We start from the raw sequence: 57,671 nt of genomic DNA on the forward strand, positions 1-57,671 counted from the left end.
ATGACATCCGTCTCAATCCAGGAAACTCCAACGTCTAACAACTGTTTTTCTGTGTCGTAAAATGTAGCTTTAGGAAGGTGATTCCTAACAAATTGTTTCCCAAAGGGTTGCTAATCTGTACCAAGTTTCCAAACAATGGCCCCAGCCGTAGCCGAAGAATAACTTGCATACAGTCGTTTCTCAACAGCTTGGGCAGTACGGCATACCTTTTGCCTCTTTCCACGCTATCCCTCAACAACTTGAAAACCTCCTTTTCATAAATATTGGACAGGTAATCCTGTGTAATTTCAGAGACTAAAGGCAGTTCGCCCAAATTCATTCCGCAATTTCAACGATTTAATTTCCACCTCTACCCTCAAAATTTGAATTAGCAAAATTCTGCAACTCGTTGAGCTTGTCCAATCCCAAATAGCGGTACAATCGCTTACGGTCATGTTTAGCAAACTCTACGCCTTTATGATAGGCTTTAACTGTCGTAGTTCTCCCGGATGCATACAGGCCGGACATAGCATATTTATTGACGGTCCGGCGGGGAAAGTTCGCGAAGTTTACCCCGCGAAACCACTCTTCCACGGCTTCAAAACTCCCGAGATTAAAAACCTCAGCTACATCTACCCTAAACACTCTCCATTCATCCCAGGGAGGCAGAACAGGAGACCACACAGCATAGTTCTTAAAAGATTCATTCAAAAAATTTATAAGCCATTTCACCGATGTTGAAAAATCCAAGGGACCGCCAAAAACATTATGACCAAGCATCGCCCTTATGTACAGAACACTCAACCCTTATGTATGGTTCACACTTAACTTTCTTAGGGGTTTTAATTCCCTTTTCCACAAAGAGATTATGGTCAATCGTCCAGCGTTCTCTTTTAACCTGGATACTGATTCGAGAATCAAAAGAACCATCCAAAGAACCGTTCGTAAAGGAATAAACTAATTCGCCCGTTTTAAGCTGTATGGCCTGGGATTTTATGCAAAAATTCTCAATGAATCCTTCCATAGCGTAGCCAATTGGAGGTGACTCAATTACAACTGTATCTATCAAAAATTGACCTCCCCTCTTCTGAGGTAGTCTCACGTATGAGACTCTCGGACGGTGTTACTATACACCGTCCTTAAAAATCGTTATTTTCTAAATCGGGATTTCCATAGTCACAATAAGAATAAGGCTCATCTGTTTCTTCATCCCAAAGTATATATCTGTAATTAATTTTGCTGGATAATTGCCACGATAACCAACATTCTTTGTCATCCCTAAATTCCATGAAACATCTCTGCTCAGCACAATCCATGGTGACCTCCAAAATTATTTATTTACACAATGTAAAGAAAATCTTATACCTCCTCCCTCTTAAAAAAATCAGGCAGCAACATTAATTTTGACACTGTGTAAAATTATTAATATTTTTTTAGTGGTTAAGCACCACTAAAAAAACAAGTCCCATATTCTAACATAAGTCAGACCCTAAACATGGTTTTTTTACACAGTGTCTAGGAATAGATATTATGTAAAGTAAAATAATATATAAATACATAACCGGCCAGAGATCTCTAGCCGGTTATGTATTTATAGTTACAAAGCTTTAACCTTGCTGTCGATAGCCCGAAGTTCATCGCTATGTCTGATAACTTCCTTATCCAGATCCTTTACAGCTTCCCAGGTAAGTTTCTGCATCTGAGCAACATGATCTACCTTATCATTTAAGGATTTCATTTCTGCTCGTAAGGCTCTATCCATTGAGGTTATTCGGTCCTCCGTCGATGTCATACGAGTCTCCATGGAAGTCATTCTTTGGTCCATAGATGTCATACGAGTCTCCATCGAAGTCATCTTTGATGTCAGTTTTTCGTCCAGAGATTTGATTTCAGCCTTTAAAGACGTATCTATTGAATTTATTCTTTCAAGGATTAAATCAAGTTTATCCATGATCCATTCCTCCCATTTATTACATATTAACATAATTGCCCAATCCATACTAGCAGTATTTTTGTAATCGTACATCAGGTGACTGTGTCAAAATTAACTATGCGCTAAATATCGTTTTAATACAGAGTTGATTTTGCATCCTTTATCCTCTAAAATATGAATTACAAATAAGAATTACAAAGGTAAAGTTATCAAGATTAATTGGAGATGAATCAGCATGGCAGATATTTTTGATATTCCTCTACCCTCTTATGCTTTTACATATATCAATCATTTGGGGGTAATCAACAGGTCCCCCCATACTCAGAAAGCCTATGCCCAGGAACTCTTTCTCTTTTTGAAATTTATTTGTGACTATAAGCCGGGTTTTCCTCCCTCCCCTCCTTCCCTGACAATCGGACACCTTCAGCAAATTCAACATACCGATGTTGAAGCCTATTTAAACTGGGCCCGAACCCAAAGGAAAAACGGAGTAAGAGCCTTAGCTCGCAAACAAGCTGCTATCAAGTCCTTTTACCGCTATTTATTGCGGGAAGACCTGATCTTAAAAGATATCACTATAAAACTCAATCCCATCTCTCAGAATCAGAAAGCCCCCAAAGCCCTTGAGCCGGAGCAGATTGCCGATTTGGTGGACATTATTGAGACCGGCACCGGCTTAAGTGAAGGCCAACTTAAGTATCATCTCTATACAGAGAAAAGGGATTATGCCATCTTCCTGACCTTCATAGGTACGGGTTTACGCTTAAGTGAGCTATATGGCCTGAATTTACAAAGCATCGACTTTAATAAAGGTTGTTTTGCCGTAATTCGCAAAGGAAATAAAGAAACCAATATCTATTTTAACACCGAAGTCGCCACAGCCATCCAGGATTATATTAAGAATGAACGGCCCCGCTATGTGCTCCAGCATACCGAGGCCTTATTCCTCTCTATCCAGGGCAACCGCATGAGCAAGCGTGCCATCCAGGATCTGATCAAAAAGTATATGGCCATTCTGCAAAACTTTGGCCATAATACAGAGGGCTATAGTGCTCATAAATTGCGCTCAACCTTTGCCACCCTCCTGCTCCGGGAAACAGAAAATCTGGCCATCGTTCAGGATGCTCTTGGTCACAGCGACCCCAGGACGACCAGAATTTATGCCAAGGTCCTCGATGAACAGCTTAGGCGTGCGGCGGATCATATTAAATTCAGGTAAGCATAGTTCATACTACTCCATTATTGAGATTCAAGGTTTTAGTGCGACATAATTTCACTTAATAACAACACCGCGTTAATGCAAACCTTCTAAAAATAAAAAAACTGAAAGATACTTGTGCATCTCTCAGGCTTTTATCACTTTAAGTTTTACCTAACCCAGTGCGGTCAATCGACCTGTGCACTTGTTAAGCCTTATTCTTCCCCGTCGTCAGTAATCTCTTCGATTGAGTCAATGGCATTAACGTTAACCTGATCACCATCGGTAAGAGCGATATAGTGTTCCGATTCAGGCGTCCCGGTAAAGCTTTCTTCAATGGCTTCCAGGTCTTTTGCCGTTAAATAGGCCTGTCCCAGGAATCTTTCCTCATTACCGGTTAGAGTATAGATAGCATATAACTTTGACAAACGAATCATCCTTTACAAAAAACTTGAGAAGAGCATAAGCTATTCTCCCCTCCTCATTATAATTTATGAGCTTTGAACTTTCTATACCTATGTAAAAACAGGAAGAAACTCCTTACAGAATGTCTTCCTAACAGAATTTATATTAACGGGGGATATAATTATGATATACCTTGTGCGTCAGGGTCAAACCGATTGGAACTTATTAAAAAAGTTTAACGGTTGTACGGAAACCGAGTTAAATCAAACAATATTTTGCCCTACCTCTTTAAAGACAAAAGACGGGCCATCAGCTTGACGCCGATAGTCCGTCTTTTGCTTCTATTTCATAATAATCCCTTCGGGGTCAATCACTTTGTGAAGGAGTTCCAACTCCTCATAAGTCGGAGTGGGTGTCTCGCCCCTGACTTTAGAGATATTCAGGTCAAAACAGCAGTTATCCCGGCAATCCTCCGCTGAAAAGCCGGGATGAACGGTATCGAGATACATCTCGCCCTGTTCATCGAAGCGATAAATCCCCATATCGGAGATAACGGCTGCCGGCCCGCCTCTGAATGCGGCGCCATATACTTCTTGCTTGGGGACCCACTCTCTATTGGGCCCATGGGGAAATTTCCATCCGGGTGAAGTAATATAGCTGACCTTTTCCACAAAGCGGCGTTTTTGATTGATCTGGGGCATAATCAACACACTTCTTCTGGCTAAGGAATGGATATCCGTATTTCCCCCGCTGCCGGTGAGGCGTTTGCCTGTGGGACCGCCCATGAAGGTTGTGTTGACATTCCCGTACATATCGACCTCGGCTCCCCCCAGGTAAGCAAGGTCGATTCTCCCTGATTGAAGCTGACTGAAGGCATCCATCAGGCCGTCGGCCACAGCGGCTTGATAGCTGCAGCGGGCATCGGCTACGGAAGTGGGTAAATCAATGGGGCGGCCATCGATTGAACCGGACTCATAGATACAAACCGCCGTAGGCGCTTGAGTTTTTTGAGCTAACATGATGGCCAGCATGGGCAGCCCTGTGCCGGCAAAAACAACCTCACCATCCCTGACCTCCCGGGCGGCTGCACAGGCCAGGAGATCCATGGGTTTAAATTCTCCGATCTTTGAATGTTCTTTCTTGCTTTCCATGCCCTTACCCCCTTTTTAATTTTGAAGAATAACCCAAAGCAGGGTTGGCCCGCAGGTTTTCCAGACGTGTCATCCCCAGCTTGCTTAAATATTCCTCGAAATCTTTAACCCCGAAGATCCACTCTTCAGCCCATTGGTCGAAGCCTTCCTGAGTACGGGTGGACTTAAAGAAGTGATTGATAAAAGGACCATCAGGCTCATAGGCACCGTATAAGCCGGTGGGGTGAGCACCCCAGGGCAATTCGACGATATAATCCACGAAATAGCCGGGAAGCATATTGCGGGTTGGTTCACGCCGCAGATACTCCTCAGGAACGACTTGCTCGGCGATAATGATATTGTGTTTAGAGGCTTTGATGGCTTCCTCGTCGCTGAATCTTAAGCCATCCACCCGAACTGTTCCCTCTTCCCCCACCATCTGAACATGGGTAATGCACCAATCAGGGCTGGCCGCCGGAATCAGGGTGATTTCGGAATCCGTAAAGGGCTCTTTATAAGTGACAAATTTATGTTTGCCGATATGGCGGTTGGACCCGTCCCGGAGTCCTGCTTTGCCCAGGTTATCATTCTCAGGATTGAGCATATCGCAGCCTATGGCTGAATAAGTGGGCAGGAAAGGAACTCCCTTGGCTGCGGCGGCTAAGCGGTATAAGGCATGAATATGGGACCAGTCTTCATATAAAATTTCTTTATTTTCGATCTTACGAGCCAGATTGCCGCCTAATTTGCCATAGAGCTCATGCCCGCTCCAGCAGGATTCCCATACCCCGACACAGCCTGCTCCCACCAGCATATCATCATGGGTTCCGCCGTTGACTTCAACCAAATGCAGATTTCTTTTCTGCTGACGGATGATCTCGTAAATGGCGGCTATAGGACGGCGCCAGACTGTAAAGCCACCAAAGGTCAGCATATCTCCATCCTTGATTTGGCCGATGGCTTCCGTTAAACTAACATTTTGCGGTCTTGCCATAGAGTTAAACCTCCTTTATCTATATCTGCTTAATCCATATCTGTTTAATCAAAATCTTCCTGACCAACAGATGCCTAACCAATATCTTCCTAACCAATACAGCCCTAGTCTTTAAAAACGCCCAATGACCTCACGTCCGATGATCATGCGCTGAATCTGATTGGAGCCTTCATAGATTTGGGTGATCTTAGCATCCCGCATCATGCGCTCCACCGGGTATTCGGAACAATAACCATAGCCCCCTAATAACTGCACACAATTTGTGGTGACTTCCATGGCCACGTCGGTAGCAAAAAGCTTCGCCATGGATGCTTCCTTGTTATGGGGCAATTGATGATCTTTGAGCCAGGCTGCCCGGTAGATGAGCATTTGCGCCGCCTCGATTTTCGTGGCCATGTCGGCGATCATGAATTGAACCCCTTGATTGGCAGCCAGGGGTTTATCAAACTGCTGCCGCTCTTTGATATAATTGATGGTATAGTCAAGGGCGCCTTCAGCAATTCCCAGACCCTGAGCCCCAATGGTGATCCGTCCCCCGGCCAGCAGCCCCATGGCCACGGCAAATCCGTTATTGATCTCCCCAAGGACATTTTCTTTGGGGACTTTGACATTTTCAAAAATAAGCTCTACAGTAGGTGAGCCATGCATGCCCATCTTCTCGACAGGTTTGCTGATGGTAAATCCGGGTAGGTCTCTTTCAATCAGCAAGCAAGTGATCCCCTTCCCTTTCGGCTGGGTAGGATCGGTCTTGACAAAAGTACAGAAAGTCGTGGCCACCGTGCCATTGGTGATGAATATCTTGCCGCCATTGACCAGGAAATGATCCCCCCGGTCTTCAGCTTTGCAGCGGAGCGCTCCGGCATCTGAGCCGGCGTTAGGCTCGGTCAGGGCATAAGCTCCGATAATCTCCCCTGTAGCCAATCGCTCCAGGTATTTTTCTTTTAACTGCTGGCTGCCATAGAGGTACATGCTCATACAGCCTAAACCGGTGTGGACACTGGTAATCACCGCTGTCGATGCGCAGGCTTTGGCCAGTTCTTCCACGATAATGGCAAAATCCAGGTAAGAACCGCCGCCGCCCCCCCATTCTTCAGGAATGGGAAAGCCTGTAAGGCCAAGTTCTCTCATTTTGTTCCATGTAGCCATGGGAAACTCATGGGATTTGTCCAATTCCGGGGCCAGAGGTGCCAGTTGGTTTTGGGCAAATTTTCTGACCATGTCTCTGATCATCAATGTTTCACTGCTCAGTTCAAAATTCACAGTCCCATCCACTCCTTAATTTATCCTTTTTGATATCAATCAGGCTCCACATAGATGAGCATGGCATCACCCTGGGCGTGCCCTGCACAGATACCACACACTCCATAACCGCCCCCCCGGCGCTTGAGCTCATAGGCTAAGGTCATGACGATTCTGGCTCCGGTCGCCCCAATGGGATGACCATAGGCAATGGCCCCGCCGTTGACATTGACTTTTTCATACATTTGTTCCTTGGTCATGCCCAGAATCGTGCGGGCACTCACCAGGGCGACCGCGGCAAAGGCTTCATTGATTTCGATGAGCTTTACATCCTCAAGGGTCAGCTTGTTTTGTTCTAAGACTTTCTTGATGGAAAGACCGGGAACGGTAGCAATGTCCTTGGTGGGCTGGGAAACTTCAGCATAGTCTACAATTGAGAAAAGCGGTTTGAGGCCGAATTCATCGGCTTTCGCCCGGCTCATCAGGAGACAGACATCCCCGCCGTCATTTGTTCCCGGGGCATTGCCGGCGGTTACGCTGCCGGGTTTCCCGGTTACAGCGCTGATGTGATCAAAAACGGGGCCGAGCTTAGCCAAGCCTTCCAGGGTGGTATTGGCACGAGGGCCTTCATCCTTTTCCAGAATTTCTTTGCCCTTTTTAACGGCTACCGGAAAAATTTCAGCATCAAGCTTCCCGGCGGCAATCGCTGCCGAGGCGGCGAGCTGTGAATGGAGGGCCCATTCGTCCTGCTCCTCCCGGCTGTAACCGAATTCATCGGCCACTTCGGAACCGTGTATGGCCATATGGCGCTCATAGAAGGAATCCCAAAGTCCGTCCTTGACCATCAGATCAACACAGTCAATAGTGGGAAGCCCCATCTTCCTGCCTCTGCGCATGTCCGGCAGTGAGAAAGGAATATTGCTCATGCTCTCCTGTCCGCCGGCAATGACTATTTCCGCCCTGCCTAAAGCAATCATTTGCGCCCCCAGATCAATAGTCTTGACACCGGAGGAGCATACTTTATTGACCGTAATGGAAGGCACATGCTCCGGCAATCCCGCCAAAAGAGTGGCCTGGCGGCTGGAGACCTGACCGCTGCCCGCCTGGACGACATGACCCATGATCACATAATCCACTTCACCTGGGGCAACTTTTCCTTCCGTTCGCCGGAGAACTTCTCTAATAGCCAGTGCTCCTAATTGAGCCGCATCGTATTCCAGCAAGGCCCCCAGTGACTTGCCATAGGGTGTCCGGCAGGCTTCCACACAGACGACTTGACGCTGCCTGGCATAGGTATTCTCAATTTTTCTTCCCAGGGTCGAGTAATCCGGTTTTCTTTCGCCGTAAGCGGCAATTTCAGCGTCTTTGTAATAGTTTTTTCTGGTGTGTTCAAGTTTTTGAATCACTTTTTCTGACATCTTGGCTCCTCCCCCGTGACTGAGATCGTCTCTTTATTAATATTGGTAAAAACCACGACCGGATTTTCTTCCGTACCAGCCGGCTTTAACATATTTGCGCAGAAGCGGGCAGGGACGATATTTGTCCCCCAGCCCTTCATGAAGAATTTCGGAGATGGACAGCACCGTATCCAACCCGATTAAATCTGCCAAAGCTAAGGGGCCCATGGGATGATTCATCCCCAGTTTCATCACCTGATCAATATCTTCAACCGTGGCGATCCCTTCATAAAGGGTATAAACCGCCTCATTGATCATGGGGATTAAGATGCGGTTGGCCACAAATCCAGGGGCATCATTGACCTCCACAGGGGTTTTTCCCATTTCCTGACTTAAGGTTTCAATGGTTTTATAGACTTCGTCGCTGGTGGCCAGGCCGCGAATGACTTCCACCAGCTTCATCACCGGAACCGGATTCATAAAATGCATACCGATAACCCGGTCAGGACGTTTAGTAAAGGCAGCAATCTCCGTTATGGGGAGAGAGGATGTATTCGTCGCCAGAATGGTATGCTCCGGACAAATCTCATCCAGTTGGGCAAAAAGCTGACTCTTGATCACCATATTTTCTACGGCTGCCTCAATAACCAGGTCAGCCGAGGCTGCATCCTGCAAAGCGGTGGATTGGGTAATGCGCCCTAAAGTTGCTGCAGATTCGATGGCTTCAAGCTTTCCCTTTTCCACATTGCGTCTCAGGTTTTTCTCAATCACACTCAGCCCGCGGGTCACAAACTCCTCTTTAAGATCATTGAGAATAACGGAATAACCCGCTTGGGCAGCGACCTGTGCTATGCCACCACCCATTTGTCCTGCACCGATGACCATGATCTTTTTCATTGGGCTTCCTCCTTTCTGGAGCATGGTTTGTTAAGCAGGGAATATTGTATCGTTTAAGCTCCCTCCTCTAGTACCTTGCTTCACCTTTTTTATTTTTAATATTCTGAATTATCTTGCAACAATTGTGCCAAATCTTTCGCTTTGCTAACAAATGGCCAATGGCTATAGGATGTGAACGATAAAGACGCCTGGTGTCACAGGGTTTAAGGATTAAATCCCCGGGAAGAAATTTTTTTAACCTTACCCGTTGAGAAATATGAGGTAAGAAAGCCATGGAAAAGTAAAAAACAATTGTCCCGAAAGCAGGCATTTGTGTGCACAATGCGTCCGCTTCCGGGACGGTTTTAGCAATGATTAGCCTTGTTTTTGCTCAACTCTATCCTTGATCCATTGAATAATATCGGTTGTCGGTGTGCCCGGAGTAAAAAGCGCTTCTGCGCATCCCTCTTCAATTAAGGCTTTAATATCTTCTTCAGGCAGGGTTCCCCCGCCCATGACAATGATATCTTCAGCATGCTGTTCTCCAAGCAGTTCTCTGACCCTTGGAAAGACAGTCATATGGGAACCGGATAAGATACTGAGCCCGATCACATCCACATCCTCTTGAATCGCTGCTTGGACAATTTGTTCAGGAGTTTGATGCAGTCCTGAATAGATGACTTCCATGCCCCCGTCACGTAAAGCCCGGGCGATGACTTTGGCACCCCGATCATGTCCGTCTAAACCCGGTTTGCCCACCAAAACACGAATGCGCGCTTGTTCCCTGTCTAACCCCATTGTCTAACCCTCCCTTATGTTTAAAGTTTAAAATACAGATTGTTCCCTGTATTCCCCAAAAACCTCTTTGAGGACAGCGACGATTTCCCCTTCGGTAGCGTAAGCCCGAACGGCATCAATAATTTTCGGGATAAGATTATCTGAACTCAGGGCGGTTGCTTTTAAGGCAGCGAGGGTGTTTTGGACGTGTAAATTATCCCGGGCGGCTCTCAGTTCTTTAACACGTTGAGCCTGGTTTCTTTCGATTTCAGGATCAATTTTTAAAAGGTCGATTTCCAGAGCCTCTTCAGTTTGGAATCCGTTGACCCCAACGATAATGCGGTCTTTCCCTTCGATTTCTTTTTGATAGCGATAAGCTGCATCGGCAATTTCCTGCTGGAAAAAGTTCTGATGGATTGCGGCAAGGACTCCGCCCCGTTCTTCAATTTTACGGAAGTATTCTTCAGCCCCTTCTTCCATTTGCCGGGTTAAAGCCTCTACGAAGTAGGAGCCGGCCAGGGGATCAATGGTATTGACGATACCTGTCTCATAGGCAAGAATTTGCTGGGTCCGTAAAGCAATCTGCACTGCTTTTTCCGAAGGTAAGGCCAGAACTTCATCCATAGAATTCGTATGCAGGGACTGAGTTCCTCCCAGCACCGCGGACATGGCCTGATAGGCTGTGCGAATGATATTATTCTCAGGCTGCTGTGCCGTCAGTGAGCACCCGGCAGTCTGTGTATGAAAACGGAGCAGCAGGCTTTCCTCTTTTTTCGCGCCATAATTTTCCTTCATATGCCTTGCCCAAATCCGGCGGGCGGCGCGATATTTAGCGATTTCTTCAAAAAAGTCAGTGTGTGAATTAAAGAAGAAGGAAAGCCGGGGTGCAAAATCATCCACATCCAGACCGGCCTTGATTCCTGCTTCCACATAGGCGAAGCCATCCGCCAAGGTAAAAGCTAACTCTTGAAGAGCCGTTGCCCCAGCCTCCCGAATATGATAGCCGCTGATACTGATCGTGTTCCACTTAGGAACATTATCCCGGGCAAAGGCGAAAATATCTGTGATCAGGCGGAGGGAAGGTTCCGGCGGGAAAATCCAGGATTTTTGAGCAATGTATTCTTTTAAGATATCGTTTTGGATCGTTCCCGTAAGTTTGTGGGCAGGAACTCCCTGTTTTTCTGCTGCAACAAGATACATGGACCATAGAATAGCTGCAGGAGCATTGGTAGTCATCGACGTGCTGACTTGGTCCAGGGGGATATCCTTAAATAAGGTCTCCATATCCTGAAGGGAGTCGATAGCAACCCCTACCCTGCCCACTTCCCCATAGGCCCGTGGGTGGTCGGAGTCGTAGCCCATGATGGTTGGCATATCGAAAGCTACACTTAATCCCGTTTGGCCTTGACTGAGCAGGAACTTGTACCGTTGATTGGATTCCACAGCCGTGGCGAAGCCGGCAAATTGCCGCATTGTCCAAAGCCGGCCACGGTACATGTTGGTGCGGACGCCCCGTGTATAAGGGTATGCTCCCGGGTAGTTAATATCTTTTTCAAAATCGATTTTCGGAGTGTTATCCGGAGAGTAAAGAGGAGCGATGGGGGCGCTGGAAACAGTCATAAAAGGCCCTTGGCGCTCTTTCTGCTCCTGGTAGGATTTTTGCCAACGGCTGAAATCTTCTTGCATGCCTTTCACCTAACCTTTTTCAGAATCACTCCCTAACCCTTTCACCCTATATCTATAAAACAACCTTAAATTTTTAAGGAGCAGAACGGTCGGTAAATCTTCCGGAAACAATAGATGCCCAGATTTCTTCGGCAAGTGTGTAAGGATTGCCAGGTTCAAGGTCATCTCCCTCAGACCTTGGCAGGTCTTGCCAGGCTGTGGCAAAGGCCTGCCGCGCAATAGCTTCCCAATGGCGCCAAACTTCTTGAGTGAAAGCATTGTGACGGCGTTGGCGGCATTTTCCCGACTCGGTCAGAAATGTTTGGTGCCTGGCAATGTGATCGCGAAGCTCATTAAGCCCGCGCTGCTCAAGAGTGCTGGTCATGAGGACAGGTGCCCGCCAGGCCTTTTTACCATTCAGATCCAAAGCCATTTCAATATCGTTCTTAAGGCGTTCGGCCCCTGGCAAGTCGGCTTTATTGACAACAAAGATATCGGCAATTTCCATGATACCGGCTTTGATGGCTTGAATGCCATCGCCGGTTCCCGGGTTTAAGACAAGCAGGACCGTATCGGCACATTCCATGATTTCTAATTCTGATTGTCCTACACCGACGGTTTCCAGGATGAGACGTTCATATCCGGCAGCTTCCAATATTTTTAAGACATCGGTTGTGAATCGCGCCACTCCCCCTAAGTGCCCCCGGGTTCCCATACTCCGTATGAACACTCCAGGATCCGTTCCATGGGACTGCATGCGGATTCTATCGCCCAGAATGGCCCCTCCGGAGTAGGGACTGCTGGGATCAACGGCGACGATGCCAACTTTATCATGCTGTTCCCGATAGAGCTGAGTGAGTGCTCCGACTAAGGAGCTTTTCCCTGCACCCGGCGGTCCGGTTATGCCGAGGACCATGCGTTGACCGGTCCTGGGCAGGATTCGGCACATAATCTCCACTCGTCCCTGGTTATCCTCGACTTGGGAGATGAGTTTAGCCGCGGCACGTTTGTCCCCCTGCCAAAGGCGCTCTAACCAAGGCTCCCATGCGCTGATTTTCAAAATTCCATCCCTTCCTTTGCCTCAACCCCTTGCTGGTAAGCGTGCCGGTGTTCCTGCATGATGGTTACTGTATCGGCAACGGCCAAAAGTTCATCAGGTGCATAACGCCCGGTTAAAACAAGAGTTAAACGGGGGGGACGCTGCTCAATCAGGTCTAAAACTTCCTGAACTGTGACTAAATTAAACCCCAGGGCGACCAAAAGTTCATCGGCTACAATCAAATCAAAACGATCCTCTTGAAACCATTGGGATAAAATAGCTAAACCATCCTGTGCCATGGCAATGTCCACAGGTTCGGGATTCTCAAAGGAAACGAAACAATCCCTGCCTGTTTGCACCAGAGCTAAATTAGGAAGTTTTTCGGAAATCTTAACCTCCCCGTAATTTTTGCTTCCTTTCATGAATTGCAGGAAGCCTACCTTTTGCCCGTGGCCTAAAGCTCTAAGGCTCAGACCCAAAGCGGCGGTGGTTTTTCCTTTGCCGTTACCGGTGTAGACAAGCAAGAGCCCTTTCATCGTTTTCACCTTCTTCCTGTATCTCAAGTAAGGCCAACGCTTCATGTTGTGTTAAATCGTCTTTACTATTTGACATGGTTACTCCCCCTCAACCTGACGGGTTTCCTAAACGATATGCCGTTGCCCCTCCTTGCTTTAAATTATCTGAATTATTAGATTATTTATGCAATAACTATGCCAAATATTTTCAACAGCCTCTGGGTTAAGAAACCTTTCCGATAGTATAAAAAAACGTCCCGGAAGCGGACGCTTTTGTTTAGCAATTATCCGCTTTTGGGACGTTTTTCTGGATGATCTCATCTTAGAACATGCTTAAGTATTAAGATCGTATTTATTTAATTTGTCGTAAAGCCTTGAACGGCTGAGGTTTAAAAGTTTGGCCGCTTTTGTCTTGTTGCCTCCTGCTTTCTCAAGAGCGGCAGCGATCATATCCCGCTCGATCTGACCAAGTCTATCCTGATGACGAATCGTTTTCTTGTTCATTACCTGACCTAAGGCAGTATTGCCGCTGATAATCTGGTGGGGCAAATGAATCAATTCGATTAAGCCGCTGCGCGTATAGTTAACCGCCCTTTCCACCACATTTTCCAATTCGCGGATATTCCCCGGCCATGAATATTGGAGCAAAGTTGCCATGGCATTAGGAGTGATGCCGCTCACATTGGCCTTAAGAATATCGTTGAATTTAGAGATGAAAAAATGGGTCAAAGGTTCAATATCCTCAAGGCGTTCTCTAAGGGGAGGCAAATGGAGATTGATGACATTTAACCGATAGTAAAGATCCTGCCGGAATTCCCCTTTCGCAATAGCGTTGCTTAATTTCTTATTCGTAGCGGCTAAGATACGAATATTGACCTTGATTGTTTCCGTGCTTCCCAGCCGTTCAATTTCCCGATCCTGTAATACCCGCAGTAATTTCGCCTGCAAAGCCAGGGGCATTTCCCCGATTTCGTCTAAGAAAAGGGTTCCGCCGTCAGCTCGCTCGATCCGTCCCGGTTTCCCATTCTTCGCCGCACCTGTAAAAGCGCCGCCGACATAACCAAACATTTCTGATTCCATAAGACTTTCGGGAATGGACGCACAATTTACTTTGATAAAAGGCCCTTTGCCCCGATCGCTGCCAAGATGAATGGCATGAGCCACCCCTTCTTTGCCGGTCCCGCTCTCCCCGGTAATTAACACGGTTGAGGTGCTGGTAGCGACGATGGATATTTCATCTTTAAGTTTTTTCATTTGGGGACTTTCGGCAACCATATCTTTCATGATGTCCTGAGCTGTCCTGTTTTTTTGTAATTCTTCCTGGAAAAACGTGACTTTATGCTCTAAACAGCGCACTTTTTCAGCAAGTTCCTGAGCCTCGGCAAGGTGAGGAAACACAGCCTTGCCTACAGCACCCACAACCTTTCCCCCTTTGATGATGGGCGAGTTGGAAACGATCAAAGGCTTGCCGTGTATGGTCAATACTTCACTGGTTTCGGACAGCCCGGTACAGGCGACATGATGCAATTGATTTGACGACATGATTTCGGCAATGGGTTTGCCGATCATCTCTTCGGGAGGGAGGGTTAAAAAATCCGCCATGGCTTGATTAACAAGGGTTATCTTTCCTTTTTCATCCACAACGACGATGCCATCACGGATGATATTAAGAACGGTATCAAAAGTTTCATTGAGAGCCTTAACTGTTTCCAATTCCTTGGCAGTATGCTCTAAATCCGTGAGATCCTGTTCGGAATGCCTGAATAAGGTCGTTACCATTTTGGCTTTACACAAAAGTCCGATCACTTTTCCTTCTTTATTAAGGACGGGAACAGAACCGACTGGACTCATTTTCACGAAATTGGCTAATTGTTCGTCGGGTATGTCATTGGCGATACTTACGACATCGGTAATAAGGTAGGGATCGATCCGATCTTTGGATCTTGCCCCAGCCAAAACAGCGCGATAAAGGCTGCTGCGGCTGAAGATGCTCAACAAGCGGCCTTCTTGATCTAAAACAGGAATGATGGCGATCTTTAAATCCAAAAAAATACTTACAGCTTTTTCTATGGTGTCACCAGGGTTCAGATAGGAAAAGCAGGTATTCGTACCTTCCTGGAGGAGCATGTGTTATCCCTCCTTGTAAAGTTACAACAGATAAGTATTTTCAGTTATTTCTAAATATTCCATCAATATTATAGCATAGATTTGACTATTATATCAGTCAGGTTAGCATCAACCGGCTAAAAGATTGTTAAAATATTGCGGCCCTTCCTGCTAATCACCTTTATTTATCCTCCGGCTATGGTAATCTGATGACCTTCTGCCCTCAAGGCAGCAACGGCTTTATCCAGCTCTTGTTCCTTGATCAATAGATAATCGGTGTCATAAGTCGAGATCACAAAGATGCTAATCCCTTGACTTGCCAACAGCCCGCTTAGATAGGAGAGGACGCCAATCAGCGAAAAATCCAATATCCCTTCAATTCTGAAATAACGCCAACTCCCCTCGCATTTAACATGTTGAGGAATGTGCTTTTGACTGCAGACAATGGACAATTCATCAGAAGTCCTGGTTATGGACAAAAAGCTTCCTTCCGCCCATTCCGGTACTTGGGCATTGCTGTCTAAGCGGCAAATCCCTAAAACTTCTTCAAATACTTTAAGATTAAACTGTTTTATCATGGTAAACTCCTGCCTTAAACTATTTCCCGGCTTATCACTTGGTTCTAAAGTCGATCGGATGCTTATTTTTAATCCGGTAAAAGCACTTCGTATGAGCCATTAACTCAGGTATTAATCGATCCATAACCCCATGCAGCAGAAATCATAGAACTTGCCTGAAATCATCAGTTCTCTGGTCATCAACCCTTCCTGAACAAAGCCAAAGCTTTTATATAGCCTAATCCCTCGCTCATGATCACTTCTGACCCGAAGGTTAAGTTTCTTAATCGTCTGCCCATCCTTGGCCCAGCGAATTAATTCCTCGATCATTGTCCGGCCAATTCCTTCTCCCCAATAATCCTTTGAGACCGAGACGCCAAACTCACCTGTATGCTGGGTACGTACCCTGGCCCCATTAACAAAGCTCAGACATCCAACCACCTTGTTGTCAGCTAAGGCAAGGAGCAGCAGCTTATTCTGGGCATTGCGGCTTTCTTCGATCATGGCTGCCTCATCACTTACTGATACATGCAGCTCGCCAGGCCCGAAGGTCAGAAAATCGGATTCTCCGCCAATCCTTGCTAAATAATCAACTACTTTCTGAGCATCTTCTTTGACTGCTTCTTTGATTATAATGAGTGGCCCATGTTTAAGCTGAATTGACTTCATAGGTTTCAACCCACTTTCCTATTCTCTCTTTATAAAGATATTCTTCGCAAACCTGCTTTCCCCTTTTGCCAGACCCCCCACTGTTGTATAGGTAAACATGAAAAGAAAAATACGGAAGTTATTGGCTTGAGTTGTCACACCGGCAGCCTAGCCTCATATACTATAGTAAAACCACAGGAAAATATATGAAATCGCCAGGAAGTACAGAATGGTGGTGGGCGGCGCCCTGGGCGAAAAAGAATCCAAAATCTTCAACGTTGAAGATTTTGGATTACTCCCGGACCAGGGTTGTGCTGGATAGAGAACATAAATACCCATAAAGAAAAAGCTGGGGTTCCGCAGAACCCTCAGCTTTTCCCTTCGAAGATTGATGCTTAATTTTATGGCAATTCTAATGAGAACTTGCCTGGGAAGGACCAACCGGCGCTGCCGGTTTTTTCATTGAAAAGAGAACCAAAAAGAAGATCAGAAGAGCCGCAAACCCGACTATGCCGCTGTAATATTGGAATCTCAGAGTTGTGATACCCAAGGTTCCCATAACGGCAGCGTAGATATAGCCGGAAAGGAAACCGCCCAGGTTCATGCCGGTGACAATAATGGACATGGCCATCGGGGTCTGGCTGGGGTGTACGGAGGCTCCGGCCATCATATTGATGGAGGTCATGGTGAGAGTCAAGCCAAATCCCATCAGCGCTTCACCGATAATAAAGAGGGGCACACTCTGGCTGAAGGCAAAGAGGACTTGGGATAAGACGAAAAAGAACAGGCCGAAACTGAGAGTCTGCCGGCCAAACTTTTTAAAGGTTTTGCCAAAAACTATTCCTGCCAGCATACCGCCTATGGTCATGAACATTAAGACGATCCCGGCCACTGCGGAATTGGCTCCGATAGTTTCAAGAACAGAAGACATATTGGTCAGAGATGGGTAGTAGAGGATGGTGGCGACTCCAAAGGCAATTCCCCAGCCAAAGATGGAAACAGGCATTTTTAGTTTTTGGGCCGGGGCATCTGCCGTACCTGCAGGAAGTTCATGCTTTTTAGGTTCGGGCAGGAAGAATAAAGTGAGCAAAAATGTGATTAAACCAAAACCGTGGGCCAGGAAGCTGTAATTCCATTGAACTGAAGCAAAAACGCCACCCAGCAATTGCAGGACAATCCCGCCGATATTCATGACCACGCCGTTGATTCCCATAATATTGGCCTGCTTATCCGGTGGGATAAGATTGAAAATCAAAGCGGTATTAAGGGGCATGATCAGACCGAGCCCTAAACCAAAGAAGGCTCTGGATACCAGGATCAGAGTAAAATCATTTATGAAATAGGGAATTATACCGCCAATGGTGAACATCAGGGCTGCAAAGAGCACTAAAGTTCTGTACTTAACCGATTTGCCGGCAATGCTGCCGCCGATAATCGCTACCGGAATTGAAACAAGGGAAGGAATTGTGGAAACTAATAATAAAGTGCTGAAACCAATCTGGGGAAAGGCTGCTCCAATCGCAGCTATGGCAGGTGTAATCGTCCCTACGCCCATCGCGATAAACGCAAATGAAAAAATGGCCAATAATACTAGGGATTGTTTCTTCTCGCTCATACTTACCAACCTTTCCGTAATCTAGTGGATTCCACTCCAGAGCTTATTGTTCCTTAGCAATAATTCAAAGGCCCCTGTTTCTCTACCCTCCTTTCATATATCCATATCCCTGTGAACTTGAATATATGTCTATACAAATTATATATCTTTATCTTCATAATAGTATGAATATTGCTGCTGTCAAGAGAAATTTTCCTTTTATTTGTAGAAGTGAATTTCCCAATGGTTGTGATGAAGCTTAAATGGCATGAAATCAGTGCTTTTTCCAGTGCTTCCCTCGCTGAAATGAATGACAGAAAAAAGCCATGACTTGGTGGAATCTATCTCCAAATCATGGCGTATATCCTCTGAGCTATTCTCTTAAGTTATTGCCGATTGGGGCTGACTACTTGGACTATTTCTTTCACTATAGCTTCAGGATGATTAAAATGCATGCTATGACTCGTACCCTGAATTACCTTCATGCGGCTGTTTGCCGACCAAGCGAGCAGCTTTTTTTGGGTCTCATCCCATCCTCGTACTCCCTTGATGCTTTTTTCCGAAGACAAGAGCACAAAGGGTATATCCCCGATGGGCCCATTTGATTCAACAATGGCCGCGTTTCGATTCAGTTGTTTTAGCTCCTGAATACTATTGTCATTAAACCAATTGCTATAAAATTTTGCCTTAGCTTTATTCCTCATGTCTTTAGGAAAGTACGTCATTGTGCTGATGCCTAAACTAGTCGCTGCATTTCCTAAAATCCTGATCAACCCGAGTCTTGTGACAAGCCTTGTTCCATGAATAACTGCTTTTAAAGCAGTGGAAAATTTAACTGTACGGTAATATTCGGGGCTGCCACCGTCCACTAATACCACGCCGGCGACCAAGCCTGGATAGGTTTGGGCAAAATGAAGAATCTCCAATGAGCCCATAGAATGCCCCACTAAAACATAAGGTGGCGTTTCACCGCTTTTTTCGAGGAGCAGAAAAAGCTCCTTAGTCATTTGTTCGATGGTTCTGGGGGTGGTTGATTTTTCGCTCCACCCATAGCCCGGTCTTTCATAAACAACTGCTCTGGTATAGTGGGAAAGACCTTCCAGGACTCTGTAATAATCTACTACAGCCGATGGCGAACCCAAACCCACAGTCATCACCACGGTTGGGTTTCCTTCCCCTTGGGCATAGATATGCATTTTATGGCCTTCAACCTCGATCATTTGACCATCAGGCTGATATTTTTTACTCTCATACTTAACCGAAATCAGCTGGTAAACAAAGCCTGCCCATAGCAAACAAAGCACTGTTACGATAGTCATCGTACTCCTCCTTTTTACACTCAGAAATAACGCGATGTTCCGTTATCGCTCTGAGGAAAGGAAGATCACTGAACTTTTGCCTGCCGATTAAAGCCTGAACTTCAAGCAAAAATCCCAATACCCGCCAGGATATTTGGGAAGACAATTGATAATGATTAGAAACGCGGAACAAGTTATTGACCAAAGTCCTGTACCGAACCAGGGGTTCCAGAGGACATAAAGCGAACAGATCTAGATTAGCAAGAGTACAAAGAAGTAATCTTATTTCTGCAGAAAGAATATGGCCTGTGAAGAAGGAAAAAGAGTCTATTACTCTATACCTCCATGGCGCACAAGCAAGTAAAATGAATAGGCAGAAACAGATTCCCAAATCGGCCACTTTGCTTTCCTCCCTGGAATAAGATCGCTTAATCCTAGTAATTCCAGATTTTCTTAGCTATTCCTCCAACTTGTCAAGATATTTTCAATATATTTAAAGCAAAGAAATTTAAAACAAAGAAAAGGGCCGCACTAAGCAGCCCCTTTACTGTATCGGTTCCAATATGTGACTTTTAGCTGAATTTAATTTCAACTGAATTTAATAGACTCTCTTGGCCCCTACATAGGCATTTTTCCAATAGGGTGTAAAGCCATAAGTAATGACACCTTTACCAGATGTTGCACTGATAAATTGTCCGTCTCCCATATAGATCCCCACATGGCTTACCACACTGCCTGAATTGAAATTAAAGAATACCAAATCCCCTGGTATCAGGGAGTTAAAGCTTACAGAGGTTCCGATTTGGTATTGCTGATTGCTGGTGCGTGGAAGAGTAATCCCGTTTTTCTCAAACACATATTGAGTAAATCCGGAACAATCAAAACCTGAGGGTGTCGTTCCTCCCCAGAGGTAAGGAACACCTGTGTAATTCTTGGCCGTGGACAAAATAGCTTGAGTTTTTTGGGAAGGATTCGCTGTACTCTTAGACTCCAGTGCTGTAGTCTTGGAGCCCAGCGCTTTGGTCAAGGCCTGTTGAGTCTGGGGACCGACGATTCCGTCCACTTGGATGCGGGAAGCCGTTTGGAATTTTTGCACCGCTGTTTTTGTCTTGGCACCAAAGATGCCGTCAATGGGGCCCACCTCATAGCCGAGAGTTTGCAAGTTTGATTGCAATGTCGATACAGCTGAACCTCTTGAGCCAACTTTAAGCAATGGAGTAGCGGCATGAGTCGTTTGAGTGCTTACCAGAATCATCACAAGCATGACGCTGAGCAGAAACACAATTTTCTTCTTCAAAAAAATACTCCTCTCCTCGTTGATTAAGGTAGCCTGTCCTTAAGTATAGGGAGGGACGACTTAAAGGTAAATGCAAAGTTGTTTCATATTTTGGATAGATTTTCTTAAATTAGTGGCGGTTTCCAATTTTTATAATTGAATAAAAATAGTACTATAGCAGGGCAATATAAAAAGCGGGTTTGCAATGCAATACACCGCGAACCCGTCTAAACCCCTGGTTTTCCCTTTTCTTTATTTTCTTAGCAATTGTATTTTAATAATGCTTGGAAATTTATCTCCCTATGATATTCTCTGGAGTATTATCTCCAGCCAATTGTTTGGAGAATTTAAAATGAAAATTGTGCATACCTTGTCGTATATAAAAACGATGCGTATCTTGGCGCAGTTGATTACAGGCAACCTCGATTTGATAACAGCCGTTTTCTCTTGCAATCCGGCAACTGTGGGCAAACATTTTCTTTCCTATGCCTTTGTTTCTATATAAAGGGGCAATTGCAAATTCAAGGATTTCCGCTATTCTCTCCCCATGATGCAACTGTTCCTCAAAACGTATATTTAGCAAGCCAATCACCATACCGTCCTGCTCGCAGACAAGGCAATAATAGCGGCAATCATTTATCTGATCCCTATAAATTGTTTCAAATCTGTCATATGAAAGCTCTTTGTTTTCCATATCGCAAATTAATAAGTAGGCGGCTTTGCAATCATCTAAAGTACTTTTTCTATACATTGTAATACCTATAGCCCTACACCAAAGATACCCCTGCCGCAAGCAGGGCATTTCCCATTGTGGAGAAGGTTCCGGATTTCATAGTTCTCCCGCAGAATCACCTTCTGCCCGCATTGAGGGCAAAAAGTGGTCCCTCCCCCAGCGATATTGCCCAGATAGACATACTCCACTTCTTCTCTGGCCAATTCCCAAAGCTTCCTGAGCTTCTGTGGGTCCGTGGGCGGGGTGTTGAGTTGATAAGCCGGGAAAAACCGGCTCAAATGCCAGGCCAGAGGGGTATCGAGCTGGCGCAGCCAGCGCCCTAATTCCCGAATCTCCCGGGGATCATCATTGGCATCAGGTATAACTAAGGTCGTGATCTCCAGATGAACGCGGCCGGCCAGGCGCTCCACCGTGTCCAGAACCCAGGACAGCCTGCCGCCGCAGAACTTTTGGTAGAATTCTTCTGTAAAGGCCTTAATGTCGATATTGACAGCATCAAGGAAAGGAATCAGCTCTTCAATATACCGGGAAGCGATGGTGCCGTTGCTGACCAGAACCACCTTGCCGCCATTTTGCCGGACCAGGGGGGCTGTGTCCCGGATCATTTCAAACCAAGTGGCCGGTTCTGAATAGGTAAAGCATAACCCCAGAGAGCCCCGGGCTTGCCTGGCCAGCTCCTCCGGTGTAACCCTCAATCCCTTTTGGCGGGATTGGGAGATTTCATAGTTTTGACAGAAGGTGCAATTAAGGTTGCAGCCGAAGCCGCCCACGGAGAAGATCCGGCTTCCCGGATAAAAATGAAACAAAGGCTTCTTCTCGATGGGATCAAGATGCCAGGATGCCGCTTCCCCGTAATTAAGGGGTTCCACACCATTCCCTTGATTCCCCCGTACATGGCAGCGCCCGGTTTGTCCTGAACGAAGCCGGCAATGCTGAGGGCAAAGCAGGCAGCTTGCAGTTTTTTCTTCCATGGACGACCGATACCTCCAGATCATTACTCAAAATAGCGGACGACCTCAAACCGCCACATTTCCACGGGTTCATTCAGACCTAAGCCGGCCTTATGTTTAGCTATGGTCACCTGCTCCTGGGCTGTGTTGACCCCTTCCAAGTGGGGAAGCAGCAGTCCTGTTCTTCCCCGGCTGCGCACAACCACGCCATAACGCCAGGGATCAAGTTCTTCCAGGCCGCTGATTTTTTCCATCTCCCCCAAGACATCCACCGTAATCGTCAGGGCGGGCAATTCCTCCGCCTCCACCGGCCAAAAGCGGGGATCATCTTTGCCGGCAGCCAGAGCGTTATGCTCAATTTCCTGAGCGAGATTTTCCCGGTAAGGGGCAGTGGTGCCAATACAGCCGCGCAGCTCCCCTTCTTTATGGAGAGTTACAAAACAGGGCCGCCGCAGCTTCAGCAAGGGAACATCGGGAGGGGTGAGTCCTTGAGTCGTGCCTGTTTTCAGATAGGCTGCCAGGCATTGTCTGGCCCATTGGGGTAAAGGAGAGGATTGGTAGAGTTCGGCGACGAGATAACCCACCCCAAAGGTTCCTTCATAGGAAAAGACCTTGGGCATCCCTTGCTGCACAGCCAAGGCCAGGCGCAGACTCCGCCAGCCGCATTCCCCCGCTTCCTCGGTCAGGTCTTGGGGAATCTCTTTGATGGCAGAGGGATCTCTGGATAATCCTTCAAAAATCTGCCGGTCAAATTCCGGCCCTGAAGGATGAAGGCCATAGGGACCATCTTCCTTTAAGCGATGGGAGAGATCGCCGCTGGCCACCAAGGCCATGGGTTCGGAATAGTCTTGGAGAACACTGCGGATGATGTTGCCATAGCCTTCAGGGTCCGCCAGGGGCATACTCATAACCACCAGCTTGCCCTCCCAGCCTGCTTCCCGCAGAAAATACAGGGGGACCAGGGTACCATGATCCAGCCTTCCTGAATAGAGCACCCCTCCAGGCAGTTCTTTGGCTAACCTTCCGGCCAGAGGCTGATGATTGGCAAAAGCCAGCTTGACCTGGGGCACCCCAAACTGGGCAAAATCCCCCTTGAGGATCTCATCCTGAAGAAGGGCCACCCCCTCCCGCAACAAGGGAGCATGAGGGGAAATAAGCAGAACGGTATCGATCCGGGCTGCCGCTAAATTCCCGGCCAGAGCTCGGTAGGCTGCCAGGGTAGCCGGGCATTTTCCTTCCTCCCCCCGTCCGATCTCGGGCACCAGGATGGGCGGATGAGGGACAAAGATTGAATACACCAAAGGCATAAGATCACCTATCCTTTTACAATAAGCTCACTTAGTTCAGCATCGAGCCGGTCGAGGCGTTTCCTCTCCTGAGTTTTTAGTTCATGGAGCTTGGTCATAATGCTTTGCACCTGGTTTTTGACATTCTCGACACTGGCTTGAGATTCATTGATCCTAGTTTGCATAAACCAGTCGGCAATGATTCCATCAAAGAAAAAGTCGGCAAATTTAATGAACCCTTCTGTTTTCAGACTTAGCTCTGTGCCAATGTGGATATCTGTCAGCTCCGTTTTAAACTGACGCAAAAGACTTTGGGTTTTTTCGATGTTCTCTTGGGCTGAATTGATATGGGAGTGCTTGGCCAGGCCGGAGATCATTCCGCCGCCGAGCAGGTCCCAGGTTCCCCACCCTTCGGCGCTGGAAAGATTGCGGAGAGCCTGGTTAAGACTATCCAGAACTTGACCGCCCACTTCTATGGCTTCATCGATTTCCTTAAGATTAATCCGCCTGCGGTTCTTCTCATCGGTAAGGGCCAGGATTTCCTGAGCCATTGCTCCCTGCTCCTCCAGGAGTATTTGCTGCTTTTGGGCATAGAGATCCCGATACTCCGCAGGGCTGTCAACATAGTTCAGCCGCTCGGAAGTGAGCTTGGCTATGCCTAAACGAATCTCCTCCCTATCTTTTAAAGCTTGCTCATATTTGAGTCTGGCGGCAAGGGCTTCACTCCGCTCCTTCTCGATCCGCTCCTCTAAATTCCCCATCACGGCATGGAAAAAAGCGGCCAGACCTTTGTTTTCCAGCTTTTCGACATCCATAGTCTCCTGAGCCAGAATTCTTTTCAGTTCTTTTTCGTGGGTGTCGAGCTCTTGAAGTTCCCCTCTCAGTTCCTTAAGCATAGCATCAATCTTCTGCAGGCGGGCTGAACCTTGCTGGGCTTGGGCCAGCCTTGCGTTGAGATCCTGATTCATTGTATCACTCTCCAGTCTTTTTAAAGGTCATGTTGAAAGCTTCTGCTTTCTTCATTCAACATATCCCCGGAACATCCTCCCCTCTCAGACTATTTTTTATTTGTATAGACGGAAAACGTCTATAAGCCCTATGCAAATGATTATATTTCTCCGCAAAAATGGCTTAAATACAGGTTTATCCGCAAAATCACCTGCCGGGTAACATCTCAAACTCTCTACTAATTTTTAAAATGGTGCCCACAGTTAATCGTAGAAATAAATACTCAACTATGTTAAGATAAGATAACTTTAGAATGGCTATAATACCTGATCACCGTAAGAAAATTAAATCTAGCGAGGTATGGGCAGATGGATATAAATGACAATTTTTGGGTAGCGATCGATAAAATGGTGAGCGAATCAAAAATTGTAATAGACAGACCAAAAGGAACGGTTCACCCCAGGTTTTCTAATTTTATTTACAAAGTAGATTATGGTTATTTAGATAACACCGCCTCAATGGATGGTGGAGGTATTGATGTGTGGGTAGGTACAGACAAAAGAAAGCAAACTGATGCAATTATGTGTATTGTTGACCTAATGAAGCGTGATTCGGAGATAAAAATTTTAATTGGCTGTACAGAGGATGAAAAAGAAATCGTTTATCAGACACATAATGAAACCGAATATATGAAAGGAATTCTCATACGTAGGTTGTGAGGATGCTTTCCCCAAGGTCATACCCGATAAACCAACGGTAGGCCATGTTCACTTCAATGTCTTTGATGGTCTGGCGCATGCTTCGAATCCCATACAGATGCTGTATAAAAACGATTTTAAACAGGGAGACCGGGTCGATCCCGGGTTTTCCCCACTCAAGTTCTGAATAGAGTCCTTTAACTTCATCATAGATGAAGTCAAAGTTAATCGATTGATCAATCAGCCTCAGAAGATGATCGTGTGGGACTAATTCTTCGATACAAATGATCTTCATCTGACGTTGTGCCTCTCTGTCTTTTTTCACATACATCCAAAACACCCCTATCCCTATAGCATTATTATACCATGGGGATAGGGGTGTTTCTGCTTTTGTCTACAGTCTGTGGGGCCGTCTTACGACAGCCCCGTTTATTTCCCTGTTAATTTATAGGATAATTTTCATACCTGCATGATTAGGTTTGTATTCAAATTCAATTTTTGAGTTCCATCACCTTGAGATTCTTCATCTGAAAGCACCCATAGCCATGTTTTTGAAACTTCTGCCGAACAGTTTAGCTATATTTAGCAATAATCCGGTTCATCATATCCATCATGAGAGCTTCTGACAGATGACCCCCTGTGTCATGAGCAATCATCTCGGCATTTTTGAGATATGTCATTGTTTTTTCAGCTGTCGCAAACGGAACCTCCTGGTCGTCGCGGCAATGGAACAGCAAGACCGGCTGACTGACATCGCAAGCAGCCATGCCCATGCAGCCGCCGATCATAGAATCTCTTATGTATGGTATCTTCTTGTGTTCTCAGACAACTGCGAGAGGTAGGTTTCTTGAAGCTGGGAGGCTATTTCCTCTAATGAACCTTTCGCATGTATCAATTTTCAAATGTTCTAAAAGCGGCTCGATTATTTCTGGCCACCGAGCAATATTTTCCATAAGGAAAAAGTCTGATTTACCATAGCCTGGGCGGGCAATGAGGATATACCGGACAGGCAGCTCCTTTAGTTTCTATTTTTCTGCCGTCTGAAAGTACAAACACTTCGCTCATTAAACCACTCCTATCGTAAGTTTATTTTAGACACTTAAAATACACCATCGCCGCATCATTGCAGACATTTATGGAGGAGTAATAACGCGACAGCTCCGACCGCAATTCTTCCAAAGTATAAAAAGGCGGTGCAAACCAGCCTTTTCGGGCTAACACTTGTTTTACGATCAAGTCGGTGCGCCTGTTTTCACCCTTTATATAAAAACATCCGCAGAACATACCGCCGTTTTTTAGAACACGCGATGTTTCTTTGAAGGCTTTATCCTTGTTTGGGAAGGCGTGGAAGCCGTTCATGGATAAAACTGCATCGAAAGAGGCGTTTTCAAAAGGAAGGCAGGTGCAGGAGCCTATGAGCGTCAGGCGGGAACGAAGCTCCAAACCATTGTAAGATAAAATAAGTTAGCTATTGCTAACTTATTTTATCATGGAATCCACCCGCTATCAAATCTATTTTAGCGATAATCAAACTATCTACACCGCAAACGATACAAGAACGGCACAATAACCGGTTGACCGCACTATTGATTTTCAACCCTCCTTTGCACCGAAACCTTGTCTTGTTTCGTTTCCAGGCAATAAAAAACAGGCATAAATCAGCGTGAAACCCTTGTAGATAAAGGATTCTTGCTGATTTATGCCTATTCTATCTCAATCATAGGACATGCACGATATAATCATTGATGATCACATTGACCAACCCTGCCCCGCTCTTGACTCTGGACTCCCTCTTCAGGGATTGGGCTTCGACGCCGGTCACTGTCCCGCCGGCCTGGATGATGTGCAGGAGCTTATCCTCCTTAGGCCCAACCTGGATCAGGGAGACCAGGTTGCCGGTCTTTTCAGCATCGATTTTGGCAATGGCGATGCCCCGGCCGGCCCGGCCCTGAGGCTTGTATTCCTCAAGGGAAGTTCGTTTAACATAACCCTGTTCGGTAACGGTGATCAGATCTCCGGTCTCCCCGTCTGCCCCGGGTTGAATCAGGAGGGCATCCACCACATAATCCCCTTCGTTCAAGGTCATTCCTTTAACCCCCCGGGATTTCCGGCCCATGGGGTTAACTTCAGCCTCGGCAAAGCGGATGGCCTGTCCCTGCAGGCTGGCTAGGAACAGCTCTCCTTCGCCTGCGCTGAGGAAGACCTTAACGATTTCATCCTGTTCCTTTAAGCCCATGGCCTCGGCAGTTCTGGCATTAAGGAAATCCTTGACCGGACTTCTCATGACCTGCCCGTCCTTGGTGACAAAGACAAAATACTGCCCTTCTTTCTCTTCTCTCAAGGAAACCATGGCCACGATGCGCTCCTCTTCAGGCAAGGGGAACAGGTTGTTGACGGCTCTGCCCTTCTCCTTGGCTCCCGCTTCAGCAACTAATTTGGCCTTGGCATCATAGTATTTGCCGCTGTGGGTGAAGAAATAGAGAGTATCCTTTGATGTGCAGGATACATGTTCCAAGAGTACATCTCCGTCCTTAAAGGCAAAAGCAATGGCATTGATCTGGCTTCTCCGGGTTGGGGTCGGAATCTGCTTGATGAAGCCCTTCCTGGTCAACAAGACTTCCATGGGTTTTTCCGGTTCTTCAAAGGCGCTGTAATCCACTTCATCTCCCACATCCTCGGGAAGAATCAGGGTGCGGCGCTCATCACCGTATTGATCAGCGATCTGTTTAAGCTCATTTTTGATGATGGTATAGACTTTGTTAATATCAGCCAAAATGCTCTCCAGTTCAGCGATCAGTTTCAGAATCTCTGCATATTCCTTGCGGATACCATCCAGCTCAAGATTGGTCAGATGCTGAAGCTTCATATCCAGGATGGCCTGAGCCTGAACTTCAGAGAACTCAAACCGGGTGATCAAGCCGGCCTTGGCCAGGGCCGGGGTTTTACTGGAACGGATGATCTGCAGGACTTCATCCAGATTATTGATAGCGATGACCAAGCCTTCCAGGATATGTGCCCGGGCTTTGGCTTTGGCCAGTTCATATTCTGTTCTGCGCAGGACGACTTCCCGGCGATGCTGAAGATAGGAGTGGTTAATCTCCTTTAATCCCAATACCCGGGGTGTTCCTTCTTCGCTGATCACCAGGTTGATGATGCCAAAGGTTTCCTGGAGCTGGGTATATTTATAGAGGAGCTTCAAGATCCGTTTGGGATCGGCATCCTTTTTGCACTCCACCACCAGGCGGATCCCTTCCCGGTCCGATTCATCCCGTACTTCACTGATCCCTTCGATCTTGCCGTTTTCCGATTGCGCTTCGATCTTGGCGGCCAGGGTGGATTTGGAAACTTGAAAAGGAATCTCGGTAATCACGATCAGGCTTTTGCCGTTTTTCCCGGACTCGATGATGGCTTTGCCCCGCATCGTCACTTTGCCCCGGCCGCTCCGGTAAGCCTCGGTAAAGCCCTGGGAACCGATAATCAGTCCTCCGGTGGGAAAATCAGGTCCTTTCACCTTTTCCATCAACTGTTCTAAAGTGACATGGGGATTATCGATCTGGAGGATCAGGGCTGCTACCACCTCCCGCAGGTTATGGGGAGGGATATTGCTGGCCATGCCCACAGCGATTCCCGAGCCGCCGTTCACTAGGAGATTCGGGAAGGGGCTGGGCAGGACAATGGGCTCTTTTTCACGCTGATCATAATTAGGCTTGAAGGGAATGACGTCTTTCTCGATATCCTGGGTCATCAGTTGGGAGAGATGAGTCATGCGCATCTCCGTATAACGCATGGCCGCGGCCCCATCTCCGTCGATAGAGCCAAAATTCCCCTGCCCGTCAATTAAAGGATAGCGGGTAGCCCAAGGCTGGGCCATGCGCACCGCAGCATCATAGATGGAGGAATCCCCATGGGGGTGATATTTTCCCATGCAGTCCCCCACCAGGCGGGCGGATTTGCTGTAGGGTTTATCAGGAGTCATGCCCAATTCATCCATGGCGTAAATAATCCGCCGGTGCACCGGTTTGAGGCCGTCCCGGACATCGGGAACAGCCCGCTGCAGGATGACATGTTTGGAATAGCCTAAATAACTCTCCGGCAGCACCTCTTCCAAGGAGCGCTGGGTTATATTTTCTTCAGGAATACTCATTCTTTCACCTCAAGTTGAATTTGCATATCGAGTTGTATTTACATATCGTCTTCAGTAAAGACAATGTTTTCCATTAAGAACTCCCGGCGGGGGTCCACTTGTTCACCCATCAGGATCTTTAATTTCCGCTCCGCCTCCAGAGCATCATCAATGGTCACCTGGATCATGCGGCGGTTGACCGGATTTAAAGTGGTCTCCCAGAGCTGCTCCGGATTCATTTCCCCCAGCCCTTTGTACCGTTGGAGCTTGGCGCTTTTGCCCAATTCCTTTAAGGCATCCTTCAGCTCCGCCTCGTCATAGGCGTAGCGGACGACTTTGCCTTTTTCCTTCTCCACCTTATACAAAGGTGCTTGGGCGATATAGACTTTCCCGCCTAAAATAAGGGGTTTCATATAGCGGTAAAAGAAGGTCAGCAGCAGACAGCGAATATGAGCTCCGTCGATATCGGCATCGGTCATGATGCAGACCCGGGCATAGTTGGACTTATCCACCTCAAATTCTTTACCGATCCCGGCCCCGATGGCTGTGATCATGCTGCGGATCTCTTCATTTTCCAGAACTTTATCCATCTTGGCCCGATAGGTATTGATCACCTTGCCTCTTAAGGGCAGAATCGCCTGGAAGCGCCGATCCCTGCCGCTTTTGGCCGAACCTCCCGCACTGTCCCCCTCCACAAGAAAGAGCTCATTGCGGTTGCGATCTTTTTCACTGCAGGCGGCCAGCTTGCCGCTGAGAGCCTTGACTTCAGCGTCCCGGGCTTTCTTCTTCAACTCTTTGGCTCTTTTCGCCGCCAGACGCTCCAGACAAGTGGTCAAAGCCCGGTTGATAGCATCCTTGGCCACAGCTGGGTTCTGCTCAAAGAAGGTGCTGATGCCCTCGTTGGTCAGGGATTGGACAACGCCCTCCACCTCGGTATTGGAAAGCTTGGTTTTGGTTTGGCCTTCGAACTGGGGTTCCCGGACTTTTACGGAAAGAACACAGGTTAAACCGTCTTTAAGATCATCCCCAATCAGGCTTTCCTCCTTTTTGAAGATGTTGTTTTTCTTGCCATAGGCATTGAACACTTTGGTCAGAGCCGTGCGGAATCCCGACTCGTGGGTTCCCCCTTCATCGGTGGGGATGTTGTTGACATAAGAGCGCAGATGTTCATCTTCCCCATCAGTGTATTGGATAGCACATTCAACGATGACCTCATCCTTTTCCCCTTTAAAGAAGATGGGTTTCTTATGTACGGGGTTGTAATCGGATTCTTTATTAAGGTGTTCCACAAAGCCGATGACACCGTTCTTGGACTGAAAGGTTTCACTGCGGGTCTCTTTGCGCTGGTCGGTTAAGACAATCGTCAGGCCGGGATTGAGAAAGGCAAGCTCCATCAGCCGGCTGCGCAGGGTATCAAACTTAAAGGAGGTGGTTTCTTTAAAAATCAAGGGGTCCGGCTTAAAGGTGACTTTCGTCCCGCTGCCCTTAATCCCCTTTTTAATCACTTTAAGATCGGATTTCAGCTTTCCTCCGTCTTCATATTCAAGGCGGAAGATCTTGCCCTCCCGGCTGACTTCCACGACTAAAAAAGTGGACAGAGCATTGACAACACTGGCCCCGACGCCATGGAGGCCCCCGGAAGTTTTATAGGATTGCCCGTCAAACTTTCCTCCGGCATGGAGCTGTTCAAAGGCCAGCCGTACCGCCGGAATCTGCTTCACAGGATGGATGTCGATGGGAACTCCCCGGCCATTATCCAGAACAGTCAGAGAGCCGTCAGGATTAAGGGTGACTTCGATGCGGGTGCAAAAGCCGGCCCCCGCTTCATCGATAGCGTTATCGATGATTTCCCAGGCACAATGGTGCAGCCCCTTGCTCCCTGTAGAACCAATATACATACCCGGACGTTTGCGCACGGCTTCCAAACCTTCCAGGACCTGAATCGACTCAGCATTATATTTTAAATCCATGGACAAAATACTTCCTCCCTTTCGTCACATCAGCAAAATAAACAACTTCATTATACTATCATAAACGGCTGAGCAAATGAATATGGCAAGCTTTACTATTTTTCTCTCTTTCGCTAATCACTAAACATTTTCCTCTTCTCAACATAAAAAAATAGCCCGCGGTACTAGACTGGCGGGCTATTTTTCCTATTCAGAAAGCGATTGACATCAAACTTTTTTGGGCCGTTTCATAATTTCAATCAGTTTGGCGATGCCCCAGGCGATCACTGCATAGACAATCATCGCTACCAGGGTGGCCGGCTCCAAAACGGCCTGAGTCTCAACCCCCCGGGCGGAAGCGGTGCGGAAAATTCCCAGAAAAGGACTCATCAACAGATTGGTCAAAGAATAGATTGCTGAGACAAAGCCGCTGACCGGATTTGCTCCCAGCAGTTTAAAGATCAGGCGGAAAGCCAAGAGTACTTCAATCACGCCCAGAATGTAATAAACGACTCGCTGCCAGGATCGTATCTCTTCACTATGGTCCATATAGTTTCACTCTCCAATATTTAATCTCAATTAGTATGTGAGATCAGCGAACCCTTTTATGTATAGGAGTGGTCCTTTTTTCCTATTTTACATATTTCGCTCTAAACCAGGCAAATATTATGGTATAATCGACGTAAAAGCACATGAGAAAGGATGAAACGGTGAAAAAAGTAATTTTTACTCTAATTACTTCGCTTACCTTGGTGGTAAGTGCTTCTATAAGTGTGTGGGCCAGCCCCCTGGCTTATCCCATCGAGCGGTTGTCCGGCCAGGATCGGGTGGGCACCGCCTTGAGCATCTCGGAAAAGGGCTGGACCTCCGCCGATACAGTGATTCTCTGCGAGTATGCCGACTTTCCGGATTCTATCGCCTCCACTCCCTTTGCTGTAAGCCTCGATGCTCCCATCCTGCTTACTCAAGGCACGGCTTTGGATCCAAGAGTGGTGGATGAGATTAAACGCCTCCAGCCCGGCCGGGTGGTTCTCCTGGGGGGAACGGGAGTGCTTAAACCCACGATTGAAGAGGAGCTGGGGAAATTTGATTTCCCTATCGTTGTGGAACGGATCGGTGGTCAAAACCGTTACGAAACCTCTGTCCTCCTTGCCCAAAAGGTTCCCAATGATGTCGTCATTCTGGCCAATGGGGATACTTTCCCTGACGCCTTATCAGCGGCCAGCTTTGCCGGGATAAAACAAATTCCCATCGTTCTCACTTCGAAAAAGATGCCGGAATCCGTTCTGAACTATCTTAATGAAACCCAGCCCAGCCAGATTATTGTCATCGGCGGCGAGGGTGCCATCCCTTCGGAAGGCCTTACGGATCATGGTTTTGCCATAGAAACCCGTCTCGGTGGTCAGGACCGTTATGAGACCAACGCCGCCGTCGTTTCTTTTGTGCAGGATGCCTATGAAACCGATGATCTTTTCTTAGCATCAGGCATTACCTTCCCCGATGCGGTAGCGGGAACCGTTCTGGCCGCCAAATATAAAGCTCCCCTTTTGTTGACCGAAAAGGAAGATATTCCGACCTCCATCTATACATACATGCGGGAACATATGAAAGTGGAGCCTCCCCGTCCAAGTCCGGGACCTTCAGGAACTCCGGGAACTCCGACGACCCGGCCCAAGCAGGCCGAAATCACTCCCGCCGGCGGATTGAACCTGCGTGAAAGTCCCTCCTCCTCCGGAGCAAAGCTGGCGACTATCCCTCAAGGGACACTCATCACCCTGCTTGAGGAACAAGCAGGGTGGTATAAGACCACCTTTGCTGACCAGACCGGTTGGGTTGCCGCCGAGTATTTAACCCTTGTCGATCCATCCGGCTCAGATAACCAGCCTGACAAGCCTGCTGAACCGAAAACGCGCCAGGGGGTTATTACGGCAGCCAATGGCTTGAACCTGAGGGATAATCCTTCCTCCAGCGGAGAAAAATTAGTGACGATCCCTAAAGATGCTACTATTCAGATTCTCGCTGAACAAAGCGGCTGGTACCAAACCACTTACGAGACCAAGACGGGCTGGATTTCCGCTGAATATGTCTCTTTAATCCCATCTGAGGCATCAGATCCTCCTCCCGCCTCTCCGCCTGCCCCCAAAAAAGGCAAAAGCACAGCTGCCAATGGCCTGAATCTTAGAGCCACCCCCGCCGCCACCGGAGAAAAAATAACGACAGTTCCTGGGGGCACTCTTTTTGAAATAATTGAAGAGGAAAACGGCTGGTATAAAATAAGCTTTGACTCCCATACCGGCTGGGTATCCGGCGAATATGTGGAGATTGTGGAAAATACTGATGAAGATAAAGCAGATGATGCCAAGGCTGATGAACCTGCTGTCAACCCTAATCCTCCCAGTGAAGAGACTCTTCCCGAGATAACCATAGATTTGAGCGTCAATGGTACAGTCTATATCCTCGGGGGCTCCGGAGTGATTAGCTCAACGGCTCAGTCCATTATTGAAGGGAAAGCATTCTCTAAATACAAGGAAAATCTGCGGGATTTCCCGCCCCTGCCTGCGGAGATCAAGAAAGAGGAACCTCCGGAGGAAGAGGAGCCTGATGACCCGGAAGAGCCCGCTCCCCCTGTCGACACCGAATATGATCCTTCTCGGGAAGTTCCGGTGGACCCTTTTATCGATATTCCCGAGTACGCCTTAGCCGGAAAAGTGATTATGCTCGACCCTGGCCATGGTGGACCGGATCCCGGAGCTTCGGGGCCGTCCAAAACCCACGAGAAAGACAACACCTTACCCATCGCCCTTGCCTTAAAAGATATCCTGACTCAAGCGGGTGCGGAAGTTCTGATGACCCGTGAGGATGACAGTTCACCCTGCACGGCCTCCAAATATACAGAACTTGAGGATCTCAAGGCTCGTGTGGCTCTGGCCAATTCCTGCAATGCGGATCTTTTTATCAGTATCCATAATGATGCATTCACTAACCCTGCAGTCAATGGCACGACGGTTTTCTACTCAGCAGCTAACCCAAAGAATGTGGAAAGTTTGCATCTGGCCGGCAGTATCCGCACCTCGGTGATTGACATTATTAAAACCACAGACCGAGGGGTTAAACCAGGCAATCTTTACGTTTTAAACAATACTAAGATTCCGGCGATTCTTCTGGAAATTGCCTTTATATCCAATCCCTATGAAGAGGCCCGGCTGCAGAATCCAACTTTCCGCGAAAATGTGGCGGCCGGCATCTTCAGAGGAATCTATGCTTATTTCACGACCCCTATACCCAAGGATTAAATGAGGTAATCATCAGCCACCTATCAACTGAAAAGAAGCATGCTCAAGCCGGCATGCTTCTTTTTATTTCCCTCAGTATAGTCGCAAACTACGCTTATTTTTCTTGCTATAAGCCCTTTTGGGTCTAACCTATAAGTCCTTTCTATAGATCCGATCAATCTTCAATTTTTAACTTTTAGTTCTATAATACTGCTTTATTCGCAAAAACAGCACAAGCCTACCTTAAAGCTGCCTGAATTTCCGGGCCTAGACTCCAGGAATAATCACAAAATAGCTGTCGAAACATTAATCTTTCTACAAAATCTGCAGAATGATTGTCGATACAATTATATTGACTCTCAGCGAAGAATCCATACAATGAAAAGTGAAAGCGGTAACTTTCTCTTTAATGGTATGACTGCTTAGCCATATGATAAGGGGGGCTGAGTATGGGGCCATAGATAGTTTCTTGGCGATAAAAACTGAATAAAAGAAGATGGAGGCGGGTTCCTTATGGCATGGACTCAAAATTATACTGCTCTTGGGGATAATTTATTTCTGACAGCCCTTGTCGTTGCTATCCCAATATTCTTCCTCTTCTGGGCATTGGCCATCAAGAAGATGAAAGGCCATATAGCCGGTGTATTGACTCTTCTCATTGCCTTTGTGGATGTAGTGCTCCTTTATGGCATGCCCGTCAGTGTAGCTTTCTCTGCTGCAGTTCTTGGTATTATGAATGGTTTATTCCCGATCGGCTGGATTATTGTTACGGCTGTATTCTTTTATAACCTTACTGTTGAGGCGGGCGCCTTTGATGTGATCAAAGGGTCAATCGCCTCCCTATCCAGTGACCGGCGTCTGCAGGCCCTGCTGATCGCCTTTTCCTTCTCTGCTTTCATGGAAGGGGCGGCCGGTCAAGGCGCTCCTGTCGCTGTGGCTGCCGCCATACTTATCGGCTTGGGCTTTCCTGCTTTACCGGCCGCTGTCATCTGCTTAGTAGCCAATGTTCCTCCTGTACCTTTTGGTCCGGTGGGGACGCCTACGATCACAATGGGTAGGGTTACCGCTATGAGCGATGGGGTACTGGCTCATGGCTTAGCGATCAATATGTCCTTATTCTGCATTATTATTCCCATCGCCATGCTCCTTGTCCTATGCGGTTGGAAAGCGACCAAGGAAGTCATCCCGGCCGCCCTGGTCAGTGGCTTGAGCTTCGCCATCCCCTTTTACTTCCTGGCCAAATTTAATGGTCCTATGCTGCCCAGCGTCGTGGGCTCGGTGGTTTCCATCGTCGCCACAGGACTTTTTATCAGAGTTTGGAAACCCAAAACCTTATGGCGTTTTGAAAATGATCCGGAAGTTCCCAAAGTGGTTAAAAACCAATACTCCGGCGGACAAATCTTCAAAGCCTGGTCGCCTTACCTGGTTCTCATGGTTTTAATGGGAATCTGGGGAACCCCCCAATTTAAAAGCTTTGTCGCCAATGATCTGCAATGGTTCATCAATATTAAAGAATGGCCCGGCCTGCATGGTTTTGTTATGCAAGCCGCTCCCATCGTTACAGAACCTACCATCTATGCCGCCAGCTATAAATGGGATATTTTCGGCTATGCCGGAACAGCTATGCTCATCTCGGCAGTCATTACCCTATTTATTCTGGGAATATCTCCTGCCACCGCGGTAAAAGTTTTCGGGAAAACCATGAAACAATTAGCTTTTTCCTTAATCACGATTATGTCCGTTCTTGGTCTTGCCTGGTTAGCCAATTATTCCGGAATGTCCTTTACCCTTGGTTTAGCCTTTGCCTCTACGGGTATGCTTTTCCCCTTCTTCTCTCCGGTTCTCGGGTGGCTTGGCGTATTCCTCACCGGCTCCGTTACTTCCTCAGGTGCCTTGTTTGGTATGCTGCAGAAAGTTACCGCTACTCAGCTGGGCATGAACCCTGTTCTGACTGTAACAGCGAACTTGTTAGGGGGTTCCATGGGCAAACTTATCTCGCCGCAATCCATTGCCATTGCTTGTGCCGCCACAGGATTGATTGGCAAAGAAAATGAGATTTTCCGTAAAACGGCTAAGTATTCCGTTTATCTCCTGCTTATCGTGATGGTGCTCATCTTCCTGGAAGCCTATCTTACCCCTGGACTGATGCCCATAATCCCCAGCAGCGGCGGCTGATTGCTTTTCCACCATGGATTAGCGTAAAGAACTGCCCTTCCGGCTTAATTGCCCGGAAGGGCAGTTTCCCTCACTGGCCAAGATCTGCCCAATGTTCATAGGCCTCATAAAGCAGCTGGAGGCCGCTGGATTTATCCTGGGCTTCGATAGCTCCCTTTAAGCGGGCAATGCTTACAGTGAAGTCATTGATCTCGTTGCGCTCCGCACTGAACTGGACCCGCTTAACGACTTTATCCCAATCCCGGGCCAGACCATCCCAATGATTCAGGGCAGAATCCCAATTTTCTTTTTGAACTTCTTGAATCATCTCCTCGAGCTTGGCCGGTACCCCCTCTTCATTGCCCAAAGGATGTTTTAAAAAATTTCCGCTTTGCATGAGGAGCACAAAGAACACAATCGTAACAATTGGAATACTGATCACTAAGAATTTTCTCATGGTTTTCTCTCCTTAGTAAGGTCCTTTATAATCCCCTATATCCACAGGATTTTGCAGGCGATCCTTATAGAGATCAATGTAAAGGCTCCCGGCGGGATTAAGAGAGGCAAAAAACACCTCGGACACATCCTTTATCCCCTGCTTCTGCAACTCTTTTTGCAGCCACTTTTTGTCTTTTTTAAACTGTCTTAAATTTTGTTCCACAATCATGCCATCATAGATAAGTTCGGAGCTAATCCCCGAGGAGGACGCTTTAATGTTCATATCCTTAGGTGTTAAAGGCAGGTTCTCCGGTTTTTGCAGCACGGAGAGCTGACCATTGGGTTCGAGGATGGCAAAATCCACTTGACTGACATCGAAGATCCCTTTGTTGCGGAGCAAACCCATGAGCTCGGAGATACGATAGTTGTTTTTCCGCAAGGCGTCATCCATAATCTTACCGCTCATCACGACAATAACCGGTTCCCCTTCCAAAAATTTAGCGGCATAACGCCATTTGATCGTGATCTTTTCCATGACATAGCCCAGAGCGGCCCATGTGATCAAGGCCACCCAATGGGGCCAGGCCCTGCTGGATAGATCGGTGGCCAACGAGGCGGCCATGGAACCAATGGTAATCCCCAGCACATAATCAAAGAAGGTCAATTGACTAATTTGGGATTTGCCGATAATTCTTGCAAAAATAAGCAGCGAGAAAAAACCGATCAGGGAACGGACAATAACGACTAAACCTTCACTCATTTCTTCACCCTCGTCTAAGATCATTAGTTACCCTTATTATCCATCATTAGGACTGTTTTATCCCCTGATTGTTGATCCCCTTAAAGAAAAAAACGTCCTTCCCCCCATGTTCAGGTGAGTGAAAGAACGATTTTGGCTGGATGGCAGCCTATCTATTTATTTAGGTAAAAGCCTGTGCCCGTAATCAGAAAATATGACTTAGGGGCATGATGATAATGCCGGCAAAGGTTGCGAATAAGGCCAAACGGGGATGGCCATATTGCCGGGAAGATGGGATCAGCTCTTCAATAGCAATATAAATCATAATTCCGGCCACGATAGCAAAAATTGCCCCCAGGTTAAAGCTGTTGATAAAGGGCCGCAGCACCAAAAAAGCCAGCAAAGCACCGAAAGGCTCCGCCATTCCCGACAGAAAGGTGTATTTAAACGCATCTTTCTTTTTCCCTGTAGCATAATATAGGGGCATAGCCACCGTGATTCCTTCAGGTATATTATGCATACTGATAGCGACGGCTATGGAGATGCCCATGGTTAAGTCTTCATAACCGGCGCTGAAGGTAGCTATTCCCTCGGGGAAATTATGAAACATAATCGCCAGCATGGAAACAAAACCTACCCGGTATAAATTCTGATGAGGCTTATCCTTTTCATTAGGGCTGGGCTCTTCGTGGGGGACAAAGTGGTCGATGCCCAAAGCAAAGAGAATTCCGCCTAATAAGAAGACTACGGAAAGCAGCAGGCCCATTTTATGCCCCATGTATGAAATCAAGGACGCCTGGCTCTGAGTCCATAAATCCAAAAAAGAGACGGAAAGCATCACCCCGGCGGCAAAGCCCAGAGAAGCTGACAAGATTTTTTCATTTTTTGACTTAGTGACAAAGATAATTAAAGCCCCTAATAAGGTAGCCATCCCGGCGATGAAGGATAGTAAAAGTGCAATCAAGGCGCGTTCGTCAAACATTGTTATTCTCCTATACTATTGACACTAAAATTTTCTCAATTCCTCCTCATTATAAAGATTATTATATCATCAGTATTCAAAACTTTCTACGACGAAACCTAGGTAGCCGGATTATAGAAAAAAGCTGCCCTTCCATGGTTCATACTCCATGAAGGACAGCCAGCCTTATAGTTACTCTGATAATAACCGTTTCTCCCCGGTAATGTCTTGAATTTCCTTGATATCCTGGGAAATTTCCATGATCCCCAGATATTCACCCTCGGCATTGCGCACGGCATAGTAGCGAATCAGGACATATTTGTCTCCCATTTTGATCCAGAAGTCTTCATGATCCTTCTTACCGGACTGAAGCTCTTCCACCACTTTTTCCACCACATGGACGCTGGCGGGGGGATGGCAGTTTTCTACCCTGCGTCCCAGGACGGTTTTAGCACGGGCGAAAATTCTCTCTTTGCCTTGGGTGAAGTATTTTACCGTGCCGTCCCGGCCAACGAAGGTTATATCCAGGGGCAGAGTGTTCATAATGGCATTGATCTCCTCCGGAAGCAATTTTCCGGCGTCAAACTCCACATAGCCATCCTGAGTGTTCCGATCATTTTGTTTATCATCATTCCCCTGGCCCTGGGCACTTTTGGGTTTCCACACTTTCTGCGGCTCGTCGATCAGGCAATAGCCAATCTCACTGCTGGCCTCGGCGATGGAAACCCATTCATCCTCGGAGAAGGTATCCAATACCATGGGGAAAAGAATGTTTTCCTCTTTAAAGATCATCTCAGGAACCCGGGTTACGGCTTCTTTAGCCTTGGCGAGAATTTCCTCTTGACGGGGGGGTTCACTGCTCAAGAGTTTACGGGTCTCTTTGATGACGGCCCGGATCTCATCATCCACTCCCCACATGACTTTAGGAGGCGCTGTGATTCCGTGTTGCTCCATGATGGGGAAAAGCAGATTTTCCTTGCGGCTATAATGTTTGTCGATTTCCCACAAACTCCGGAAAGCTGTGATCAATGTTGCCAAGGCATCGCTGTCGCCGCTGGTCTCATACCGTTCTAATTCGGGGGTAACGACGTTTTTTAGCAAAGCCTCCAAAGCCTGATTTTCCAGTTGGAAGGTATGGACCGGATGTCCGTTTTGCTCCTCCCCCTGATCTGGGGTATGAATCTGCTGGACAGAGGTCCCCAGCACGGCGGCGTGGACATCGCAGAGACGCTGGATTTCCTCCACCGGCATTCCCTCCTGAATGAGGGCTTGTTCCATCTGGGAGATTTCTGTAGCGGCAAGGCCTTCAACCAGCTTGCCAAAGCGCTCCTTTACTTCTTCCACGGGCTGACCGTTGTGCAATTCCCTAATGAGTTCTTTTAAGACCTTTTGGCGGTGTTCCCGATTATTGATTAATTCACTCATACGCTCACTCCTATTCAATAATTTCATAGCCTTTTTGGGCAAAAGTTTCTTTTATATGGGCCAAGCTGATCTTTTTCATGGCCGCTCCCTTAGGTATGGTCATAAAACGTCCGGCTGTATTAAGCATGCCTGGATTGGTGATTTCCTTAAAGCCTAATTCTTTCATAATCGTCACCGCTTCCGGGTCTGCGGAGCATATCTCATAAACAGTTTTCGATAAATCAATGGTTTTCATAGCATCACCCTCCTCCAAGACCATCATAAGGTGTTGTCCGGATTCGATCTGTGATTTCACTCATACATTTTAGGTATTTTCTGCATATTCTCAAAAACATCCCGAAAATAGCACCCATCAGATCCTGGTTTTATCCCTATGCATAAACCGCCATAGGAAATAATAACCGGCTGCCGTGAGCAAGGCGGTCAATGAGCCGCTGAACAGATCGGACATGGTGTCCTCCAGGCCCCCTTTGACCATTTTTACCGGCAAGACGATATCTCCCATATATTCGAACAGCTCCCAGGCGGCACTGCAAGCCATGGCAAAGCATAGTGAAAGCAGGGCTAAAAACAAAGTAAACCTTGCCTTGGACAGCTGGCCTTGTTTTTTTAGATTGGATTGCAGCATATACAAAGCGAAGAGTACGGCGAGAACACCAAACAGGCCATGCAGAAAGATATCCCACCACCAGAAGGTTTGATAAAACTTCCTGATCTCCCCCAGATACTGAGCGAGAAAAATAAAAACAACTCCAGCCATAACAAATCCTGGAGGGAGCTTTAGATGCACCCGGTTGGCGAGATAATGGAGCAACCAGGGTACTAGAATTGTGGCCATGGCCAAAGCGGAAAGCCCCAGATCCGGCCATTGTTTTTGCCATAAGGCCGTTAGGCCATGGACGAGGGGGATAATTTCGAAAATCAGCGCAATCCCCACCGTAAATTTACCAGCCTTATTCAACCTGCTCCTCCTTTTCTGTAGCCCCATTTCCAGCTAACATGTAAATTCACTACTAGCTTTCCCCTATCCAAGCTTATAATTCCCACACTTTTCTTTTACAATCTGCTTGATAACGGATACAATAGGAGTTGTACAATGAGAGTCAATAACTGAATGTCAATGCAAAAGGAAGGTAATTTATGACGATAGAGAACGAAAATATTACTCGATTGACTTTGGCTGGCAAGGAAATCATCTTAATCGGTACTGCCCACGTATCCAAGCAAAGCGCCGAGTTGGTCAAAGAAGTCATTGAAGCGGAAAGACCCGATTCCGTCTGTATCGAGCTGGATGAGCAGCGCTACAAGTCCATTGTCGAAGGGGATAAATGGAAAGAAACCGATATCTTTAAAATCATTAAGGAAAAGAAAGCCACTCTGCTTTTGATGAACCTGGCTTTATCCTCCTTCCAGAAGCGTTTAGCCAAGGAATTTGGCACCAATGCCGGACAGGAAATGCTGCAGGGAATTGAATCCGCCCAGGAAGTAGGAGCCGAATTGGTCCTTGCTGATCGCAATATTCAAATCACCTTCTCCCGCATCTGGCATAATGTAGGCTTCTGGGGCAAATGCAAACTCCTTATGGAAATTATCTTCAGTATCTTTGATGATGAAGCCATCTCCGAAGAAGAGTTGGAAAAATTAAAATCCCAGGATATGCTCAATGGCATTCTCAAGGATTTCACCGAGAGCTTTCCCAAGCTTAAAACCCCTTTGATCGATGAGCGGGATCAATATTTGTCCCAAAAGATCAAGGAAGCTCCCGGGGAAAAAATCGTCGCCGTATTGGGTGCGGCCCATGTGCCGGGCATCACTGAAGAGATCCATAAAGAGCATGATTTGCAGGCTTTAACTGAACTTCCGCCCAAATCGATTGTCCCTAAAATTCTTGGTTGGTCCATACCGGCCCTGATTATCGCCCTCATTGCTTATACCTTTTACTCCAACCCTGATGCCGGAGTTCAACAGACCCTGAGCTGGGTCCTCTGGACGGGTTCACTCTCAGCCTTAGGAACCGCTCTGGCCTTTGGTCATCCCCTGGCCATCTTAACGGCCTTTCTGGCGGCCCCCATTGCCGCCTTGCATCCCTTAATCGCCGCCGGCTGGTTTGCCGGCTTGGTGCAAGCCTATTTCAAACGCCCTAACGTCAGGGATTTTGAGAATCTTTCCGAGGATATTCTCAGCCTTAAAGGCTTTTGGAATAATCAAGTGACCAGGATCCTGCTCACCATCGTCTTTGCCAATATTGGCAGCGCTACAGGAGCCTTTATCGGCGGCGCAGATATTGCCCGTTTGTTCTTCCAGAATTTATAAGAAATATCTGGCCGGTCCGTTTCCTTGTTATAAACGAAGCGCCCTTTTCTCACCATAACAGTGGAGAAAGGCGCTTTTCTTTATGCCGCTAATCTATCATGGAATACGTATATTAACACCCTTCATGCCGGGAATAAGAGCGTATGGTAAGGGAAAAGAAGAGCACACTTTCTATTCCTGAGGCTACGGGTATGATATAGGGGGTCCATATAGCGAAGGAACCAAGCGACAAAAAATTAAAGTCAGTCAACTCAAAGAAAAAGCTGTTTCTAAGTCCCACTCCCCCTGAAGGCAGGCATAACCTGAGCCAATTTTCAAAAGCGGCGCCGCTTCCGGCAAAAGACAGAATCGTGGGCAACAAGCAGCCGCCGATGGCCAGACCTAAGACTGTAATGGGGTTTTTGAATAGGCTGGAAAGAAAGAGCGTAAAGCAGACCGTCGCCAGGAAAGAAAGCAGGCCGGAAAAAACAACCAGCATATTGGCTTCCCCTACGGTAAGCGGAACAAAGGAAATTGCAGAAAAGGCCAGTTGCAGCGTTGTTTTTAAACTTTCCCAACCGAATGCAGCGTGTGAAATCAAGATAAACGCAGTTATGCAAACCGCAAAAATCGCGGTAGTAAGCAAAATGGCGGAGGATAGCTTTACAACCGCCAAACGCCTCCTGCCATGCCTTGTGCAACGCAAAATGTCATCCGCGCCGCTTTGATAATCAGCAGAAAAGATAGGCGCGGCAATGACGGTGCATAGCATAACCAGCAGGAAAATGCACATGGTAAGATACTCCGACGTATCGCTGTCCCCAACGCCATATATATAATAGAATGGAGCTTTTACTTTCTCATTAATGGCAAGAGCCTGACGGGCAGCATCGGGGGAATCTTTATATTCCTGTGATAAGTAGTCGGAAAGACGTTCCGTCCGTTGCTCATAAAAATTAGCCGCTTCTTCCGGTGAAATCTCATACAGCGGTACAGGGATGCCGGTGGAGCTATCCACATAGACCTCACGGACTCCATTCAATATTGGATTGATGGGCGCTATTTTTTGATAGTATATATCTTTCGGTATATCCTCTATCTTTGCCCCATAGGTTTCGTATACCGCATGGTAGGTTGCAAAGGCGGTTCGTATTTTTTCCGGCGTAAGCTCTCCCTCAATCGGTTTCAGCATTTCCTGGTTAGCCTGTATCGCATCCCTGCCGGTCAGCCTTACTTCCCTGCCGTTTTCATCAAGGTTCCAATGGCGGGCAAAGGAGATAACCAAAAGGGCCATTACAACCGACAGCAGCAGCGCCCCCGCCGCCAGTATCCATGTCGAACGGGTTTTTGCCACCCGTTTCAGTTCCAAAGCCATCATGCGGTTCATACCGCATCCTCCTTTACGGCTTCCTCACCACGGAACAGCCAAAGATATAAATCCTCAAGGCGTGGCGCGGCGGTCTGTGAGTCCGGCAAACCCGGACTTTCCGAAACATACCGTACCGATACGCGCCCGCTTTCTTCATTGCGGACGGTCACAACCCGGACGGTACGCTCGTAATGATGAAGCTGTTCCGCTGGAAGCGTGCTTTGCCATACCTTGCCGTCCATCGTTTTCACAAGCTCGTCTGTGGTGCCGGCCGCAATAATGTGCCCGTCCTTCATAATGGCGTTGCGGTTGGCGATATACTCAACATCAGACACGATATGAGTAGAAATCAAGACAATACGCTGTTGGGCAAACTCCGATAAAATATTGCGGAAGCGTATGCGCTCGCCGGGGTCAAGGCCGCTTGTCGGTTCGTCCAGAATCAAAATATCCGGGTCGTTCAAAAGCGCCTGGGCAATCCCCACTCTGCGTTGCATCCCGCCCGACAGTTTGCGTATGTGTTTGTTCCGAACATCCGCAAGGGTTAGCCTGTGCAGCAGCTCGTCTATTTTTTGATTGGTTTTCTTTTGGGGCAGCCCTTTCAGCGCAGCCATATAGTGCAGATAGTCCGCTACCGTAAATTCCGGGTAAAAGCCAAAGGTCTGTGGCAGATAGCCAAAGACATCCCGGTAGGCTTCGCCCAACGTTTTTATTTCGATGCCGTCGTACTGGACTTTGCCGGAGGTAGGCGTTAAAATTCCGGCTACCATCCGCATCAAGGTTGTTTTACCCGCGCCGTTGGCACCGAGAAGCCCCCATACTCCGGGGGTAAGGGTCAGGTTTATATTGTTTACGGCGGTTTTATCCTTATACCGTTTGGTAAGCCCTTGTATCGTAAGCTCCATGTATATACTCCTTTTCTTGTTTTTATATCCCTTTCAGGGACAGGTCGAAGGATGCCGCCTTATCCAGCAGACGGTGAATCCCTATTATGAGCATCACAGCGCATACCGAGCATAACGCTCCCCAAACGGGGGCGGATGCCTGTTCATAGACTACCGGGGTAGTTTTATACAACCCAAACAGCAGCACGGTTAAGGAGAAGCAAAAGGCCGTGCAGACAAAGCCTTGCTGTCCGTTATGCGCGTAAGATTGAATAAACAAGCAACCGCAACAGGCTATCAAATAGGGAAGCAATAGGTATAGGGCAATGCTTCCTGTGCCAAGTTCCGCTTTTGCATTGGCAAGAAGAAAGGAAACTGTAAGCAATAGCACATTGCCAATCCCGATAATGAAAATTCGGGTCAGCAATAGTTTGGGAATAGAAATCCGGGTTGCCATCTCTGTTTCAAGCATTCTATACCTCGCTGAACGTCCCATAAAAGGGATGCCGGTCATAGCGATAAAGATCGCAAAACAGCCGAGCAATACTGGCATATGGCGCGGAGCAAAATTAGAAACAGCTCCTATATCCGCAAGGCCAAACAGCCAGAAAGCACACAGCATCAGAAAGCCCTGCAACAGCCAAACGGTCGCGCCGACAAACCGCACCTGCCTTAACAGAAAAGCCGGATACCGGATGCCTTCCCGCTGTCTGCGGCTTTGGTAGGCCATACGGGCCTTCCCCATGGTTTGGTCCAAATGTTCCTCCGATATTTGCAAGGAAGGCTGGTCTTTCAGCGCAGCCTGTAATTTTGAACGAACTTTTCTATTCAACTATCTTCCCTCCCAGTGAAGTCTTTTTCTAACCGCTTGAGTGCGTGGCGCAAGCGGGATTGTACCGTGCGCATGGGTACACCGATTACTTCTGCGATTTCCCGGACTTTCAGCTCATGTGCAAAGCGTAAGAGGACAACTTCCCGCTGTTCGTCAGGTAAGCTGCGTAGTAACCATACCAAATTTGCATCTGATTCTACCCGCTCCAACTGATGGTCGTATTCCGGCCAATCACCGAGCAACTGTTCTGGAATTTTTTTGCGGCTGTAATCAATACACACATTGGCGGCAATCTTGTAAAGGTACGCTCTGAATTTGCCCCGATGAACATAAGCGTCCAGGTGCCTGATAGCTTTCAAAAAAGTATCCTGGGTGGCATCCTCCGCTGTCGGTCGGTTCGGTGTATGCCATAAGCAATAGCGCAGAATATCCGGATAATAAAAGACCACAAGTTTATCCAGACTGGCTTCGTCACCATTTCTAATTTTTTTCAGTAATGCATCTTCATCTATCAAGGCTAATCCTCCGGAAGTTTTCCTCATAATATAGAACGTTCTATGCTATCTAAAATGATTTAGAAATGAAGTTTCTTTAGAAAATACCATTTAAACATAAGGATGAAACTCTTATAGTTTATAACGTTTAACCACACCCAAAATGATTAAAATAAATTCAATCATTTTGCATACGATAAAACGTTATAGTTATTATGCGGCGAGAATTCTACAGAGATTTACTACGGCCATTCATTTAAATAACTAGACTCTGTAACATTTAAAACTCGCATTGCCCAACGAGGCAAAATTTTCGTGTTATAGTTTACAGCAAAAAACGACGACTGGCATCAGCCAGTCGCCGCCTTTTGCTCTTTTTCCGGGCTGTCTTATTGCGACAGCGCCATTATTGATGCCTATACTCATCCAGTTCTTCGTCCAAGCGTCTTTCAATTTCCTCATCGCTGAGATCAAATTCCCGGGCATAATCCCTGGCCCGCTGACGTTGCTCATAATAATACTGGCGACGCCTCTCCCTTTCCTCATCGGGATCCAGGTTTTCCTGCCGGCGCCGGCGCAGATTCTTGAAAATCACATAGCTTAGCAGTGAGGTCAGGAGCAGCATAAGCAGGCTTTGCAGCGGGCTTCCGAAGCCAAACCCAATGACCATCCAGATCACGACCTTTCGCTCTAATCACCGCCGGGAGTTAAGCTCTGCTGCCATTGGCCAAACGGAACTCCCCGGCCCGGTAATCGTAAATAAAAACTTCCCCGGTTTCGATCATATAGTGCCAGCCGCTGAGCATAAGCTCTTTGGCCATAACCTTCTCGTAAATATAAGGATAAGTCATTAAATGGCGCAACTGCTCCACCACATTGATCTGCTCCATCATCCATTCCCGGACTGTTGGTTCATCCTCCGCAAATTCGCTGAGGACTCTCTCTCTTACCGATTCCATAAGCTCCAGCCATTTTTTCGTATGGGGCAGCTGGTCCAGCTTCTCAGGCGCATTCAGGCTGGCTGAACAGCCTCCGCAGTTGGAATGTCCGCAGACGATGATGTTTTCCACTCCCAGCATCTGTACAGCGTATTCTATGGCCGAGGTGGTGCTCACATATTCCGATGTTTCGCGGCAAGGGGGCACAATATTGGCCACATTGCGGACGATGAACAGTTCGCCGGGCAAGGTTCCTGTGATCATATTGGGATCAATGCGCGAGTCTGAACAAGTAATAAACAAGGTATGGGGTTTTTGATTATCTTTTAATTCTTCAAAAAGTTGTCGATGGGTCTCGAAATCCCCATTACGAAAATTGACGATTCCTTTTAATAGTTTCTCCGTAACCATCACTCTCCCTGCACACATTATACTATGATGTCACTATCTTTCCCAATTCATTGGCAACCTTTGCATCAGGTTATTAACTGCTATAGACAGTCAAAAACAAAGCGTCTGCACGCTTTGTTTTTGGTAAGAGGCTTAATTCTAATATAATCCTGATTGAACAAAACTTTCATAATCCACAGGGTTTTTGAGCAGTCCCTTTTCTTGAAGCCACTCCAGCACCTTATTGACATCCTTTTCCTCAGGAAGCTGCGGCTCGGAGTAATGCTGGACCTGATAAGAAGCGGCGATGCTTTCGGGTATATTCACATTCTTAACCAAAAGCTCTTTATACTGATCCGGGGAGGCATTGATGGCCTGAACCCCCTTCGTGTAGGCTTGATAAAAACGTTGCAGAGCATCCTGCTTCTCATTGAGGGTCTTCTTGCCGACAATGGTCACCGATTGAGACAGGTTTTCCCCTTGGGAGTCTTCAGCAATGATTTTGGCACCCTGTGAAACCACGTAGGATATCTGGGGGTCCGGTACCACAATGGCATCGATCTGATTGCTCAGGAGCATTTCCACCCGCAGCGGGAGCTTGGCAACTGTCGTCTTATTGACTTCCCCTGGATTGACTCCTCCCGCCAGGAGAAGTTTGTCGGTGACATATTCGATAATGGAATTGTTGGAGATGCCGATACTCTTCCCTTTTAAGTCGGCAACGGTCTTCACCGTGCTGGCCGGTGAGGCGATAATGGCAAAGCGTCCTTCCTCCGGTGTGGCGCCAAGGGCGATGGAAGCAACCCGCAGATCTTCCCCTGAGCTTTTCAGCAAAGCGGCGATCATGATATCCGTAATCATACCGTCCAGTTGTCCCGTTTGAAAAGCGCTTTGCAGCTCCACGGGGCTCTGGAAGGTCAATAATTTAACCTCCAGATTTTGTTCAGCAAAATAGCCGTTTTGCTGAGCAACCAAGACAGGCAGATTCTCTTCAATAGTCATGGACCCGATGGTTAAGGTATCCCCTGCTTGAGAGTCGCCCGGATTGGCGGTATTCTTTTGTCCGCAGCCTGTGCTTAAAGCTAAGACAAGAACAAGGCTCAACACAAGGCTGGAAAAGGATTTGCGCCTCATTTAGATATTCCTCCTGCTCATTTTCAAAATATGAATTTAAGTTCATTTCTTGAATTCTATTAAACGCTCTTTTTTCAGAAGTGTCAATAGTTTTTTTGCGCAGCATTAGGTTATCCTTATTTTTACGGATTAACCCATGAACAGAAGAATTTTTCACAGGTATCAAGGAGCAGATAGATCAAGAACCCCATTAATCCCATGGCGATGATCCCGGCAAACATCTTGTCATAGGCCAGACTGCTCCAGGAATTCATGATAAAATAGCCAATCCCCTCTTGAGTCGCATAGGTCTCCACTAAGAAAAGGATGGCCATAGCCGTTCCTAAGCCCAGCTTCAGGGAGGTCAGAATCGAGGGCAGACAGGCCGGAAAATAGACATGCCGGTAGAGTTCCAGGGTTGAGGCCCGCAACGACTCCACGGAAAGGACATATTCATGCTGCACATTGCGGGCTGCATCCCTTGTGGTCACCACAATCTGATAGAAAACGATCAAGGTGATCATAACAATTTTCGAAACATCACCAATCCCCAGTAAAATAAGAAAGATCGGCAGAAAAACCACCTTAGGGACCGGGAAGGTCAGGTAGAGAAAAGGAGCGGACCAAGCATCGGCCCGTTTGTTCTTGCCTAAAAATAAACCCAGAGGAATCCCCAAAAGAGCAGCCACCACCAAGCTGATGCCCACGCGGTAAAGACTCACCTGCAAATGAGGCATCAGCTCACTGAAAAACAATTCCCCAAAGGATTGGAGGGCTTCCCAGGGAGGAGGAAAGGCGGTGGTCTCCAGAAGCATAGACAGAATCTGCCAGGCCAAACCGATGAGAAGCACGGTGATCAGAGTAGTGTATATTTTTGAAGTGAGGGATTTTAAAGGCATGCCTGGCACCTCCCCCGCAGACTCAAGCGCAGAGCGTTGCACACTTCAAGGAATTCCATTTTTCCCCGGGCTTCATAGTCCCCGGCTAAAGGGTTGGCGATCTCCTGGGTAATGATTCCCGGACAAGGGGACATGACGAAAATCTTCTGCCCCAAAAACACGGCTTCCTCAATATTGTGAGTAATGATCAGGATGGTAAGTTCCGTCTCCTGCCAGACCTTGAGGACTAAGTCCTGCATCTCTTCCCTGGTTAAGGCATCCAGAGAAGAAAAAGGCTCATCCATAAGGAGCAGCTCCGGATGAAGCACCATAGAACGGGCAATGGCCACTCTCTGCCTTTGCCCCCCGCTTAATTGAATGGGAAAACGCTTGCGCAGATGCAATAAGCCCAACTGCTTAAGAATCTCTTCGGTGCGTTGAGCTGCCTGGGTACCGGCTATTCCTTTAATCTGCAAGCCCAGCCGGACATTATCCCATACGGTTTTCCAGGGCAAAAGTCCGTATTCCTGCAGAATCAGGGCCACCTCGTTGTTAGCTTGGGGAGGAGCGCCTTTTAAGAGCACCTTTCCCTGGTAGTTCTTATTCAAGCCTGCCACTACATTTAAAAGGGTGCTTTTACCGCAGCCGGAGGGGCCAATGATCGCCCCGATCTGCCCCTGAGGAAGAGTTAGGCTGACATCTTTTAAGGCGGGGGTTAATTGACCGTTCTGGGCATAGACCACATTGAGGGATTCAATGGTTAAATAGTTCTTCATCAATTTTATATCTCCCAATCCCGCGCATGTTGTAATCAATGAGGGTTTGATAGGCCAGCTCAATATCCTGGGGTTCACCCTTGCCGATCCACGCCAGAATCACTTCGCGGAAGGTTCCCACAAAGGCCGTAGCGGTGACATTGGTATCCTGCCTGGGGATCAGTCTTTCCGCCATAAGCTCATCCAGATCAATTTTGGTCAAGCGGATCAAATCCTCTTCAATATCGGCATATTTAGTATTCAAAGCCGTGTGGATCTGGGGAAATTGTTCCAGGAGGATTTTGGCCAGGTACTTCTCTTTCAGGAACAAGCGGATGCACACTTCCATGGAGGCCTGCAGCTTAGCGAAGGTATCGGTGTACTGTGCCCGTTCCTGCTTGATTTTGGCCAGCAATTCGGCGTAGATCTCTTTGACAATCATATCCACCAGAGATTCTTTATCCGTAAAATAGAGATAAAAGGTCCCTGTGGCGATGCCGGCCCGCCTGGCGATGGACTTAATGGAAACCTTGCCGATCTCCTCTTCTTCCGATAGGATTTCCTTGGCGGCTTTGATTATCCTTTTCCGGCGCAATTCTTGTTTCTCAAGGACTCGGTCCGTTTTATTATAAACCATAGTTAACTCCGTTTTAGAAAAAATATCCATAAACTGAACTAAGATTCAATTTATGGACAAATTGTACTCTTTATTATTTTTCCAGTCAAGGGGCAAACACAAGTTGGTTTAGAATGCCTTCCCCTCTTTGCGCCATTCCCCATATTCGGCAGCTGCTGTGAACAGAACGTCCGTGGAAGAATTGAGGGCCGTTTCGCAGGAATCCTGAACCACACCGATAATAAAGCCTACCCCTACCACTTGCATGGCAATATCATTGGAAATACCAAACAGACTGCAGGCCAAAGGAATGAGTAAAAGAGAGCCCCCTGCCACACCGGAAGCTCCGCAAGCAGCGATTGCCGACAGCACACTTAAAATGATGGCCGTCGGAATATCCACAGTGATGCCTAAGGTGTGAACGGCAGCCAAGGTAAGCACGGCAATGGTCACCGCCGCCCCTGCCATATTGATGGTCGCTCCCAAAGGGATGGAGATGGAATAAGTGTTTCTATCCAGCCCCAGCTTTTCACAGAGAGTCAAGTTGACGGGGATATTAGCTGCCGAGCTTCGGGTAAAGAAAGCCGTAATGCCGCTTTCTCTTAAACAACGGAACACCAGAGGGTAAGGGTTTTTACGGATTTTAAGATAAACGATCAGCGGATTGATGATCAGGGCCACAAAAACCATGCAGCCCACCAGGAGAAGGAGTAATTTTCCATACCCCAGCAAAACCTCCAAACCGCTGGTTGCAATCGAATCAAAAACCAACCCCAGAATCCCCAAGGGCGCTAAATTGATCACCCATTTTACCACCTTGGATACCGCATCGGCAAAATCACCAATCAGTTGCTTGGTGGATTCACCGGCGGTCCGCAAGGCCAGGCCTAAAAGGATGGCCCAGGATAAAATTCCGATATAGTTGGCATTCAGCAAGGCTTTAACCGGGTTGTCAACCACATTCATAAGCAAGGATAAAAGAACCTCGGTAATCCCGCCTGGAGCGGTTATATCCTCAGCACCGGCGGCCAGGGCAATGCTCACGGGGAACATAAAACTGGCTATGACCGCAGTAACACCGGCCAGGAAGGTGCCGAGCAGATAAAGAATAAGAATAGCTTTCATATTGGTCTGCTGTCCACTCTTATGGTTGGCAATGGCCCCCATCACTAAAATCAAAACCAGAACCGGTGCCACAGCCTTTAAAGCGCCAACAAATAAATTACCGAGAATAGCGACCGGCGCGGCAATGTCAGGAATCCATAAAGCAAGCATAATACCGATGATGAGACCCATGAGGATGCGTTTGACGAGGCTAATGTTGTTCCACTTTCTGAGCAGTTCCTTCAATTGTCTTGGCTCCTTTCACGTATTTTTCGACTAATAATGTCGTATTATATAAGATTTTTTAAGTTTATCACGAATTATAAGACATGACAATTGATGATCCTGTATACATTTCTGGATACATTGCCAAAGGTTTTATGGGTATGTTTTATTTTTGCATTTTCAGGCATCTACTGAGTGCAGTTTTAAATAATTAGAAAAGGATTTCTCGCAGAAACAGCTAACTATTAGTATTAAATGATTGTCAATAAGTCATTAGAGAAATGTAAGCAACAATAGAGTCACCGGAGGTGCTTTATGATCTATGAAGGCGCTGTTTTCCGTCCTCCCAGTGAAGCGTCCAGCCTGATTCTGCAGGTCTCCCTGGGCTGCCGCCATAACCAATGTACATTTTGCAGCATGTACAAAGGAAAAAGCTTTCGCATCCGCAGTATCGAGGAGATCATGGATATGATCGATGCCGGCTCGAAGGCTTATCCTCATATGGAACGGATTTTTCTTGCCGATGGCGACGCCTTGGCCATGGAAACGGACGTATTAAGCAATGTTCTGGAAACACTTTACCAGCGCTTCCCCCGCCTGAAGCGGGTAGGAATCTACGGAGGGCCGAAGGATATCCTGGAAAAAAGCCCTGCGGAACTGGCCCGGCTCAAGGAGCAAGGGCTGAGCATCGTCTATCTGGGTGTGGAAAGCGGCAGCGGGCTGATCCTTAACCTGATCCGGAAAGGAGTAACCCCCGAGGAAATGATCAACGCCGGTCAAAAGGTTGTGGCCAGCGGGCTCAAATTATCCTGCACCATTATTTTAGGATTGGGGGGCCGGGAACGCTCCCCGGAACATGCCGTGGAGACCGGAAAAGTCATCAGTGCTATCAACCCCCACTACCTGGGAGCCCTCACCCTCATGCTGGCTCCGGATGCCCCCCTCACCCAAAAGATCAAATCCGGGGAATTTACCCCTCTCAACAAATGGGAAAGTCTCATCGAGCTGGAACTCATGGTTCAAGGCTTAAACTTAAAGGATTGCCTATTCCGCAGCAACCACGCCTCCAACTACCTCCCCCTCAAAGCCCACCTTCCCCATGATAAAGCAACCCTTCTCTCCACTTTAAAAGAGGTCATTGAGGAAAACCGGGAGGAAGTCTTAAGACCCGAATACTGGCGAGGGCTTTAAATCAGTGCAGGGAACAACCCCCGTACATTCCCTGAGGGCAGTATCGCCCTTCCGGAAGGCACAGGGGCGGTTCCCTGCATTTCTTATCTAAAAAAACTATCAATTATGGCATGCTTAGCTTGGTTTAATTATTTTAGCAAACCCAACTTTTGGATCAGATAAGGAAGTGCCCGTTCGAAGCAGACCCCATAGCGGCGCTCTTGATTTCCCTCTACGGTAAGCTGGATGCATTTCAGGGTATAATCCACAGCAATCTGAGTAGCTTCGGCCAGAGAAAAGTTATTGAGCAGACCGGACAATAAGGTGCTGCCAAAGACGTCCCCTGTGCCGTGGAAATAGCCTTCCACCCGCTCATTAAAGGCATAGCTTACCTGATCCGTTTCCCGATCATAGCAGGCTGCGCCAAGCTGGGCCGGGTCAAAGGAGATACCTGTCAAGACGACTTTTTTCGCGCCCATGTCGGAAAGCTTCCTGAGAATTTTCTCGACATAATCCTGGGAATACTTATCTCCCACATAGTCTTCCTCAAGCATAAAGGCTGCTTCCGTTAAATTGGGGACGATGATATCGGCCATGGAGCAAAGCTTGGCCATACCTTTAGCCATCTCCGGAGAGTACACCGAATAGAGAACCCCATTATCCGCCATCACCGGATCCACCATAACCAAGGTATCGGCTTTTCTAAAGGTTTTAAAGAGATCGGCTACCAAATCAATCTGGGCAAAGGACCCTAAAAAACCGCTGTATAAAGCGTCAAACTTCAGATCAAGGGATTGCCAGTGCTTGGCTATAGGTTCGATATCTTCGGTCAAATCCCGATAAGTAAACCCTTCAAATCCCCCCGTGTGGGTGGACAGGACTGCTGTAGGCAATACCCCTGTATCAAATCCGGCCGCCGAAAGAATGGGCAAGGCCACGGTTAATGAGCATCTGCCTACACAGGATATATCGTGGATGGCCGCTACCCGCTTTTGTCTTTCCATAGTCACTTCTCCTTACACGAAAATTGAATCATTGCCTAAATAAACAATAGTTAATTATAGCTTAAATCATTCCCCTTGCAAAGTTTATTTAACCTTGGGTTTATTCTTTATAAAGTAATGAATAATATTGGGATTGCTGGTTTTGCGGGGTTGGATTTCGAATTGCTTTAATGAGGAAATAAGCGGGGTCAGCTTAGTGTGCCCGTAGTTTCTGGTATCAAAATCAGGATAGCGTTTGTTCAGCCGCTTGCCCACTTCACCTAAAAACGCCCAACCATCCTCATCAGAGCTTTCCGTAACAATAATGCGAATGGTGCGAATCAGATCATCCAGGGAAGCCATCCCATCTTTCGTGGGATCATGCTTCTCACTTTTTAAGGGAATACCCTGCTCGGAAACATTGGTAGTGCCACCGGCCAGCACTTCTAAATATTTAAATTTCTCACAGGCGGCGATAAAGGGTGTGGGGGTTTTTTTCTCACCCATACCGATGACATACATTCCCGCTTCCCTTAAGCGGGCGGCCAGCCGGGTGAAATCACTGTCACTGGATACGATACAGAAGCCGTCTACATTCTTGGAATAAAGGATATCCATGGCATCAATAATCAAGGCTGCATCTGTGGCATTTTTACCTGTGGTGTAACTGTATTGTTGAATGGGTGTGATGGAGTAATTAAGGAGCACATTTTTCCAGGACGACAATTGAGGTTTTGTCCAATCTCCATAAATTCTTTTGTAGGTAGGAATGCCATGATTGGATACTTCATCTAAAATCGGTTTAATGTATTTTTCCGAAACATTATCAGCATCGATGAGCACCGCAATATTTTTATCATTATCCATAAGATATCCCCTTTAAAACATATTAATTTCACATATGTATATGCAGCGCCTAAGCTGCCCCCATGAGTAATAGTATAATGGAACTTCATTTTACTTACAATACGGATTACACTGCCTTCCCTGGTAAAAAAACCGCTCCTTCAAGCGAAGAAGCGGTTCATTGTTTCCGGTTATGAATGAAGCTGTTTAGTCACCCAGAGCCGGGACCGGTTTTTTGTATTTTCTAAGTTCGAAAAACAGGAAGGTTCCGGTCACCAGGACAGCCAGGCCATCCGCGATGGGAGCCGTGATCCAGACCCCTTCAATTTTGTAAAACCGAGGGAGCAGGAGCAAAAGAGGAATAAAAAGAAGCACTTGCCGGGAAAGACTGAGAATCGTGGATTGAATAGGTTTTCCTACTGCCTGGAAGTAGGAGGAGCCAATGATTTGGAAACCGACAATGGGCATCAAAGCCAGGAAGACAAGGGATGCATGGACGGCTAACTCGGTAAGAGCCAGATCATTTTTACTGAAAAGCCCTACCACCGGAACAGCAAAGAGATGGAGCAGGACAAATCCGCCTGCCGCCATAGCAGTGCCCACCAGAACGGCTTTTTTCAGGGTTTCCTTGACCCGCTCATAATTCTGGGCGCCGTAATTATAACCGATAATGGGTTGTGCCCCTTGGCTGACTCCGACAATCGGCATCAGCAGCAGCATGGATATACTCATGACAATGCCCACGGCTGAAATAGCTATATCTCCCCCATATTCCCTTAAGGTGTTGTTCAGCAGAGTTTGCTGAACACTATTGGCGATCTGCATGGCAAAAGGTGCAAAGCCAATGGTTATGGTCTTTAAGACAATGGATGGATCCAGACGCAAATATTTTGCTCTCAGCTTAATTCTGCTGCGTCCCATGAGAAAATGGCTGAGAACCCATATTGCCGAAACAGTTTGACCAGTCACTGTCGCCAAAGCGGAGCCCTGAATACCCCAATCAAATATAAAAATGTAAATATAGTTACAGACAATGTTAATAACCGCACCGATAATCTGAGTCAGCATAGCAATACGGGGGTTGCCTTCGGCACGGATAAAGTTGTTCATGCCAAAGGCTAAAGCACCTGGCACTGCGCCCATCATAATGATATGGCTGTATTCCTTGGCATAGGGCAAAACTTCCGGACTGGCGCCAAACAAGACCAAAAGGGGTTCAGCATTAAAAAAGTAAACGAAGGATAAAAGCAAGGGCAAAAGCACAAGAAGACCTGTGGCGTTTCCTGCAATTTTTTCCACTTCGTCCATCTTTTTCTCGCCCATGCGAATAGAGATCAGGGCGGTAGCTCCCACACCCACCAGCATAGCGACGGACATAAGCAAAATCATCACAGGCATGGCTACCGTAACTGCAGCGATGGCCAGATAACCAACACCCTGACCGACAAAGATACGGCCGATAATATTGTAGAGGGCATTAACCAACATCCCAATAATTGCCGGCAAGGAAAATTCCCACAGCAATTTTCCGATGCTGTCATTTCTAAGGCTTATCATTTAAACACTTCTTTCTCACTCTATAATCTGCTCTTGATCATGATCTATCTTCTTAGTCATGCTCTGTCTGCTTGATCATGATCTCTATAGTTCCCTGTTCCTCAGGTCAAACCGGCACTTTTTTAAGAAAATCCACAACGTGCTGCAAATTATTCTCAAAAGCCTGGATATCCTCGGCATCAAAAACAGCCAAAGATTCTCCCATTTGTTCTGTGAAAGCAGCAATACGCTCCTCCATCTTCTCTTTGCCCTGGGGGCTTAAGTAAATTAAGCTCTTCCGGCGATCCTTCGGATCCATAGCCCGTATAATAAGCTCCTTTTCCTCCAAAAAATCAACCAAAGCGGTTAAGCTTCCTTTTTCAATATCCAGGTTTTTACCGATTTCGGTCAGGGTTTTTGGATTCTCATGATAAAGGATATTGAGTATTTTGATATGATTTTTCTTCAAATCTGAACGACAATCCACTTCGTTGCGAAATGGCAGCAAAAACTTCTCATGGAACAACCCCATAAAAGTAAACATCAGTTTATGAATTTGCTTGGTTTTATTATAGTTCAATACGACCACCTACCTTTTACTTAACTAAAGAAAAAATAAGAATTCAGACAGTTAGGAAACTAACAGTAAGAATACTTAAATATTATAGTGATAACCAAGCCGGAATGCAAGCACTTTCTTTCGAAAGGATCGGTCATCTGCTTCCATAGTTCGCGACGGTTCCCGGGCAATGATTTTCCTGCCTGCATGAATAAAGCAGGGATATCCGATTGGATATCCCTGACCTAAGCAATAGTATTCATCTTCTCCGGCGAAAATAATTATATTCCTTCATGGTGTTATCTCCAGACTATTTAACGATAAGCATAGGTTAAAGCTTTAAATGCTTAAGAATCGCGTAATCAAAGGGTGGAAAGGATGACAA

57 protein-coding genes and 1 pseudogene (1 of these 58 cut by a window edge) are annotated in these 57,671 nt (G+C 47.1%); 6 read left to right on the forward strand and 52 right to left on the reverse strand.

Annotated features, from left to right (window positions below; all coding sequences use genetic code 11):
- Nucleotides 1-336 precede the first annotated feature (336 nt).
- The 4 genes from DESLBE_RS03185 to DESLBE_RS03195 all read right to left on the reverse strand — a co-directional run bounded on the left by DESLBE_RS03185 (nt 337) and on the right by DESLBE_RS03195 (nt 1,930).
- Nucleotides 337-759 carry a phage/plasmid replication protein gene (locus tag DESLBE_RS03185; RefSeq protein WP_144675089.1) on the reverse strand — a complete coding sequence of 141 codons (423 nt, stop codon included), beginning with the start codon at nt 757-759 and terminating at the stop codon, nt 337-339.
- The gene (locus DESLBE_RS03190) at nt 746-1,048 is read right to left on the reverse strand and encodes a hypothetical protein (RefSeq protein ID WP_144675091.1); all 303 of its coding nucleotides are present in this window, start codon (nt 1,046-1,048) and stop codon (nt 746-748) included. Before DESLBE_RS03190 ends, DESLBE_RS03185 begins: the two co-directional genes overlap by 14 nt.
- Nucleotides 1,049-1,118: 70 nt before the next feature.
- Entirely contained in the window at nt 1,119-1,295 is a 177-nt protein-coding gene (locus DESLBE_RS26485; RefSeq protein ID WP_172625362.1) for a hypothetical protein, read from the reverse strand.
- 281 nt (nt 1,296-1,576) lie between these two features.
- Nucleotides 1,577-1,930, reverse strand: coding sequence for a hypothetical protein (locus tag DESLBE_RS03195; RefSeq protein WP_018307396.1), 354 nt, complete (start codon nt 1,928-1,930; stop codon nt 1,577-1,579).
- 217 nt (nt 1,931-2,147) lie between these two features.
- On the opposite strand from DESLBE_RS03195, the gene DESLBE_RS03200 reads away from it, so the two are divergent.
- A complete protein-coding gene (locus tag DESLBE_RS03200; protein WP_018307397.1) occupies nt 2,148-3,131 on the forward strand; it encodes a tyrosine-type recombinase/integrase in 984 nt (327 codons plus the stop codon).
- 194 nt (nt 3,132-3,325) lie between these two features.
- On the opposite strand, the gene DESLBE_RS03205 is transcribed toward DESLBE_RS03200, so the two are convergent.
- The 20 genes from DESLBE_RS03205 to DESLBE_RS03305 form a co-directional block, all read right to left on the reverse strand.
- On the reverse strand, nt 3,326-3,538 hold the full coding sequence (locus tag DESLBE_RS03205) for a hypothetical protein (protein ID WP_015944167.1): 213 nt from the start codon (nt 3,536-3,538) through the stop codon (nt 3,326-3,328).
- Between the two features lie 318 nt (nt 3,539-3,856).
- The gene (locus DESLBE_RS03215; RefSeq protein WP_005811554.1) at nt 3,857-4,666 is read right to left on the reverse strand and encodes a CoA-transferase; all 810 of its coding nucleotides are present in this window, start codon (nt 4,664-4,666) and stop codon (nt 3,857-3,859) included.
- A 4-nt stretch (nt 4,667-4,670) separates the two neighbouring features.
- Nucleotides 4,671-5,639 (reverse strand): CoA transferase, encoded by a 969-nt coding sequence (locus DESLBE_RS03220; RefSeq protein ID WP_144675095.1) that lies wholly within the window; start codon nt 5,637-5,639, stop codon nt 4,671-4,673.
- Between the two features lie 111 nt (nt 5,640-5,750).
- Nucleotides 5,751-6,899 (reverse strand): acyl-CoA dehydrogenase family protein, encoded by a 1,149-nt coding sequence (locus DESLBE_RS03225; RefSeq protein WP_144675098.1) that lies wholly within the window; start codon nt 6,897-6,899, stop codon nt 5,751-5,753.
- A 35-nt stretch (nt 6,900-6,934) separates the two neighbouring features.
- A complete protein-coding gene (locus DESLBE_RS03230; RefSeq protein WP_144675100.1) occupies nt 6,935-8,296 on the reverse strand; it encodes a thiolase family protein in 1,362 nt (453 codons plus the stop codon).
- Between the two features lie 36 nt (nt 8,297-8,332).
- Entirely contained in the window at nt 8,333-9,172 is an 840-nt protein-coding gene (locus DESLBE_RS03235; protein WP_041272323.1) for a 3-hydroxybutyryl-CoA dehydrogenase, read from the reverse strand.
- 354 nt (nt 9,173-9,526) lie between these two features.
- Nucleotides 9,527-9,949 (reverse strand): cobalamin B12-binding domain-containing protein, encoded by a 423-nt coding sequence (locus DESLBE_RS03240; protein ID WP_011459767.1) that lies wholly within the window; start codon nt 9,947-9,949, stop codon nt 9,527-9,529.
- 27 nt (nt 9,950-9,976) lie between these two features.
- Entirely contained in the window at nt 9,977-11,614 is a 1,638-nt protein-coding gene (locus DESLBE_RS03245; RefSeq protein ID WP_144675102.1) for a methylmalonyl-CoA mutase family protein, read from the reverse strand.
- A 73-nt stretch (nt 11,615-11,687) separates the two neighbouring features.
- Nucleotides 11,688-12,653, reverse strand: coding sequence for a methylmalonyl Co-A mutase-associated GTPase MeaB (gene meaB / locus DESLBE_RS03250; protein WP_144675104.1), 966 nt, complete (start codon nt 12,651-12,653; stop codon nt 11,688-11,690).
- Nucleotides 12,650-13,168 (reverse strand): cob(I)yrinic acid a,c-diamide adenosyltransferase, encoded by a 519-nt coding sequence (locus DESLBE_RS03255; RefSeq protein ID WP_144675106.1) that lies wholly within the window; start codon nt 13,166-13,168, stop codon nt 12,650-12,652. The genes meaB and DESLBE_RS03255 overlap by 4 nt, the downstream gene beginning before the upstream one ends.
- Before the next feature lie 312 nt (nt 13,169-13,480).
- On the reverse strand, nt 13,481-15,274 hold the full coding sequence (locus tag DESLBE_RS03260) for a sigma-54-dependent Fis family transcriptional regulator (RefSeq protein WP_144675108.1): 1,794 nt from the start codon (nt 15,272-15,274) through the stop codon (nt 13,481-13,483).
- 164 nt (nt 15,275-15,438) lie between these two features.
- Nucleotides 15,439-15,831, reverse strand: coding sequence for an ACT domain-containing protein (locus tag DESLBE_RS03265; protein WP_015944163.1), 393 nt, complete (start codon nt 15,829-15,831; stop codon nt 15,439-15,441).
- Between the two features lie 111 nt (nt 15,832-15,942).
- Nucleotides 15,943-16,479 carry a GNAT family protein gene (locus DESLBE_RS03270; RefSeq protein WP_144675110.1) on the reverse strand — a complete coding sequence of 179 codons (537 nt, stop codon included), beginning with the start codon at nt 16,477-16,479 and terminating at the stop codon, nt 15,943-15,945.
- A gap of 391 nt (nt 16,480-16,870) precedes the next feature.
- Nucleotides 16,871-18,073, reverse strand: coding sequence for an MFS transporter (locus DESLBE_RS03275; RefSeq protein ID WP_005811534.1), 1,203 nt, complete (start codon nt 18,071-18,073; stop codon nt 16,871-16,873).
- Nucleotides 18,074-18,438: 365 nt separating this feature from the next.
- Nucleotides 18,439-19,371, reverse strand: coding sequence for an alpha/beta hydrolase (locus DESLBE_RS03280; protein ID WP_018307408.1), 933 nt, complete (start codon nt 19,369-19,371; stop codon nt 18,439-18,441).
- Between the two features lie 577 nt (nt 19,372-19,948).
- A complete protein-coding gene (locus DESLBE_RS03285; RefSeq protein WP_005811530.1) occupies nt 19,949-20,647 on the reverse strand; it encodes an NlpC/P60 family protein in 699 nt (232 codons plus the stop codon).
- Nucleotides 20,648-20,918: 271 nt separating this feature from the next.
- Nucleotides 20,919-21,377 (reverse strand): GNAT family N-acetyltransferase, encoded by a 459-nt coding sequence (locus DESLBE_RS03290; protein WP_005811528.1) that lies wholly within the window; start codon nt 21,375-21,377, stop codon nt 20,919-20,921.
- 8 nt (nt 21,378-21,385) lie between these two features.
- The gene (gene amrS / locus DESLBE_RS03295; protein WP_144675112.1) at nt 21,386-22,354 is read right to left on the reverse strand and encodes an AmmeMemoRadiSam system radical SAM enzyme; all 969 of its coding nucleotides are present in this window, start codon (nt 22,352-22,354) and stop codon (nt 21,386-21,388) included.
- A complete protein-coding gene (gene amrA, locus DESLBE_RS03300) occupies nt 22,354-23,616 on the reverse strand; it encodes an AmmeMemoRadiSam system protein A (RefSeq protein WP_144675114.1) in 1,263 nt (420 codons plus the stop codon). Before amrA ends, amrS begins: the two co-directional genes overlap by 1 nt.
- An 8-nt stretch (nt 23,617-23,624) precedes the next feature.
- A complete protein-coding gene (locus DESLBE_RS03305) occupies nt 23,625-24,563 on the reverse strand; it encodes a hypothetical protein (RefSeq protein ID WP_144675116.1) in 939 nt (312 codons plus the stop codon).
- 348 nt (nt 24,564-24,911) lie between these two features.
- Between DESLBE_RS03305 and DESLBE_RS03310 the strand changes: the two genes are divergently transcribed.
- On the forward strand, nt 24,912-25,262 hold the full coding sequence (locus DESLBE_RS03310; protein WP_144675118.1) for an inorganic pyrophosphatase: 351 nt from the start codon (nt 24,912-24,914) through the stop codon (nt 25,260-25,262).
- Nucleotides 25,263-25,281: 19 nt separating this feature from the next.
- Here the strand turns inward: DESLBE_RS03310 and DESLBE_RS03315 are convergent.
- The 6 genes and pseudogenes from DESLBE_RS03315 to DESLBE_RS03340 all read right to left on the reverse strand — a co-directional run.
- Nucleotides 25,282-25,572, reverse strand: a pseudogene (locus DESLBE_RS03315) (transposase); the annotation flags it as partial.
- Nucleotides 25,573-25,813: 241 nt separating this feature from the next.
- Complete coding sequence (locus DESLBE_RS03320) at nt 25,814-26,029, reverse strand: alpha/beta hydrolase (protein ID WP_243131222.1); 216 nt, start codon at nt 26,027-26,029, stop codon at nt 25,814-25,816.
- Between the two features lie 298 nt (nt 26,030-26,327).
- Nucleotides 26,328-26,684 carry a class I SAM-dependent methyltransferase gene (locus DESLBE_RS03325; protein ID WP_282433876.1) on the reverse strand — a complete coding sequence of 119 codons (357 nt, stop codon included), beginning with the start codon at nt 26,682-26,684 and terminating at the stop codon, nt 26,328-26,330.
- Nucleotides 26,685-26,958: 274 nt separating this feature from the next.
- Complete coding sequence (gyrA, locus tag DESLBE_RS03330) at nt 26,959-29,385, reverse strand: DNA gyrase subunit A (protein ID WP_144675122.1); 2,427 nt, start codon at nt 29,383-29,385, stop codon at nt 26,959-26,961.
- A 38-nt stretch (nt 29,386-29,423) separates the two neighbouring features.
- Nucleotides 29,424-31,340 carry a DNA topoisomerase subunit B gene (locus DESLBE_RS03335; protein WP_144675124.1) on the reverse strand — a complete coding sequence of 639 codons (1,917 nt, stop codon included), beginning with the start codon at nt 31,338-31,340 and terminating at the stop codon, nt 29,424-29,426.
- Nucleotides 31,341-31,541: 201 nt separating this feature from the next.
- Nucleotides 31,542-31,862 carry a YggT family protein gene (locus tag DESLBE_RS03340; RefSeq protein ID WP_005811508.1) on the reverse strand — a complete coding sequence of 107 codons (321 nt, stop codon included), beginning with the start codon at nt 31,860-31,862 and terminating at the stop codon, nt 31,542-31,544.
- Nucleotides 31,863-32,023: 161 nt separating this feature from the next.
- Here DESLBE_RS03340 and DESLBE_RS03345 point away from each other — a divergent pair, with 161 nt between their 5' ends.
- Nucleotides 32,024-34,606 (forward strand): cell wall-binding repeat-containing protein, encoded by a 2,583-nt coding sequence (locus DESLBE_RS03345; protein ID WP_144675126.1) that lies wholly within the window; start codon nt 32,024-32,026, stop codon nt 34,604-34,606.
- A 492-nt stretch (nt 34,607-35,098) separates the two neighbouring features.
- A complete protein-coding gene (locus DESLBE_RS03350; protein WP_144675128.1) occupies nt 35,099-36,760 on the forward strand; it encodes an L-lactate permease in 1,662 nt (553 codons plus the stop codon).
- Between the two features lie 70 nt (nt 36,761-36,830).
- Here DESLBE_RS03350 and DESLBE_RS03360 read toward each other — a convergent pair whose 3' ends face one another.
- The 6 genes from DESLBE_RS03360 to DESLBE_RS03385 form a co-directional block, all read right to left on the reverse strand.
- Complete coding sequence (locus DESLBE_RS03360) at nt 36,831-37,196, reverse strand: DUF4363 family protein (protein WP_058491347.1); 366 nt, start codon at nt 37,194-37,196, stop codon at nt 36,831-36,833.
- Between the two features lie 12 nt (nt 37,197-37,208).
- Nucleotides 37,209-37,937: a DUF421 domain-containing protein gene (locus DESLBE_RS03365; RefSeq protein WP_011459753.1), complete on the reverse strand. Its 729-nt coding sequence runs from the start codon at nt 37,935-37,937 to the stop codon at nt 37,209-37,211.
- 184 nt (nt 37,938-38,121) lie between these two features.
- Nucleotides 38,122-38,898, reverse strand: coding sequence for a zinc transporter ZupT (zupT, locus tag DESLBE_RS03370; RefSeq protein WP_005811500.1), 777 nt, complete (start codon nt 38,896-38,898; stop codon nt 38,122-38,124).
- Nucleotides 38,899-39,069: 171 nt separating this feature from the next.
- Complete coding sequence (locus tag DESLBE_RS03375; RefSeq protein ID WP_144675130.1) at nt 39,070-40,302, reverse strand: DUF438 domain-containing protein; 1,233 nt, start codon at nt 40,300-40,302, stop codon at nt 39,070-39,072.
- A gap of 10 nt (nt 40,303-40,312) precedes the next feature.
- Nucleotides 40,313-40,537 (reverse strand): DUF1858 domain-containing protein, encoded by a 225-nt coding sequence (locus tag DESLBE_RS03380; protein WP_015944153.1) that lies wholly within the window; start codon nt 40,535-40,537, stop codon nt 40,313-40,315.
- A gap of 117 nt (nt 40,538-40,654) precedes the next feature.
- Nucleotides 40,655-41,290, reverse strand: a complete 636-nt coding sequence (locus tag DESLBE_RS03385) for a hypothetical protein (RefSeq protein ID WP_005811494.1) — start codon at nt 41,288-41,290, stop codon at nt 40,655-40,657.
- 152 nt (nt 41,291-41,442) lie between these two features.
- Between DESLBE_RS03385 and DESLBE_RS03390 the strand changes: the two genes are divergently transcribed.
- On the forward strand, nt 41,443-42,615 hold the full coding sequence (locus DESLBE_RS03390) for a TraB/GumN family protein (RefSeq protein ID WP_005811492.1): 1,173 nt from the start codon (nt 41,443-41,445) through the stop codon (nt 42,613-42,615).
- 112 nt (nt 42,616-42,727) lie between these two features.
- Here DESLBE_RS03390 and DESLBE_RS03395 read toward each other — a convergent pair whose 3' ends face one another.
- The 11 genes from DESLBE_RS03395 to sstT form a co-directional block, all read right to left on the reverse strand.
- Entirely contained in the window at nt 42,728-43,981 is a 1,254-nt protein-coding gene (locus DESLBE_RS03395; RefSeq protein ID WP_005811490.1) for an ABC transporter permease subunit, read from the reverse strand.
- Nucleotides 43,978-44,868 (reverse strand): ABC transporter ATP-binding protein, encoded by an 891-nt coding sequence (locus DESLBE_RS03400; protein WP_144675132.1) that lies wholly within the window; start codon nt 44,866-44,868, stop codon nt 43,978-43,980. The genes DESLBE_RS03395 and DESLBE_RS03400 overlap by 4 nt, the downstream gene beginning before the upstream one ends.
- A 22-nt stretch (nt 44,869-44,890) precedes the next feature.
- Nucleotides 44,891-45,679: a hypothetical protein gene (locus DESLBE_RS03405; RefSeq protein ID WP_144675134.1), complete on the reverse strand. Its 789-nt coding sequence runs from the start codon at nt 45,677-45,679 to the stop codon at nt 44,891-44,893.
- Nucleotides 45,676-46,221, reverse strand: coding sequence for a sigma-70 family RNA polymerase sigma factor (locus DESLBE_RS03410; RefSeq protein WP_144675136.1), 546 nt, complete (start codon nt 46,219-46,221; stop codon nt 45,676-45,678). The genes DESLBE_RS03405 and DESLBE_RS03410 overlap by 4 nt, the downstream gene beginning before the upstream one ends.
- Before the next feature lie 358 nt (nt 46,222-46,579).
- Nucleotides 46,580-46,843, reverse strand: a complete 264-nt coding sequence (locus tag DESLBE_RS03415; RefSeq protein WP_172625512.1) for a hypothetical protein — start codon at nt 46,841-46,843, stop codon at nt 46,580-46,582.
- Nucleotides 46,844-46,880: 37 nt separating this feature from the next.
- Nucleotides 46,881-47,522 carry a carbonic anhydrase gene (locus DESLBE_RS03420; protein WP_005811480.1) on the reverse strand — a complete coding sequence of 214 codons (642 nt, stop codon included), beginning with the start codon at nt 47,520-47,522 and terminating at the stop codon, nt 46,881-46,883.
- 138 nt (nt 47,523-47,660) lie between these two features.
- Nucleotides 47,661-48,635 carry a MetQ/NlpA family ABC transporter substrate-binding protein gene (locus DESLBE_RS03425; RefSeq protein ID WP_144675140.1) on the reverse strand — a complete coding sequence of 325 codons (975 nt, stop codon included), beginning with the start codon at nt 48,633-48,635 and terminating at the stop codon, nt 47,661-47,663.
- A 122-nt stretch (nt 48,636-48,757) separates the two neighbouring features.
- Nucleotides 48,758-49,513, reverse strand: a complete 756-nt coding sequence (locus DESLBE_RS03430; protein ID WP_144675142.1) for an ABC transporter permease — start codon at nt 49,511-49,513, stop codon at nt 48,758-48,760.
- Nucleotides 49,504-50,268, reverse strand: coding sequence for an ABC transporter ATP-binding protein (locus tag DESLBE_RS03435; protein ID WP_144675144.1), 765 nt, complete (start codon nt 50,266-50,268; stop codon nt 49,504-49,506). The genes DESLBE_RS03430 and DESLBE_RS03435 overlap by 10 nt, the downstream gene beginning before the upstream one ends.
- Nucleotides 50,246-50,884, reverse strand: a complete 639-nt coding sequence (locus tag DESLBE_RS03440) for a TetR/AcrR family transcriptional regulator (RefSeq protein WP_005811472.1) — start codon at nt 50,882-50,884, stop codon at nt 50,246-50,248. The genes DESLBE_RS03435 and DESLBE_RS03440 overlap by 23 nt, the downstream gene beginning before the upstream one ends.
- Nucleotides 50,885-50,992: 108 nt before the next feature.
- Nucleotides 50,993-52,213 (reverse strand): serine/threonine transporter SstT, encoded by a 1,221-nt coding sequence (gene sstT, locus DESLBE_RS03445; RefSeq protein WP_144675146.1) that lies wholly within the window; start codon nt 52,211-52,213, stop codon nt 50,993-50,995.
- A gap of 294 nt (nt 52,214-52,507) precedes the next feature.
- Here sstT and DESLBE_RS03450 point away from each other — a divergent pair, with 294 nt between their 5' ends.
- Nucleotides 52,508-53,383, forward strand: a complete 876-nt coding sequence (locus tag DESLBE_RS03450; protein ID WP_144675148.1) for a radical SAM protein — start codon at nt 52,508-52,510, stop codon at nt 53,381-53,383.
- A 128-nt stretch (nt 53,384-53,511) separates the two neighbouring features.
- Here DESLBE_RS03450 and DESLBE_RS03455 read toward each other — a convergent pair whose 3' ends face one another.
- From DESLBE_RS03455 to DESLBE_RS03475, 5 genes are all read right to left on the reverse strand, one after another.
- Nucleotides 53,512-54,366, reverse strand: coding sequence for a pyridoxamine kinase (locus tag DESLBE_RS03455; RefSeq protein ID WP_144675150.1), 855 nt, complete (start codon nt 54,364-54,366; stop codon nt 53,512-53,514).
- Nucleotides 54,367-54,450: 84 nt separating this feature from the next.
- Nucleotides 54,451-55,212, reverse strand: coding sequence for an NYN domain-containing protein (locus tag DESLBE_RS03460; RefSeq protein ID WP_005811460.1), 762 nt, complete (start codon nt 55,210-55,212; stop codon nt 54,451-54,453).
- Between the two features lie 186 nt (nt 55,213-55,398).
- A complete protein-coding gene (locus tag DESLBE_RS03465; RefSeq protein ID WP_005811458.1) occupies nt 55,399-56,748 on the reverse strand; it encodes an MATE family efflux transporter in 1,350 nt (449 codons plus the stop codon).
- 106 nt (nt 56,749-56,854) lie between these two features.
- A complete protein-coding gene (locus DESLBE_RS03470) occupies nt 56,855-57,316 on the reverse strand; it encodes a MarR family transcriptional regulator (RefSeq protein ID WP_144675152.1) in 462 nt (153 codons plus the stop codon).
- Nucleotides 57,317-57,617: 301 nt separating this feature from the next.
- Nucleotides 57,618-57,671, reverse strand: the end of a protein-coding gene (locus tag DESLBE_RS03475; protein ID WP_011459739.1) for an Rrf2 family transcriptional regulator. It continues 402 nt past the right edge of the window; the window shows 54 of its 456 coding nt (coding positions 403-456); its start codon lies beyond the right edge, outside the window; it ends in the stop codon at nt 57,618-57,620.

The sequence above is a fragment of the Desulfitobacterium sp. LBE genome (assembly GCF_007830365.1).
Lineage (GTDB): Bacteria > Bacillota > Desulfitobacteriia > Desulfitobacteriales > Desulfitobacteriaceae > Desulfitobacterium > Desulfitobacterium hafniense.

Bases quoted from the DNA above. Each gene is read 5' to 3' on its own strand.
- DESLBE_RS03185 (WP_144675089.1), bottom strand. From the start codon at position 759: ATGCTTGGTCATAATGTTTTTGGCGGTCCCTTGGATTTTTCAACATCG.
- DESLBE_RS26485 (WP_172625362.1), bottom strand. From the start codon at position 1,295: ATGGATTGTGCTGAGCAGAGATGTTTCATGGAATTTAGGGATGACAAA.
- DESLBE_RS03195 (WP_018307396.1), bottom strand. From the start codon at position 1,930: ATGGATAAACTTGATTTAATCCTTGAAAGAATAAATTCAATAGATACG.
- DESLBE_RS03200 (WP_018307397.1), top strand. From the start codon at position 2,148: ATGGCAGATATTTTTGATATTCCTCTACCCTCTTATGCTTTTACATAT.
- DESLBE_RS03215 (WP_005811554.1), bottom strand. From the start codon at position 4,666: ATGGAAAGCAAGAAAGAACATTCAAAGATCGGAGAATTTAAACCCATG.
- DESLBE_RS03220 (WP_144675095.1), bottom strand. From the start codon at position 5,639: ATGGCAAGACCGCAAAATGTTAGTTTAACGGAAGCCATCGGCCAAATC.
- DESLBE_RS03230 (WP_144675100.1), bottom strand. From the start codon at position 8,296: ATGTCAGAAAAAGTGATTCAAAAACTTGAACACACCAGAAAAAACTAT.
- DESLBE_RS03235 (WP_041272323.1), bottom strand. From the start codon at position 9,172: ATGAAAAAGATCATGGTCATCGGTGCAGGACAAATGGGTGGTGGCATA.
- DESLBE_RS03240 (WP_011459767.1), bottom strand. From the start codon at position 9,949: ATGGGGTTAGACAGGGAACAAGCGCGCATTCGTGTTTTGGTGGGCAAA.
- DESLBE_RS03245 (WP_144675102.1), bottom strand. From the start codon at position 11,614: ATGCAAGAAGATTTCAGCCGTTGGCAAAAATCCTACCAGGAGCAGAAA.
- DESLBE_RS03255 (WP_144675106.1), bottom strand. From the start codon at position 13,168: ATGAAAGGGCTCTTGCTTGTCTACACCGGTAACGGCAAAGGAAAAACC.
- DESLBE_RS03260 (WP_144675108.1), bottom strand. From the start codon at position 15,274: ATGCTCCTCCAGGAAGGTACGAATACCTGCTTTTCCTATCTGAACCCT.
- DESLBE_RS03265 (WP_015944163.1), bottom strand. From the start codon at position 15,831: ATGATAAAACAGTTTAATCTTAAAGTATTTGAAGAAGTTTTAGGGATT.
- DESLBE_RS03270 (WP_144675110.1), bottom strand. From the start codon at position 16,479: ATGAAGTCAATTCAGCTTAAACATGGGCCACTCATTATAATCAAAGAA.
- DESLBE_RS03275 (WP_005811534.1), bottom strand. From the start codon at position 18,073: ATGAGCGAGAAGAAACAATCCCTAGTATTATTGGCCATTTTTTCATTT.
- DESLBE_RS03280 (WP_018307408.1), bottom strand. From the start codon at position 19,371: ATGACTATCGTAACAGTGCTTTGTTTGCTATGGGCAGGCTTTGTTTAC.
- DESLBE_RS03290 (WP_005811528.1), bottom strand. From the start codon at position 21,377: ATGTATAGAAAAAGTACTTTAGATGATTGCAAAGCCGCCTACTTATTA.
- amrS (WP_144675112.1), bottom strand. From the start codon at position 22,354: ATGATCTGGAGGTATCGGTCGTCCATGGAAGAAAAAACTGCAAGCTGC.
- amrA (WP_144675114.1), bottom strand. From the start codon at position 23,616: ATGCCTTTGGTGTATTCAATCTTTGTCCCTCATCCGCCCATCCTGGTG.
- DESLBE_RS03305 (WP_144675116.1), bottom strand. From the start codon at position 24,563: ATGAATCAGGATCTCAACGCAAGGCTGGCCCAAGCCCAGCAAGGTTCA.
- DESLBE_RS03310 (WP_144675118.1), top strand. From the start codon at position 24,912: ATGGATATAAATGACAATTTTTGGGTAGCGATCGATAAAATGGTGAGC.
- DESLBE_RS03320 (WP_243131222.1), bottom strand. From the start codon at position 26,029: ATGATCGGCGGCTGCATGGGCATGGCTGCTTGCGATGTCAGTCAGCCG.
- gyrA (WP_144675122.1), bottom strand. From the start codon at position 29,385: ATGAGTATTCCTGAAGAAAATATAACCCAGCGCTCCTTGGAAGAGGTG.
- DESLBE_RS03340 (WP_005811508.1), bottom strand. From the start codon at position 31,862: ATGGACCATAGTGAAGAGATACGATCCTGGCAGCGAGTCGTTTATTAC.
- DESLBE_RS03350 (WP_144675128.1), top strand. From the start codon at position 35,099: ATGGCATGGACTCAAAATTATACTGCTCTTGGGGATAATTTATTTCTG.
- DESLBE_RS03360 (WP_058491347.1), bottom strand. From the start codon at position 37,196: ATGAGAAAATTCTTAGTGATCAGTATTCCAATTGTTACGATTGTGTTC.
- DESLBE_RS03365 (WP_011459753.1), bottom strand. From the start codon at position 37,937: ATGAGTGAAGGTTTAGTCGTTATTGTCCGTTCCCTGATCGGTTTTTTC.
- zupT (WP_005811500.1), bottom strand. From the start codon at position 38,898: ATGTTTGACGAACGCGCCTTGATTGCACTTTTACTATCCTTCATCGCC.
- DESLBE_RS03375 (WP_144675130.1), bottom strand. From the start codon at position 40,302: ATGAGTGAATTAATCAATAATCGGGAACACCGCCAAAAGGTCTTAAAA.
- DESLBE_RS03380 (WP_015944153.1), bottom strand. From the start codon at position 40,537: ATGAAAACCATTGATTTATCGAAAACTGTTTATGAGATATGCTCCGCA.
- DESLBE_RS03385 (WP_005811494.1), bottom strand. From the start codon at position 41,290: ATGGGGCTACAGAAAAGGAGGAGCAGGTTGAATAAGGCTGGTAAATTT.
- DESLBE_RS03390 (WP_005811492.1), top strand. From the start codon at position 41,443: ATGACGATAGAGAACGAAAATATTACTCGATTGACTTTGGCTGGCAAG.
- DESLBE_RS03395 (WP_005811490.1), bottom strand. From the start codon at position 43,981: ATGAACCGCATGATGGCTTTGGAACTGAAACGGGTGGCAAAAACCCGT.
- DESLBE_RS03400 (WP_144675132.1), bottom strand. From the start codon at position 44,868: ATGGAGCTTACGATACAAGGGCTTACCAAACGGTATAAGGATAAAACC.
- DESLBE_RS03410 (WP_144675136.1), bottom strand. From the start codon at position 46,221: ATGAGGAAAACTTCCGGAGGATTAGCCTTGATAGATGAAGATGCATTA.
- DESLBE_RS03415 (WP_172625512.1), bottom strand. From the start codon at position 46,843: ATGGTCATTGGGTTTGGCTTCGGAAGCCCGCTGCAAAGCCTGCTTATG.
- DESLBE_RS03420 (WP_005811480.1), bottom strand. From the start codon at position 47,522: ATGGTTACGGAGAAACTATTAAAAGGAATCGTCAATTTTCGTAATGGG.
- DESLBE_RS03425 (WP_144675140.1), bottom strand. From the start codon at position 48,635: ATGAGGCGCAAATCCTTTTCCAGCCTTGTGTTGAGCCTTGTTCTTGTC.
- DESLBE_RS03430 (WP_144675142.1), bottom strand. From the start codon at position 49,513: ATGCCTTTAAAATCCCTCACTTCAAAAATATACACTACTCTGATCACC.
- DESLBE_RS03435 (WP_144675144.1), bottom strand. From the start codon at position 50,268: ATGAAGAACTATTTAACCATTGAATCCCTCAATGTGGTCTATGCCCAG.
- DESLBE_RS03440 (WP_005811472.1), bottom strand. From the start codon at position 50,884: ATGGTTTATAATAAAACGGACCGAGTCCTTGAGAAACAAGAATTGCGC.
- DESLBE_RS03450 (WP_144675148.1), top strand. From the start codon at position 52,508: ATGATCTATGAAGGCGCTGTTTTCCGTCCTCCCAGTGAAGCGTCCAGC.
- DESLBE_RS03455 (WP_144675150.1), bottom strand. From the start codon at position 54,366: ATGGAAAGACAAAAGCGGGTAGCGGCCATCCACGATATATCCTGTGTA.
- DESLBE_RS03460 (WP_005811460.1), bottom strand. From the start codon at position 55,212: ATGGATAATGATAAAAATATTGCGGTGCTCATCGATGCTGATAATGTT.
- DESLBE_RS03465 (WP_005811458.1), bottom strand. From the start codon at position 56,748: ATGATAAGCCTTAGAAATGACAGCATCGGAAAATTGCTGTGGGAATTT.